This is a genomic window from Bacillus sp. FSL M8-0071, assembly GCF_037975455.1.
In the GTDB taxonomy this organism is placed as follows: Bacteria; Bacillota; Bacilli; order Bacillales; family Bacillaceae; genus Bacillus; species Bacillus subtilis.
Genome location: NZ_CP150256.1, coordinates 1,344,344 through 1,400,754, shown reverse-complemented (window position 1 = coordinate 1,400,754; position 56,411 = coordinate 1,344,344). Strand labels below are relative to the sequence as shown.

At 44.8% G+C, this 56,411-nt stretch carries 59 protein-coding genes, 2 pseudogenes and 4 riboswitches (2 of these 65 running past the window's edge); of the genes and pseudogenes, 20 read left to right on the top strand and 41 right to left on the bottom strand.

Annotated elements, in window-relative coordinates; genetic code table 11:
- The 3 genes in view from MKX71_RS07290 to MKX71_RS07280 are tightly spaced (at most 36 nt apart) and all read left to right on the top strand, a layout consistent with a single transcriptional unit that may run on beyond the window.
- Positions 1-1,029, top strand: the final stretch of a protein-coding gene (locus MKX71_RS07290; protein WP_128992276.1) for an EAL domain-containing protein. It extends 1,374 nt beyond the left edge of the window; only the last 1,029 of its 2,403 coding nucleotides appear in the window; its start codon lies beyond the left edge, outside the window; its stop codon occupies positions 1,027-1,029.
- 36 nt (positions 1,030-1,065) lie between these two features.
- Positions 1,066-2,001 (top strand): Ku protein, encoded by a 936-nt coding sequence (locus MKX71_RS07285; protein WP_339231910.1) that lies wholly within the window; start codon positions 1,066-1,068, stop codon positions 1,999-2,001.
- Positions 2,002-2,004: 3 nt separating this feature from the next.
- Positions 2,005-3,840 (top strand): DNA ligase D, encoded by a 1,836-nt coding sequence (locus MKX71_RS07280; protein ID WP_069837465.1) that lies wholly within the window; start codon positions 2,005-2,007, stop codon positions 3,838-3,840.
- Positions 3,841-3,865: 25 nt separating this feature from the next.
- Here the strand turns inward: MKX71_RS07280 and MKX71_RS07275 are convergent, their stop codons facing one another.
- Positions 3,866-4,879 carry a glycosyltransferase family 2 protein gene (locus MKX71_RS07275; protein ID WP_021479427.1) on the bottom strand — a complete coding sequence of 338 codons (1,014 nt, stop codon included), beginning with the start codon at positions 4,877-4,879 and terminating at the stop codon, positions 3,866-3,868.
- A 12-nt stretch (positions 4,880-4,891) separates the two neighbouring features.
- Positions 4,892-6,586 carry a DUF6044 family protein gene (locus MKX71_RS07270; RefSeq protein ID WP_014479610.1) on the bottom strand — a complete coding sequence of 565 codons (1,695 nt, stop codon included), beginning with the start codon at positions 6,584-6,586 and terminating at the stop codon, positions 4,892-4,894.
- Between the two features lie 192 nt (positions 6,587-6,778).
- On the opposite strand from MKX71_RS07270, the pseudogene MKX71_RS07265 reads away from it, so the two are divergent.
- A pseudogene (locus MKX71_RS07265) lies at positions 6,779-7,592 on the top strand (metallophosphoesterase).
- Between the two features lie 27 nt (positions 7,593-7,619).
- Here the strand turns inward: MKX71_RS07265 and MKX71_RS07260 are convergent.
- A complete protein-coding gene (locus MKX71_RS07260) occupies positions 7,620-8,171 on the bottom strand; it encodes a hypothetical protein (RefSeq protein WP_024572091.1) in 552 nt (183 codons plus the stop codon).
- Positions 8,172-8,262: 91 nt separating this feature from the next.
- Between MKX71_RS07260 and MKX71_RS07255 the strand changes: the two genes are divergently transcribed.
- Positions 8,263-9,381 (top strand): glycosyltransferase, encoded by a 1,119-nt coding sequence (locus tag MKX71_RS07255; protein WP_339231909.1) that lies wholly within the window; start codon positions 8,263-8,265, stop codon positions 9,379-9,381.
- Between the two features lie 14 nt (positions 9,382-9,395).
- Here the strand turns inward: MKX71_RS07255 and MKX71_RS07250 are convergent, their stop codons facing one another.
- The 3 genes from MKX71_RS07250 to MKX71_RS07240 all read right to left on the bottom strand — a co-directional run bounded on the left by MKX71_RS07250 (position 9,396) and on the right by MKX71_RS07240 (position 10,418).
- Complete coding sequence (locus tag MKX71_RS07250; protein ID WP_003232536.1) at positions 9,396-9,860, bottom strand: MarR family transcriptional regulator; 465 nt, start codon at positions 9,858-9,860, stop codon at positions 9,396-9,398.
- A gap of 132 nt (positions 9,861-9,992) precedes the next feature.
- Complete coding sequence (gene ykoL / locus MKX71_RS07245) at positions 9,993-10,175, bottom strand: stress response protein YkoL (protein ID WP_003245766.1); 183 nt, start codon at positions 10,173-10,175, stop codon at positions 9,993-9,995.
- An 87-nt stretch (positions 10,176-10,262) separates the two neighbouring features.
- Entirely contained in the window at positions 10,263-10,418 is a 156-nt protein-coding gene (locus MKX71_RS07240; protein WP_003232538.1) for a hypothetical protein, read from the bottom strand.
- 194 nt (positions 10,419-10,612) lie between these two features.
- Between MKX71_RS07240 and tnrA the strand changes: the two genes are divergently transcribed.
- Complete coding sequence (gene tnrA / locus MKX71_RS07235; protein ID WP_003232541.1) at positions 10,613-10,945, top strand: MerR family transcriptional regulator TnrA; 333 nt, start codon at positions 10,613-10,615, stop codon at positions 10,943-10,945.
- Positions 10,946-10,987: 42 nt separating this feature from the next.
- Here tnrA and mgtE read toward each other — a convergent pair whose 3' ends face one another.
- The 7 genes from mgtE to ykoG form a co-directional block, all read right to left on the bottom strand.
- Positions 10,988-12,343, bottom strand: a complete 1,356-nt coding sequence (gene mgtE / locus MKX71_RS07230) for a magnesium transporter (RefSeq protein ID WP_003232543.1) — start codon at positions 12,341-12,343, stop codon at positions 10,988-10,990.
- Positions 12,344-12,360: 17 nt separating this feature from the next.
- The gene (locus MKX71_RS07225; protein ID WP_009967087.1) at positions 12,361-12,483 is read right to left on the bottom strand and encodes a hypothetical protein; all 123 of its coding nucleotides are present in this window, start codon (positions 12,481-12,483) and stop codon (positions 12,361-12,363) included.
- 91 nt (positions 12,484-12,574) lie between these two features.
- Positions 12,575-12,740: riboswitch (M-box (ykoK) riboswitch) on the bottom strand.
- Between the two features lie 107 nt (positions 12,741-12,847).
- The gene (locus MKX71_RS07220) at positions 12,848-12,985 is read right to left on the bottom strand and encodes a transcriptional regulator SplA domain-containing protein (RefSeq protein WP_003218541.1); all 138 of its coding nucleotides are present in this window, start codon (positions 12,983-12,985) and stop codon (positions 12,848-12,850) included.
- Positions 12,986-13,067: 82 nt separating this feature from the next.
- A complete protein-coding gene (locus MKX71_RS07215) occupies positions 13,068-13,580 on the bottom strand; it encodes a PepSY domain-containing protein (RefSeq protein ID WP_124059786.1) in 513 nt (170 codons plus the stop codon).
- A gap of 91 nt (positions 13,581-13,671) precedes the next feature.
- Positions 13,672-14,352: a PepSY domain-containing protein gene (locus tag MKX71_RS07210; protein ID WP_101169471.1), complete on the bottom strand. Its 681-nt coding sequence runs from the start codon at positions 14,350-14,352 to the stop codon at positions 13,672-13,674.
- Entirely contained in the window at positions 14,349-15,713 is a 1,365-nt protein-coding gene (gene ykoH, locus MKX71_RS07205; protein WP_336804995.1) for a two-component system sensor histidine kinase YkoH, read from the bottom strand. Before ykoH ends, MKX71_RS07210 begins: the two co-directional genes overlap by 4 nt.
- 3 nt (positions 15,714-15,716) lie before the next feature.
- Positions 15,717-16,403, bottom strand: coding sequence for a two-component system response regulator YkoG (gene ykoG / locus MKX71_RS07200; protein WP_339231908.1), 687 nt, complete (start codon positions 16,401-16,403; stop codon positions 15,717-15,719).
- A gap of 100 nt (positions 16,404-16,503) precedes the next feature.
- Positions 16,504-16,616: riboswitch (TPP riboswitch) on the top strand.
- 95 nt (positions 16,617-16,711) lie between these two features.
- On the opposite strand from ykoG, the gene thiU reads away from it, so the two are divergent.
- The 4 genes from thiU to thiX are packed head-to-tail and all read left to right on the top strand — an operon-like array spanning position 16,712 to position 20,284.
- On the top strand, positions 16,712-17,314 hold the full coding sequence (thiU, locus tag MKX71_RS07195) for an HMP/thiamine ABC transporter substrate-binding protein ThiU (RefSeq protein ID WP_014479602.1): 603 nt from the start codon (positions 16,712-16,714) through the stop codon (positions 17,312-17,314).
- Position 17,315: 1 nt separating this feature from the next.
- The gene (locus MKX71_RS07190; RefSeq protein WP_003232554.1) at positions 17,316-17,915 is read left to right on the top strand and encodes an ECF transporter S component; all 600 of its coding nucleotides are present in this window, start codon (positions 17,316-17,318) and stop codon (positions 17,913-17,915) included.
- Positions 17,902-19,545, top strand: coding sequence for an energy-coupling factor transporter ATPase (locus MKX71_RS07185; RefSeq protein ID WP_339231906.1), 1,644 nt, complete (start codon positions 17,902-17,904; stop codon positions 19,543-19,545). Before MKX71_RS07190 ends, MKX71_RS07185 begins: the two co-directional genes overlap by 14 nt.
- Positions 19,520-20,284, top strand: a complete 765-nt coding sequence (gene thiX, locus MKX71_RS07180) for an HMP/thiamine ABC transporter permease ThiX (RefSeq protein ID WP_015252240.1) — start codon at positions 19,520-19,522, stop codon at positions 20,282-20,284. Before MKX71_RS07185 ends, thiX begins: the two co-directional genes overlap by 26 nt.
- 30 nt (positions 20,285-20,314) lie before the next feature.
- Here thiX and rsbRB read toward each other — a convergent pair whose 3' ends face one another.
- A complete protein-coding gene (gene rsbRB / locus MKX71_RS07175; RefSeq protein ID WP_003232560.1) occupies positions 20,315-21,148 on the bottom strand; it encodes an RsbT co-antagonist RsbRB in 834 nt (277 codons plus the stop codon).
- A gap of 222 nt (positions 21,149-21,370) precedes the next feature.
- Between rsbRB and isp the strand changes: the two genes are divergently transcribed.
- From isp to guaD, 3 genes are all read left to right on the top strand, one after another.
- Positions 21,371-22,330 (top strand): serine protease Isp, encoded by a 960-nt coding sequence (gene isp, locus MKX71_RS07170; protein WP_069322540.1) that lies wholly within the window; start codon positions 21,371-21,373, stop codon positions 22,328-22,330.
- A gap of 132 nt (positions 22,331-22,462) precedes the next feature.
- A riboswitch (SAM riboswitch) is annotated at positions 22,463-22,618 on the top strand.
- A 127-nt stretch (positions 22,619-22,745) separates the two neighbouring features.
- Complete coding sequence (gene metE, locus MKX71_RS07165; protein ID WP_003232565.1) at positions 22,746-25,034, top strand: 5-methyltetrahydropteroyltriglutamate--homocysteine S-methyltransferase; 2,289 nt, start codon at positions 22,746-22,748, stop codon at positions 25,032-25,034.
- 172 nt (positions 25,035-25,206) lie between these two features.
- Positions 25,207-25,677, top strand: a complete 471-nt coding sequence (gene guaD, locus MKX71_RS07160; RefSeq protein WP_003245084.1) for a guanine deaminase — start codon at positions 25,207-25,209, stop codon at positions 25,675-25,677.
- A 49-nt stretch (positions 25,678-25,726) separates the two neighbouring features.
- On the opposite strand, the pseudogene MKX71_RS07155 reads toward guaD, so the two are convergent.
- Both MKX71_RS07155 and MKX71_RS07150 read right to left on the bottom strand, forming a co-directional pair.
- Positions 25,727-25,896 (bottom strand): annotated as a pseudogene (locus tag MKX71_RS07155) (hypothetical protein).
- Between the two features lie 34 nt (positions 25,897-25,930).
- Positions 25,931-26,341, bottom strand: coding sequence for an organic hydroperoxide resistance protein (locus tag MKX71_RS07150; RefSeq protein WP_003232570.1), 411 nt, complete (start codon positions 26,339-26,341; stop codon positions 25,931-25,933).
- A gap of 142 nt (positions 26,342-26,483) precedes the next feature.
- On the opposite strand from MKX71_RS07150, the gene ohrR reads away from it, so the two are divergent.
- The gene (gene ohrR / locus MKX71_RS07145; RefSeq protein WP_014476587.1) at positions 26,484-26,927 is read left to right on the top strand and encodes an organic hydroperoxide resistance transcriptional regulator OhrR; all 444 of its coding nucleotides are present in this window, start codon (positions 26,484-26,486) and stop codon (positions 26,925-26,927) included.
- A gap of 31 nt (positions 26,928-26,958) precedes the next feature.
- Here the strand turns inward: ohrR and MKX71_RS07140 are convergent, their stop codons facing one another.
- From MKX71_RS07140 to MKX71_RS07100, 9 genes are all read right to left on the bottom strand, one after another.
- Positions 26,959-27,384 (bottom strand): organic hydroperoxide resistance protein, encoded by a 426-nt coding sequence (locus tag MKX71_RS07140; RefSeq protein ID WP_319620495.1) that lies wholly within the window; start codon positions 27,382-27,384, stop codon positions 26,959-26,961.
- 125 nt (positions 27,385-27,509) lie between these two features.
- Entirely contained in the window at positions 27,510-28,757 is a 1,248-nt protein-coding gene (proA, locus tag MKX71_RS07135; protein WP_014476586.1) for a glutamate-5-semialdehyde dehydrogenase, read from the bottom strand.
- An 11-nt stretch (positions 28,758-28,768) separates the two neighbouring features.
- A complete protein-coding gene (proB, locus tag MKX71_RS07130; protein WP_014479591.1) occupies positions 28,769-29,866 on the bottom strand; it encodes a glutamate 5-kinase in 1,098 nt (365 codons plus the stop codon).
- A gap of 350 nt (positions 29,867-30,216) precedes the next feature.
- Positions 30,217-31,119, bottom strand: coding sequence for a formyltetrahydrofolate deformylase (gene purU / locus MKX71_RS07125; RefSeq protein ID WP_256683392.1), 903 nt, complete (start codon positions 31,117-31,119; stop codon positions 30,217-30,219).
- A 70-nt stretch (positions 31,120-31,189) separates the two neighbouring features.
- Positions 31,190-31,507: a multidrug efflux SMR transporter subunit YkkD gene (gene ykkD / locus MKX71_RS07120; protein ID WP_015252242.1), complete on the bottom strand. Its 318-nt coding sequence runs from the start codon at positions 31,505-31,507 to the stop codon at positions 31,190-31,192.
- Positions 31,507-31,845: a multidrug efflux SMR transporter subunit YkkC gene (ykkC, locus tag MKX71_RS07115; RefSeq protein ID WP_003232583.1), complete on the bottom strand. Its 339-nt coding sequence runs from the start codon at positions 31,843-31,845 to the stop codon at positions 31,507-31,509. The genes ykkD and ykkC overlap by 1 nt, the downstream gene beginning before the upstream one ends.
- Before the next feature lie 77 nt (positions 31,846-31,922).
- Positions 31,923-32,034, bottom strand: a riboswitch (guanidine-I (ykkC/yxkD leader).
- 32 nt (positions 32,035-32,066) lie between these two features.
- Positions 32,067-32,585 (bottom strand): GNAT family N-acetyltransferase, encoded by a 519-nt coding sequence (locus tag MKX71_RS07110; protein ID WP_015252243.1) that lies wholly within the window; start codon positions 32,583-32,585, stop codon positions 32,067-32,069.
- Entirely contained in the window at positions 32,575-33,102 is a 528-nt protein-coding gene (locus tag MKX71_RS07105) for a DinB family protein (protein WP_042974327.1), read from the bottom strand. Before MKX71_RS07105 ends, MKX71_RS07110 begins: the two co-directional genes overlap by 11 nt.
- A 91-nt stretch (positions 33,103-33,193) precedes the next feature.
- Positions 33,194-33,925 carry a DUF421 domain-containing protein gene (locus MKX71_RS07100; protein ID WP_015715759.1) on the bottom strand — a complete coding sequence of 244 codons (732 nt, stop codon included), beginning with the start codon at positions 33,923-33,925 and terminating at the stop codon, positions 33,194-33,196.
- Positions 33,926-34,069: 144 nt separating this feature from the next.
- Between MKX71_RS07100 and MKX71_RS07095 the strand changes: the two genes are divergently transcribed.
- On the top strand, positions 34,070-34,294 hold the full coding sequence (locus tag MKX71_RS07095; RefSeq protein ID WP_015252245.1) for a hypothetical protein: 225 nt from the start codon (positions 34,070-34,072) through the stop codon (positions 34,292-34,294).
- A gap of 76 nt (positions 34,295-34,370) precedes the next feature.
- On the opposite strand, the gene hmpA is transcribed toward MKX71_RS07095, so the two are convergent.
- Both hmpA and MKX71_RS07085 read right to left on the bottom strand, forming a co-directional pair.
- Positions 34,371-35,570 carry an NO-inducible flavohemoprotein gene (gene hmpA, locus MKX71_RS07090; protein ID WP_003245238.1) on the bottom strand — a complete coding sequence of 400 codons (1,200 nt, stop codon included), beginning with the start codon at positions 35,568-35,570 and terminating at the stop codon, positions 34,371-34,373.
- Between the two features lie 238 nt (positions 35,571-35,808).
- Positions 35,809-36,327 (bottom strand): acyl-CoA thioesterase, encoded by a 519-nt coding sequence (locus tag MKX71_RS07085; RefSeq protein ID WP_003244690.1) that lies wholly within the window; start codon positions 36,325-36,327, stop codon positions 35,809-35,811.
- A 159-nt stretch (positions 36,328-36,486) separates the two neighbouring features.
- Here MKX71_RS07085 and MKX71_RS07080 point away from each other — a divergent pair, with 159 nt between their 5' ends.
- Both MKX71_RS07080 and pgl read left to right on the top strand, forming a co-directional pair.
- Positions 36,487-37,347 (top strand): dimethylarginine dimethylaminohydrolase family protein, encoded by an 861-nt coding sequence (locus MKX71_RS07080; protein WP_088325714.1) that lies wholly within the window; start codon positions 36,487-36,489, stop codon positions 37,345-37,347.
- 89 nt (positions 37,348-37,436) lie between these two features.
- Entirely contained in the window at positions 37,437-38,486 is a 1,050-nt protein-coding gene (gene pgl / locus MKX71_RS07075) for a 6-phosphogluconolactonase (protein ID WP_327842744.1), read from the top strand.
- Between the two features lie 42 nt (positions 38,487-38,528).
- Here pgl and MKX71_RS07070 read toward each other — a convergent pair whose 3' ends face one another.
- The 10 genes from MKX71_RS07070 to proG all read right to left on the bottom strand — a co-directional run bounded on the left by MKX71_RS07070 (position 38,529) and on the right by proG (position 48,908).
- A complete protein-coding gene (locus MKX71_RS07070; protein WP_003232600.1) occupies positions 38,529-39,518 on the bottom strand; it encodes an oligopeptide/dipeptide ABC transporter ATP-binding protein in 990 nt (329 codons plus the stop codon).
- A gap of 12 nt (positions 39,519-39,530) precedes the next feature.
- Positions 39,531-40,421: a gamma-D-glutamyl-L-lysine dipeptidyl-peptidase gene (eepC, locus tag MKX71_RS07065; RefSeq protein WP_033884970.1), complete on the bottom strand. Its 891-nt coding sequence runs from the start codon at positions 40,419-40,421 to the stop codon at positions 39,531-39,533.
- Entirely contained in the window at positions 40,418-41,518 is a 1,101-nt protein-coding gene (gene ykfB, locus MKX71_RS07060; RefSeq protein ID WP_033884969.1) for an L-Ala-D/L-Glu epimerase, read from the bottom strand. The genes eepC and ykfB overlap by 4 nt, the downstream gene beginning before the upstream one ends.
- On the bottom strand, positions 41,515-42,474 hold the full coding sequence (locus MKX71_RS07055; protein ID WP_033884967.1) for an LD-carboxypeptidase: 960 nt from the start codon (positions 42,472-42,474) through the stop codon (positions 41,515-41,517). Before MKX71_RS07055 ends, ykfB begins: the two co-directional genes overlap by 4 nt.
- Positions 42,475-42,561: 87 nt before the next feature.
- Entirely contained in the window at positions 42,562-44,211 is a 1,650-nt protein-coding gene (gene dppE, locus MKX71_RS07050) for a dipeptide ABC transporter substrate-binding protein DppE (protein WP_264099905.1), read from the bottom strand.
- Positions 44,212-44,213: 2 nt separating this feature from the next.
- Positions 44,214-45,221 carry a dipeptide ABC transporter ATP-binding subunit DppD gene (dppD, locus tag MKX71_RS07045; RefSeq protein WP_015252254.1) on the bottom strand — a complete coding sequence of 336 codons (1,008 nt, stop codon included), beginning with the start codon at positions 45,219-45,221 and terminating at the stop codon, positions 44,214-44,216.
- A gap of 4 nt (positions 45,222-45,225) precedes the next feature.
- Positions 45,226-46,188: a dipeptide ABC transporter permease DppC gene (dppC, locus tag MKX71_RS07040; RefSeq protein WP_014476568.1), complete on the bottom strand. Its 963-nt coding sequence runs from the start codon at positions 46,186-46,188 to the stop codon at positions 45,226-45,228.
- 5 nt (positions 46,189-46,193) lie between these two features.
- Positions 46,194-47,120 carry a dipeptide ABC transporter permease DppB gene (gene dppB / locus MKX71_RS07035; protein ID WP_003245446.1) on the bottom strand — a complete coding sequence of 309 codons (927 nt, stop codon included), beginning with the start codon at positions 47,118-47,120 and terminating at the stop codon, positions 46,194-46,196.
- 16 nt (positions 47,121-47,136) lie between these two features.
- Entirely contained in the window at positions 47,137-47,961 is an 825-nt protein-coding gene (dppA, locus tag MKX71_RS07030; protein ID WP_014479576.1) for a D-aminopeptidase DppA, read from the bottom strand.
- A 128-nt stretch (positions 47,962-48,089) separates the two neighbouring features.
- Positions 48,090-48,908 carry a pyrroline-5-carboxylate reductase ProG gene (proG, locus tag MKX71_RS07025; protein WP_032721395.1) on the bottom strand — a complete coding sequence of 273 codons (819 nt, stop codon included), beginning with the start codon at positions 48,906-48,908 and terminating at the stop codon, positions 48,090-48,092.
- A 168-nt stretch (positions 48,909-49,076) separates the two neighbouring features.
- On the opposite strand from proG, the gene htrA reads away from it, so the two are divergent.
- Together htrA and MKX71_RS07015 are read left to right on the top strand one after the other, a co-directional pair.
- Positions 49,077-50,435: a serine protease HtrA gene (gene htrA, locus MKX71_RS07020; RefSeq protein ID WP_015252257.1), complete on the top strand. Its 1,359-nt coding sequence runs from the start codon at positions 49,077-49,079 to the stop codon at positions 50,433-50,435.
- Between the two features lie 157 nt (positions 50,436-50,592).
- Positions 50,593-50,769, top strand: coding sequence for a hypothetical protein (locus tag MKX71_RS07015; RefSeq protein ID WP_032679139.1), 177 nt, complete (start codon positions 50,593-50,595; stop codon positions 50,767-50,769).
- A gap of 183 nt (positions 50,770-50,952) precedes the next feature.
- Here MKX71_RS07015 and MKX71_RS07010 read toward each other — a convergent pair whose 3' ends face one another.
- From MKX71_RS07010 to MKX71_RS06995, 4 genes are all read right to left on the bottom strand, one after another.
- Complete coding sequence (locus MKX71_RS07010; RefSeq protein ID WP_015715747.1) at positions 50,953-51,924, bottom strand: glycosyltransferase family 2 protein; 972 nt, start codon at positions 51,922-51,924, stop codon at positions 50,953-50,955.
- Positions 51,925-51,935: 11 nt separating this feature from the next.
- Complete coding sequence (locus MKX71_RS07005; protein ID WP_339231904.1) at positions 51,936-54,104, bottom strand: glycosyltransferase family 39 protein; 2,169 nt, start codon at positions 54,102-54,104, stop codon at positions 51,936-51,938.
- Positions 54,105-54,111: 7 nt separating this feature from the next.
- Positions 54,112-54,258 (bottom strand): hypothetical protein, encoded by a 147-nt coding sequence (locus tag MKX71_RS07000; protein WP_122894618.1) that lies wholly within the window; start codon positions 54,256-54,258, stop codon positions 54,112-54,114.
- Positions 54,259-54,358: 100 nt separating this feature from the next.
- On the bottom strand, positions 54,359-55,309 hold the full coding sequence (locus MKX71_RS06995) for a ring-cleaving dioxygenase (RefSeq protein ID WP_124059769.1): 951 nt from the start codon (positions 55,307-55,309) through the stop codon (positions 54,359-54,361).
- 388 nt (positions 55,310-55,697) lie between these two features.
- Between MKX71_RS06995 and steT the strand changes: the two genes are divergently transcribed.
- Positions 55,698-56,411, top strand: the 5' portion of a protein-coding gene (gene steT, locus MKX71_RS06990) for a serine/threonine exchanger (RefSeq protein WP_003244819.1). Its footprint extends 603 nt past the window's final position; 714 of the gene's 1,317 nt are visible here — the first part of the coding sequence; the start codon lies at positions 55,698-55,700; the stop codon falls past the right edge of the window.

Below are 56,411 nucleotides of genomic sequence, written 5' to 3'. Positions count from 1 at the left end.
TTAACAGACGCCAATACAGGAACAGGCGAAGCAGATGTTTTAGCAAGAAAAATTATCCAAATATTCAAAAAACCTTTCAAAATTCAAGATCACACCCTTGTCACATCTGTCAGTATCGGGATTGCGATATCTCCAAAAGACGGGACGGATGGCCTTGAATTGATGAAAAAGGCTGATATGGCGATGTATGCGGCTAAAGAACGAAACAAAAGCAAATACAGATACTATTCTTTTTCAATCGGCAACAAAGAAACCGTCAAGCTTAACCAAGAGATGGTACTCAGAGAAGCAATCGAAAACGATAGATTTGTCTTGCATTATCAGCCGCAATTCAGTGTAAAAAAACAAAAAATGACAGGAGCAGAAGCACTGATACGCCTTGTGACACCAGACGGGCAACTGCGTCCGCCCGGAGAATTCATCGGTGTCGCAGAAGAAACGGGACTTATTATTGATATCGGAAAGTGGATTATAGATGAAGCATGCAAGCAGGCAAGGATTTGGCACGACAAAGGCTATGATCTTTCTGTCGCCATTAATATTTCCGCCAGACAGTTCCAATCCGAAGATCTGATTCCCCTCATCAAGGATACGCTTAATAAATACCAGCTTCCTCCGCAGCTTCTTGAAGTGGAGGTGACGGAAAGCATGACAATGGACAATCTCGATCACTCCAAAAAGGTTTTGTCATCTCTTACAGAATTAGGAATCAGAATCAGTATTGACGATTTCGGTACTGGTCACAGCTCCCTTAGCTATTTGAAGGACTTCCCGATTCACAGGCTGAAGATTGACAAATCATTTATTGACGATATTCAGACCCATCCTAAATCAGAGCAAATTACCGGAGCTATTATTGCCATGGGGCATCAGCTGTCTTTGCAGGTGATTGCCGAAGGTGTGGAAAATGCAGCTCAAAAGCAGCTTCTATATGAAAAAGGCTGCGACCATTTGCAGGGCTTCTTTTTCAGCAGGCCAATACCTCCGGAACAATTCGAACAATTCATTATTGAACAGCCGTCGCAATAACAGCGCCGGCTTTTTTTCACCCATAAGTTACTACACATGAATTGTACTCCTTCTCTTCACACTAAAGAAAAAAAGGGGTTTATCGATATGCATACAATGTGGAAGGGATCGATTAGCTTCGGATTAGTAAACATCCCCATCAAGCTATATGCGGCCACAGAAGATAAAGATATTAAACTGCGCAGCCTCCATAAAGAGGATCACGCACCAATCAAATACGAGAAAGTTTGCACAAATTGCGAAAAAACTCTTAGTCCTGATGAAATTGTGAAGGGATATGAATATGTAAAAGGGAAATATGTAGTGCTGACGGACGAAGATTTAAAAAGCTTAAAACAGGAGCATGAGGAGAAAGCAGTTGAGATTGTTGACTTTGTTCAGCTTCAGGAAATTGATCCGATTTACTTTAACCGCTCCTACTTTGTCGGCCCCGGGGATAATGGGACGAAGGCCTATACCCTGCTACGTGAGGCGCTACGCTCAACCGGAAAGATCGGTATCGCTAATATGACAATCAGGTCAAAGCAGCAGCTGGCGATTCTCCGTGTTTATGAAAATTGTATCGTCATGGAGTCTATCCATTATCCCGATGAGGTCAGAAGCGCCGCTCATGTCCCAGGTGTACCTGATCAATCGAATGTAAACGATAAGGAACTGCAAACTGCTATCACATTAATAGATGAACTGACTGCTGAGTTTGAGCCTGAGAAATATGAAGACACGTACCGACAGGCGCTGCTGCAAAGAGTCAACGACAAGCTAGAAAATAAAGAAACGGCTGTCACTCCTGATAAAGCGCCACCTCGTGAAGATGTCATTGACCTGGTAAGCGCTCTGCAAGCCAGCATCGACAGAACCAGAAGGCCGAACCGGGAGACACCGGCTGCCGCACCTGCACAAGCCGCTGAACCGAAAGGAGCCGGAGATAAAAAACAAAAAACAACTAGAAAAAAAGCCTCCGGCACATCATAGCGCATGGCGTTTACCATGCAGCCGGTTTTAACTTCGTCACCGCCAATCGGAGCAGAATGGCGTTACGAAGTAAAATATGATGGGTACCGCTGTATTCTCCGCATCCATTCTTCAGGTGTGACCTTAACCAGCAGAAATGGTGTGGAGCTCAGCAGCACCTTCCCTGAAATCACACAATTCGCCAAAACTGCCTTTCAGCACCTAGAAAAAGAGCTTCCGCTGACACTTGACGGTGAAATCGTATGTTTGGTGAATCCCTGTCGTGCAGATTTTGAACACCTTCAAGTGCGGGGGCGTTTGAAAAGGCCAGACAAGATTCAGGAATCGGCAAACGCGCGGCCGTGCTGCTTTCTCGCCTTTGATTTGTTAGAGCGAAGCGGAGAAGATGTAACGCTTCTTTCGTATTTGGACCGCAAAAAATCGCTGCGTGAACTCATATCCGCAGCAAAGCTTCCTGCATCTCCAGATCCTTACGCAAAAGAAACCATTCAATCCATTCCCTGTTATGATCATTTTGATCAACTCTGGGAGATGGTAATAAAATATGACGGAGAAGGAATTGTAGCGAAGAAAACAAACAGCAAATGGCTTGAAAAGAAGCGGTCGTCCGATTGGCTCAAATATAAAAACTTTAAACAAGCTTATGTTTGCATAACAGGGTTCAACCCTAACAACGGGTTTCTGACGGTATCGGTGTTAAAAAACGGAATAATGACACCGATTGCCTCTGTCTCGCACGGAATGCGCGATGAGGAAAAAAGCGCTATACGCGAGATTATGGAACAGCACGGACATCAAACACCCTCAGGCGAGTTTAAGCTTGAACCTTCGATTTGTGCAGCTGTTCAATACTTAACAATTCTCCATGGCACATTAAGAGAGGTATCGTTTATCGGTTTCGAATTCCAAATGGACTGGACCGAATGCACGTATGCGCAAGTCATACGACACTCCAAACCGGTTCACCCAAAACTCCAGTTCACAAGCCTGGATAAAATCATATTTGAAAAGAATAAAAAAACAAAAGAAGATTTTATTCAGTATATGATTGAAGTCAGTGACTACCTGCTCCCATTTCTGAAAAACCGGGCTGTCACCGTCATCCGCTATCCGCATGGATCTAGGAGCGAATCATTTTTCCAAAAAAACAAGCCGGACTATGCGCCGGATTTTGTTCAGTCCTTCTATGATGGAAGCCATGAACATATTGTCTGTGAGGATATGTCTACATTGTTATGGCTTTGCAACCAGCTTGCTTTGGAGTTTCACGTTCCTTTTCAAACCATTAAAAGCAGGCGTCCGGCTGAGATTGTCATTGATTTAGACCCGCCTTCGCGAGATGACTTTCTTATGGCCGTGCAGGCCGCAAATGAACTGAAGCGGCTGTTGGATTCCTTTGGCATCACATCGTACCCGAAGCTGTCCGGCAACAAAGGCATCCAGCTTTATATTCCCTTGTCTCCCGAGGCATTTACGTATGAAGAAACACGCCAATTTACGCAGCTAATCGCAGAGTACTGCACCAATGCATTTCCCGAGCTCTTTACCACTGAACGCTTGATTAAAAACAGACACGGCAAATTGTATCTTGATTATTTGCAGCATGCAGAAGGAAAAACGATTATCTGTCCCTATTCGACGAGAGGAAATGAGCTTGGGACTGTTGCAGCCCCGCTCTACTGGCATGAGGTGCAATCATCTTTAACACCCGCTCTGTTTACAATTGATACGGTCATCGATCGAATTAAGAAGCAGGGCTGCCCATTTTTTGATTTTTACCGCAACCCGCAAGACGAACCGCTTAGCGCTATATTGCATCAGTTGAAGAAAAAGAGCTGACTAATGAAGTCAGCTCTTTCCGTGTTTAACTGTACTTTTTTTCTAACCGCTCTTTTTCCTGGCGCTGAAGCGGGCTCAGCTGTTCATTATACAAATCAATATCAATCGCGTATTTCGGCCGTCTTTTCACTTCAGAAAAAATCGTTCCAATATACTCTCCGATGATTCCAATTCCCATCAATTGCAGCCCGCCCAAAAACCAAATGGATATGATAAGAGACGCCCAGCCTGCATTCGTATGGCCGAGCAGCTTTTGAATAAACGCACCAATCCCTGCCACAGCGCTGAGGAAAAACAAAACAAACCCTAAAAGCGTAAAGAATCGAATTGGTGCGACACTGAATGAAGTAATCCCGTTAAAAGCGAAGGATAGCATCTTTTTCAGCGGATATTTCGTTTTGCCGGCAAAGCGTTCCTTGCGGTCATACAAAACTTCGGCCGATTTAAAGCCGATCATGGGGACAATACCTCTTAAAAACAGATTCGCTTCCGGATAACGCTCGAGCTCTTCGAGGGACCTTTTATTCATTAAACGAAAATCAGCATGATTATAAATTAATTTAATCCCAAGCTTATTCATGAGACGATAAAACCCTAACGCGGTCGTGCGCTTGAAAAAGGTATCGGTTTTTCTGCTCCGGCGTACACCGTAAACGATCTCGCAGCCCTCATGATATTTCAGCATAAAATCCCGGATCACAGAGATGTCGTCCTGAAGATCAGCATCGATCGAAATGACGCAGTCTGACCTATTCTTCGCTTTATGCAGTCCGGCTAAAAGCGCTTTTTGGTGGCCGACATTGCAGGCTAATTTTAAGCCGGTAACCTTCTTGTTTCTTATGCTCTCCATAGCAATTAAAGCCCAAGTGCGGTCTTTGCTGCCATCATCGACAAACAGAATTTTACTGTCTTCAGCAATTAATTTTTCTTCAATTAAATCATCTACAACCTCTGTCAGCTGACAGCTTGTTTCTTGAAACACTTCCTCTTCATTGAAACACGGAACGACGATGGTTAATACTGGCTGTGACTGTTTCAATCGATATCCTCCTTATCTTGTTTCATATAAATAAATGCGCCAGGCGGAATCTTTATGGTCAAACGTCTTTACGAGCGCGAGATGGTTTTGTTCAGCATTCATGATCGGAACTGAAGAAAAAATGTACCGTCCGCCCATTTTTTTAAATACATCTGTATTTAATTGAAGGTTGTTGATCGTTTTCTTCGAGTTCTTTTTGAAATCATATCGTTTACCGAGTTCATCGACAAAAAGGTAGCAGCGGCTGCCCCATTCATCAAAGTATTGTTTCAGCCGAGAATTTTTTTCCAGCTCTTTTTCGATGATTTTCCTAAATTCATATTTATATGAGAGCGGATACAGATTGTTATACGTATCTAACGTATAAAACCCGTTATATTGGGCGATAGACGGATGCAGTCCGATGCTCGCCACCCTGTACGAATCCTGCGGACGTCCGATATATTCCTTAATCTCTTTGAATTGCTCCGATGCATAAAACTCCTTGAATGTCGGCGCGTTGTAATGAACGCCATACGTATATTCTTCATTAAAAGGCGCCAACACCATCAGCTGTGCAGCGACTGCGGCGTACACAAGCCATTTCCATCCTTTCCCCATCCGCCAAATGAGATATAAAGCAAGCGCAAAGCTCACGTATATAACAAGCGGCCGAAGAAAATGAAAACGGGCAAAATTAAATTCAGCTAAAAAGGCAAATTTCTGCTTTGGAACAGCCCAAATTTTGTTGAACCAAAACGCATACCATAATGACAACCCGTAATTAAGCACACATAAAAACAGATAAACATTTTCTGGCTTTGTCCGATTTCGTTTGAACAGCAGAGCAGCAAATACGACCAGCAGGATCGGAAGGATGACAACGGTATGAACGGTCATCACATGATTATGGCCATAGACAAAGTTTTTTACGGATAGCCGAAGAGAATGCCAAACGTCATGCCTCGATGAGATAAATTCGATACGATGCATCGGTGCGTGTTCAAACAGCATCGAATAGACAAGCCGATATTCAACGAAAAGATAGATACTCGTCATAAATGCAATACTGCCTAAGAACATCAAATTCCATCTTCTTTTTGTAATGGCATCATACAGCCAAAAACACGCCATCCCTGCCAGGAAAAAGAAGAAGCCTAGAACAAAGCTTGAGTATAGAGGGAGCAAGCCCAGCGTCAGCCACTCTCTCCATGAGATATCCCCTTTTCGGATATTTAAAAAAGCCCACAGTGCCAAAGGGTACCCAAGCGTACTCAGCATTCCCGAAGGCCAGAACGGTGTTAAGGCAAATGCAAGTGATACGCCAATTCGGATGAAAGCCGCTTTTGGTTCCGGGATTATATGTTTCTTCAGCAGCACATACATTCCAAAAAAAGCGACAACTCTTGTAACCGTCTGGCTTATTGCATAGGCGGTCATGGAAGAAAAGAAAGCATGGAGCCAAACAATTCCGCTCCACTCGGTGCCAAAGGCATCCCGGGGCAGCCCGTTAATGATTTGCGGAATGGCAGCGTCAACCTTGCCGACGATTTCTCCGCTATCGGCCAGAACCTTGTACCAAGCGATGTTGGAATCTAAATTATCGTGGACCCGGATATGGGCATCTTCCTTTAAAATAAAAAGCGGGGATACATACAATAAAAGTAGAAATAATGCGATCCAGAGATAATATGTTTCTTTTTTTTGTTGTCTCATCAATCGTAACATTGCTTACACATCCATTTGTTATTCTGACTCCGTCGGCATGTTCTGCCTCATGTGTCAAAATTTATTATCCCTTTTCCCTTCCAAATCATTCATCATATGACAATCCGTTTTTCAGCCTGTCTCTACCCATTAATTCCCGCTATCCATAGGGCTTGATCACTTACTATACTGATAGAAGGGAGGGGATATATTTTGTTTACAATCTTACTTTCATTGGCCATACTCGTATTTGTGCCATTTCTATATAAAGCGAACCGCAATACAAAAGATGTGAAAGTCAACACCATTTCAATCGACCAAAAAGACGGCCTTCCAGCCAGAAAAAAAATTAAATATCCTTCATTTATCTGATCTTCACTTGGAAAACATTTCAGTCTCACCTGAGGAGCTGTATCATTTAACAAAAGATCAGCCTGTAGACATCATTGCTCTTACCGGGGATTTTCTTGATCGGAAACGTAATATTCCGAAGCTGGCAGGTTACTTGAACGCCTTGCAAAAGCTGAAGCCTGCATATGGAATGTACGCGGTGTTCGGTAACCACGATTATGTATTAAAAGAAGAGGACTTTCAGAGATTGAAGCGAGTTTTAGAGGAAAACGGCTGTATCACGCTGCAAAATGAACATGTTCGAATCGAGACGGCTGCAGGGCCAGTCAATATTATCGGCATTGATGATTACAGTACGAATCGGAGTAATATCACCGGCTCTTATCAAAGTCTGGAAAATGGCTATCATCTTGTCTTAACACATGACCCAAATATTATTCTGGATATGAAAGATGTTCATTATGATTACCTGCTGTCAGGGCATTTTCACGGCGGGCAAATTCACTGGCCAAAACCGTATCATTTGGTGAAAATGGGCAAGCTCGTGCGGATGAACATGATTAAAGGCCTTCATTATCATCACGATAAACCATTTTATATCAGCGAAGGCTTGGGACAAACCGGCGTAAATATCCGTGTCGGAAGCCGCCCTGAAGTGACATTTCATCAGATTTAATCAAAAAAGACTGTGCTGACCGAGGCATCAGTCTTTTTTTTGATAGGTTTTCTGCAGCTTTTCTTTTGAGATAAACAAATAGGATGAATTCGGTAAATGCCGCAAGCTCACAGGCTTTGATGTCAAATATAAAATCGGCACATGAGACACTTTTTTAAAGCATCTGTAAAAAGGGTTCACCGGGGTGATCACATCAAAGCCGAGCCTTTCCACACCTTTGTCAAGCATTGTAATCCCAATGATTCCTTTGATTTTCTCGCTTTTTTTATGATTGTTGATATAGTCAAGAAGAAGCGGCATCGATTGATATACTTTCTGATAAATAATGATTCCCTTTCTGACCGCGCTCTCAATGCTTTGCAGTTCTCTTATCAGCTTAATATTGTGCAGATGAATTTTAACGAGCACATCATTTTTTCTAATATGCGTTCCATCGCTCAGTACGACATGATGTCCTTTATACTTCGTCAGCCTGACTCGAAAAACGCTTTTTTGATCGTTGTCAATCAAGCTTAGCCTTGAAAAAAAGAAATAAATCGGATCAACCATTCTCCATATGGAAAGGAAACAGGTTTTCATCTCTTCACCTTCCTCATAATCAAAAACACCCTTATATTTTGTGAACGTTCTCCTCAAAATATAGTTGCCATATTTTTTTAGGAGGACTGTCATGAAAAACATTCTCATTTTTCCTTTTTTAAGCATTTCCACCGGCCATCATCATGTGGCTGATGTATTGCAGGCTGAATTAGAGTCTCAAGGGCTGGCAGCTGAAAAGATTGATATCTTTTCACATTCGTATAGGCGGTTAGAAAAATTGTCCTCCGTGGCTTATTTAAAATGGATTCAATATTTCCCGAAAACGTACAGCGGCATTTACAGGCTCCTCGCCTGCGGAGAATTTCAGCATGACAAACGCTATTTCATGTACGAATGGCTGTTCACACAGCAAATGAGGCACATCCTCCAAGAAAAACAGCCTGATATCGCCTTCTGCACACATGCGCTGCCTTCTTATCTGCTGAACCGACTAAAGCCTGAATATCCGAATCTGACGGTTGTGAATGTATACACTGATTTTTTCGTGAATCAATTATGGGGACGGAAGAACATTGATTACCATTTTGTTCCGAGCACGGAAGTAAAGAAGCAGCTAATATCAGAGGGTATGGATCAGAACAACATATACTTGACCGGCATTCCAGTTCACCGAAATTTTGAAATGGAATCAGCAGATACCTTGCAGCACCACCCGCCATATACCATCATCATCACAGGGGGCAGTATGGGGGTCGGTGGGATTTTAAAATGGGTGCAGGAACTGTCGCCAGGCGGAAAGATCTTATACAAAATATTATGCGGCAGAAACGAAAAGCTCTACTCCTATGTCAAAAGTTTACACCACCCCTTGATTGAGGCGATTCCTTATCTTCACAGCAAAGCAGAGATGAACCGTTTGTACGAACAGGCGACAGGCATCATGACTAAACCCGGAGGCGTGACCATCAGTGAATGCTTACAGAAACGGCTTCCGGTATTTATTTATCATGCACTGCCGGGACAGGAGGAAATGAATTTAAACCTCCTACATGAAAGGAAACTCGTCACAGATATGAGAAACTGGGACATGCAGAAAGCAGAAGAGTATATCGCGGCATTTTTTCAATCGAACGAGATGAAGGAGTATAAAAAACACGTCAATGGATACCTTGGCGAAATGTCTGATAGGAAGATTGAAGATGTTTTAAAAAGAATCATATGGAAACAAAAAAACACTCTCCTGAAATAGAGAGTGTAGAATAGTTAACGAAACAGCAAATGCTGGCTGTGTATGCCTGCTTTCTTGAGCAGGACGATCAGCTGGTCCTGTTCATCAGGCGAAAGACCTGAAAACGCTCTCGCAATACGCAGTGCATGAATCGGATAAATTTTATCCAAATACTCATTTCCCTTGTCAGTTAAATGTGCGTAAACAGAGCGTTTATCTTTCGGGTCCTGCTCCCTTACTAAAAACCCGTTTCTTTCTAGTTTGTCAATAACATATGTGACGTTTCCGCTTACAAGCAGAAGTCTCGACCCAATTTGCTGTAATTTTTGCGGGCCTCTTGTGTACAGGAGCTCCAGTACAGCAAATTCAGTGGGATTAAAACCGTGCTCTTTGCTATCACGGATACTATGTTCGGACACACTTTTGAAAGCCCTTGCAAAAACTCTGTACAAATTCATCGCACGCTCAACTTCTTCTTCGTTAAACGATAATCTCATCATATCTACCTCGTATATAGGATTTTTATAAAAAAATAATGAAAACCCTTACATATAATAAGAGTTCAGTCCCTTACTATACGTATTCGCTATAATTCGAGAAATTCCTTCTAAAAGCAAAAAAATCCTTATACATTATCTTGTATAAGGATAATTTTTATGATTTGTAATGCTTCGAAAGAAATAAGCGTATTCTTTCCGAAGCTCAGAAATCGTCATTTTGTTCATGACCTCTTTATTATAAACCCCAATCTGATAGAGTTTTTCAGAATAATGGCGTCGTTCTTTTTCTAAAGCGGATTTCAATAAATTACTCATAGCGTCCTCCTTCATTTTGAGGTATCCTATACAAAAGATACTCTTTTTAAATGAACGTGGTATGAATCTAATGTAAAGAATTTATGTTTACGAAGATTTTCGGTATTGTCCGTTTTGAACCGATCTTAATAATTGAAAAGCCTGTTCTCCGGCAAGCTGCATAAACGTCTCCAGCATTTCATCACGCTTGATATCCAACTCTATAATTTCTTTTGCCAGTGAGACCGCTTTTTCTTCCTCCATGATTATCCTTCCTCCTCGTTTGATTCGTTACATAAAGGATAAAACGCGCTTGGGTGTTACGCATTATTCTTGTTAATTTTTCTTCCGTATTTTTTCAAAAATCTTCTATTTGATGTTAGAAAATATGACAAGCGTCAGGTTTTTTCTCTTTGTTTTTTATATACTATTATCAAAAGACATCCAGGGGTGGAAAAATGACCACAGAAGATCATTCTTATAAAGACAAAAAAGTGATTTCAATCGGAATTGTGAGTGAACTGACAGGATTGTCCGTAAGACAGATCAGGTATTATGAGGAACGAAAGCTCATTTACCCGCAGCGTTCTTCAAGGGGGACAAGAAAATACTCCTTTGCCGATGTAGAGCGGCTGATGGATATCGCCAATAAGCGTGAAGACGGCGTACAGACGGCAGAGATTTTAAAGGATATGCGCAAAAAAGAACAGATGTTAAAAAACGATCCGCAAGTGCGGAAAAAAATGCTGGAGGGGCAGCTTAATGCTCACTTTCGGTACAAAAACCGTTAAATAATAAAAGTCCGGCTCGCAGTTGAGGCGGACTTTTTACGTTTATAATGAGTGAATGAATGCAGTGGCAATGCCAAAGTAGATTAATAAAGATAAAATATCGTTTAACGTTGTAATCAGCGGTCCAGAAGCAATTGCCGGGTCTACTTTCAGTTTGTGTAAAATAATAGGGATAATCGTTCCTGACATCGTGCCGATGATTAAGGTTAAGAACAGTGAAGAGGCGACAACAAATCCCAAAAGCGCATTCCCCTGCCATATGATGGAGACAATCGCAATCAGCACAGAACAAACCGCTCCGATAAAAATGCTTGTTCTGAACTCCCGGAAGATTAGACGCACAATCGTTTTTTTGTTCATTTCTTCTTTAGACAAACCTCTGATGACAACCGCGAGAGATTGTGTTCCCGTATTTCCTGTCATCCCTGACACCATCGGCATGAAAAACGCAAGCGCGACAACCTGCTTCAGCGCATCTTCAAAATAGCTGATAATGCTTCCTGAAATCAGTCCGATAAACAAGAGTAAAATCAGCCATGGCAGGCGCCGGTATGCCGCCACGTAAGCTTTTGTGTCAAAGGTGATGTCTTTACCGGAAGCGGCAAATTTTTCGTAATCCTCATCAGCTTCCCGAATAACGACGTCGATAATATCATCGACCGTCACAATGCCGACAAGCACGTTGTTTTCTTCTACAACCGGTATTGCCAAAAAATCGTAACGTTCAATCAGGCGGGCAACTTCTTCCTGGTCCTGAAGAGCATCTGCTGATATGACGCGGGTAAACATTAAATCCTGCACCTTTTCTTCAGGTTCACCCAGAATCAAATCGCGGTAGGAAAGAACCCCAACCAGCTGTTTGCTTTCATTAATAACATATAAGTAGTTGATCGATTCAGCTATTTCAGCGAAGCTTTTCAGTTTGACGACCGCGTCTTTTACCGTGTAATGCTGAGGAATCCACACATATCGGTTTGTCATCATGCGTCCCGCTGAATCAGCCGGGTAATTCATCAAGAGCTGTACAGCTTTTGATTCTGACGCTTCCATGCTGGACAAAAGCTGTTCCTTCAGTTCTTCGTCCATTTCTTCAAGCAATTGAGCGAGGTCATCGTTGTCCATTTTGTTCATCGCCAGTGTTGCTTTTGTTTTTCCGACTTTATTTAAGACGACAAGCTGAAATTCGCGTTCCAGCTCCCCGATCATATCAGTGATATCGTCTACAGTTAAATAAGATAAATAGCGGGCGCGGTGTTTTTCCGGCATTTCTTTAAAAATAAATGCCATGTCATAGGGCTGAAGCTCATCAATAACACTTCTGAAATCCCTGATTTTCCCGTCTCGCAGTAAAATAATGATGCGTAAAATGAGTTCGTCATAGGTCATGTTTTGAACCATCGGGACTCGTACCTCCTCTACGGAGACGTGCCGGCCTCGCCAGAAGGTGCGGCAGTTCGTCTCCTCATCGTGTAATCAATTGTCTTGCTGTCATAGTATATGGGTACTTCTTCAGATTGACTCGAATGGGGAGAATCCATACTCCGCACCTCCTTTGATTGGTTTCGTTTTAAAGGCATAAAAAAAGCCTTCGGGATTGAAGGTGAAAGAAGCACGGCAAAAAAAGCGTGCGGGCGCCTTCAATCGTAGAGCTTTAGCACTGTATGGCATAGGACAAGCATCCAGCTGCATTAAAAATCACCTTATGTCGATGATTTCTGTTGACCCATTGGCGTCTTTGGACATTTTTGGGCAGCAGCGTATCTCCATACAGGAGCCTCACCTAACGAAGTTCCTAATTGAATTGACACACTGAGATTACAGAAAAAAACAAGCTGTGTCAACTCAAAAAAGTAATAAATGCGCTTACATCACAATTACGGAACAAAACAAGGGCCAAAGCCCTTATTCTGTTGTTTGTGTCTCGTCATCTTCAGAAAGCAAATGATACGTTTCATGAAGAAATAAGGCATACTCTCCTTCCTTCGTCGGATGAGGGACATATTCAGCCTGATTGATGTATTGCTCCTCTTTCTTTTCCATGCGTTTCGCCTCCTTTTCTACTTAGATTGTCCAAAAGAAGGTTTCTTATCATGAAAAACCCCCGCTGCAGCGGGGGTTTTGATTAGTCATCTATCTCCTGTTTGATAATGCGTCCATCTTTTGCGGAAATTTCAAATTCTGTCTCAGTTCCTTGCTTCGTTTGGATTTCCATTTCATAGATGTAAGCACCGTCATCTTCGTCAAGCTTACTTTCTGTTACGGTTCCACCTGTTTGCTTTAAAGCAATTTCTTCAGCTTCTTCTTTGGTTATGGCGACTTGTTCTGCTTTCTCCTTTAACGGGTCATTAAGCGCTTGTTTTGTATGAATATCTACATAAACGTCGTAGTCTTCACCTTCTTTTTCAATCTCCACTTCATAGACTTCTTTACCGTTGTAAAGGTCTCTGTCAATGTCTTCTACTGTGCCGTCAACAACTGTTTTAGCAATTGCTTCTGCTTCTTGTTCAGTGAGTGCATCCGTCTTAGAAGAAGCCTGTCTGTTTTCATTGTCTTCTTTGGCAAACGCGTTATAGCTGAATCCTCCGGCCGCTAGGCACCCTGCTAAAAGACCGACCATCCATTTTTTCTTGAGCATTTGTGAGTCCTCCTTTGTTTTGTATGAGTACAGTTTACACACTCAACATGAAAGGAAAACGAGAGCAAGATGAGAATTTGATGAGAAACCGTCAGTCTTCATACACAATGTTAGCTACCTTTCCTGTGTAGGCATTGATTTTCACTGTCGCTTCCTTATTATCAGGAAGATCAATGTCTACTTCAAAGATGAGAGTGCCCTCACTTTCTTCGAGATCTGCGTCATCCGCTGTTCCTCCCGTTTCTCGCTCAGCAATTGTTTTGGCTTCTTTTTTCGTAATCGGCGTTTTTTGTTGATCTTTGCTGCTGATTTGATCGGCAGACAAGACTGTTTTTGCCTGCATGTCTACCTTCACTTCGTATGTTTTCCCATCTTCTTTTTGTATGGTATAAGTGGCAACTCGACTTTGTCGTGTTTGTTTTTTGACCGTTCCCGGCACCCGCTCAAGCGCGAGTTGCTCGGCTTCTTTTTCTGTCATGGCAGATGGATTCACTGCTTTTACTCTATTCATTGAAAGAATGTCAGCCGATATGGCGTCTGCTTTTACAAAGTAAGTTCCCTTTTGATTTTCAAGCGTTATATCATATGTTTTTTTATCCTTTGATTGTGTTGCTTTCGTGACCTTGCCTTCATAAGAGGCTTCGACTTTTTTTACGACAGTCTCCTTTGACAATACGTTCTCATGGGTTTGCCTAATGATGAGAAACGTACAGATGATGACAACTAAAATGGCTGCTGCAGCAAAAGATACTGTTTTTATTGTTTTAGTCATCGGCCTCCCCCATTCTGTTCGCTGAATTGCATGGTGACAGCTGTTCCTTGTCCCGGCTTGCTTTTGACAGACAGCTCAATGCCATGCTCATCGGCGATTTGCTTGGCAATGGAAAGGCCTAAACCCGTTCCGCCTGTTTTTCTGTTTCGTGCTTCATCTGCCCGGTAGAACCGTTCGAACAAATGCGGGATATGCTCCTCAGGTATTCCGATGCCTTCATCCCTCACTGATAAAAATGGCCGTCCATTCCTCGTTCCAGCTGACATCTCAATAGGCTTTTCACTATACTTTATTGCATTATCAAGCAAAATGGTCAACAGCTGCTTGATGCGTTCTTCATCAGCTTTTACAAGCAGGCTCTCTTTATCTGTTTCAAGCAATATGTCACGCTGATAAACGGACTGGAGCGTTTGCATAACCGCGCGCGCCGCTTCAATCAGATCGATTGTTTTCAGATCAAGCTCAAGCTCTTGATGACTTTTGGCCAGCGCCAAAAGCTGATTGGTCAGTTTTTTCATATGCACCGCTTCTGAGTGAATGGCTTCTATCGACTCCTCAAGCACCTCCGGCTTTTTTGCCCCCCACCGCTTCATCAGGCTGCTGTAGCTTTCTATAATGGTGAGCGGCGTTTTCAATTCGTGTGAAGCATCTTGAACAAATTGCTGCTGTTTATCATAGTGCTCCTTCAGCATCATTGCCATTTCATTAAATGTCAGCCCCATTTGATACAATTCATCGTTGGACTGTCCTTCTAAAGAAATCGTTTTAAATTCTTTGTCTCGCTGTATGTCTTTCATTGTGATCATTAATCGTCTGATCGGATTGATGATTCGGCGGGCTAGCAAGCTGCCTGCAAAAAAAGAAGCAATGCAGACAGCAGCACTTGCAGCGATTAAGATGATTTTCAACAGAAACAGACTCTCTTCTGTGTTCTCAAGCCTTTCAACCAGCTGAAGAGAAACCACTTGTCCATCGGTCCAAATCACCGGAACAGCAGCCTCGGCAAACAGCTTGCCGTCATGTTTCCTCACATCTGCCGTTTCTCCGCTATGAAAAGAGAGAGGAAAATCTTTATAGGCTTTTTCTTTTGTGATCGTCATAACGGCTTTTTGATCACCATTCACTACACGCACCATGCCATTTGCCGGAAGATAGGCCTGCAGCATATCCTGCAAAGCCACTCCTTCTGTTTCAGCGGCACGCAGCGCTTCGGCAATGTTATCCGTCTCATCAGCAAGCCGGGCCGCATCCTTTGATGTCAGCGCAGACGAAAAAATGAGATAGACTGCGGTATGCACCAAAATTAATAAAATCAACAGTGATATTGATGTGTATAGATGAATCTTGGTCTTCAGCTTCATCGTTTACCCCTTAATGGCATAGCCGACCCCGCGAATCGTATGGATCAGCTGTTTTTCGTAAGGATAGTCCAGTTTTTTTCTGATGTATCTTATGTAGACGTCCACGACATTTGTATCACCGATATAATCAAATCCCCATACCGAGCTTAGAATTTGCTCCCGTGTCAGCACTTGCTGTGGATGCTTTAGCATATAGACGAGCAGATCAAATTCCCGCGGTGTTAATTCCACCTCTTTGTCTCCGCGTCTCACTTCACGGGTTTTTTCGTTCACCCGCAAATCGTCATATGTAAGAAAGGTGCCGATATCTTCCGTTTTTGTTCCATTTTGCCGCAGCGCCGCCCTGATTCTCGCAAGCAATTCCTCGATTTCAAACGGCTTGGTGACATAGTCATTCGCACCGATATCCAGACCTGTTACCTTATCAGGAATACTGTCTCGCGCCGTTAATAATATGACCGGTGTCTGCGAATCCGTTTTTCTCAAGCGGCGCAGCACTTCCAGTCCGCTAAGCCCCGGAAGCATGACATCAAGAAGCACCAAGGAATACCCGCCTTTCGCTGCCGCATCCAGACCTTCTGTGCCATTGTGTTTGATGGTGACACTGTATCCTTCATATTCCAATTCAAGCTGAAGAACCCTGGCAATTTTTTCTTCATCTTCCACAATTAATATGTGTCCTTTTTTCAAATTTGATCATCCTCTCCCGTCCCTTTATGAAAAAATGATTTCGTTGTTTACAAAATGATTCTTATCATCTATTATGATGTCAAAATAAAAAATTGTATACGGAAAGCACTAGGGGTGCTGTTTTGGCTGAGATAAAGCGCGGAAGAAACGCGCTTTGATCCCTTATGACCCGATCTGGATAATACCAGCGTGGGGAAGTGCAGGTTGACCGAATGGTGTATTTTTTGTGCGCTTAATCGATCTATGACTGCATATTCCCTTAGGATATGCAGTTTTTTATTTTACCAAAAAAACAGGAGGTCGGAGAAATGGAGCATATTTGCGGTACAAGCAGAATCGCCGGTTTTCGCTTCTCTTTATATCCGATGACGGATGATTTTATCAGTGTGATCAAGTCTGCGTTGAAAAAAACAGATACATCTAAGGTATGGACGAAAACCGACCATATCAGCACGGTGTTACGCGGATCGATTGATCATGTATTCGATGCTGCAAAAGCCATTTACCTTCATGCAGCAAACAGCGAAAAACACATCGTCATGAACGGCACGTTTTCCATTGGATGCCCGGGTGACACACAGGGGGATACATATCTTTCCAAAGGTGATAAGCGTGTCAATGAAGATGCTGTCCGAGGCTTGAAGGCGGAAGCGCCGTGCCAATTTGCCCTTTATCCAATGAACGAGCCGGATTATATGGGATTGATTATGAAGGCTGTCGACATTGCAAAAGCCCAAGGCACTTTCGTACAGGGTGTCCATTACGCGAGCGAGCTTGACGGGGATGCGCATGACGTATTCAGCACATTGGAAGCCGTTTTCCGCATGGCTGAGCAGCAAACAAACCACATCACCATGACTGTGAATCTTTCGGCTAACAGTCCATCAAGAAAAAACAGAAAGCAGGGATAACATGAAAAGCTGGAAAGTAAAAGAAATTGTCATCATGTCCGTTATCAGTATCGTATTTGCCGTTGTTTATTTATTATTTACACATTTCGGAAACGTGCTTGCAGGTATGTTTGGGCCAATCGCCTATGAACCGATTTACGGCATTTGGTTTATCGTTTCTGTGATCGCCGCGTACATGATTCGAAAACCGGGTGCGGCGCTCGTTTCTGAAATCATTGCCGCTCTCGTTGAGTGCCTGCTGGGAAATCCGTCTGGCCCGATGGTCATCGTCATTGGCATTGTTCAAGGGCTCGGGGCTGAGGCTGTATTTCTTGCAACACGCTGGAAAGCATACTCTCTCCCTGTCCTTATGCTGGCCGGTATGGGGTCTTCAGTAGCCAGCTTTATCTATGATCTCTTTGTTTCTGGCTATGCAGCCTATTCACCAGGTTATCTGCTCATTATGCTTGTGATCCGCCTCATTTCCGGCGCGCTCTTGGCGGGGCTTCTCGGAAAAGCTGTCAGCGACTCTCTCGCTTATACAGGTGTGTTAAACGGAATGGCACTCGGAAAGGAACTGAAAAAGAAACGGAAGCGGGCGTCAGAACATGCAAGCCTTTGATGAGCTTCTGACGGTTGAGCAGCTCAGCTTCTCTTATGAAGAAGACGAGAAACCGGTTTTTCAAGACATTTCGTTTGAGCTTCAAAAAGGAGAATGTGTTTTATTATTAGGACCGAGCGGATGCGGTAAAAGCTCGCTCGCCCTTTGTTTAAACGGTCTATATCCGGAGGCTTGCGACGGCGTTCAGTCCGGACATGTATTTCTATTTCAAAAGCCGGTCACAGATGCTGAAACCTCCGAAACGATTGCTCAGCATGCCGGGGTCGTTTTTCAGGATCCTGATCAGCAGTTCTGCATGCTGACGGTGGAGGACGAAATAGCGTTCGGGCTGGAAAATCTGCAAATTCCAAAAGAAGAAATGACAGAGAAAATCAACGCCGTATTAGAAAAATTACGCATTACCCATTTAAAAGAAAAAACGATCTCAACCCTTTCAGGAGGACAAAAGCAGAAAGTGGCTCTCGCCTGTATTTTGGCGATGGAGCCTGAGCTTATTATTTTAGATGAGCCGACCTCTCTTTTAGACCCTTTCTCAGCGCGGGAGTTCGTTCATCTGATGAAGGATCTTCAGCGGGAAAAAGGTTTCAGCCTCCTCGTCATTGAGCACCAGCTTGATGAATGGGCGGCTTGGATTGAGAGAACGATCGCGCTTGACAAATCAGGCAAAAAAGCGCTGGATGGCCTGACGAAAAATCTATTTCAACACGAAGCGGAGACACTAAAGAAATTGGGCATCGCCATTCCAAAGGTCTGTCATCTGCAGGAAAAGCTGAGTATGCCGTTTACTTTATCAAAAGAAATGCTGTTCAAAGAGCCTATTCCCGCCGGGCATGCCAAAAAGAAGGAAGCTCCTTCTGGGGAGAGTGTGCTTGAAGTCAGCAGCCTTTCGTTCGCGAGAGGACAGCAGACGATTTTCAAAGACATCAGCTTTTCGTTGCGCGGAGGCTCTTTAACGGCGCTTGTCGGTCCGAACGGCACTGGAAAATCGACGCTCTTATCAGTTCTGGCCCGTCTCATGAAACCGCAAAGCGGCAAAATCCTTCTTTATGACCAGTCGCTGCAGAAATATAAAGAAAAAGAATTGCGTAAACGGATGGGATTTGTTTTTCAAAACCCTGAGCATCAATTCGTCACCGATACGGTGTATGATGAGCTTCTGTTCGGCCAGAAAGCAAATGCTGAAACTGAGAAAAAAGCGCAACACCTGCTGCAGCGTTTTGGTCTTGCGCATTTGGCTGATCATCATCCGTTTGCGATCAGCCAAGGGCAAAAACGGCGACTGAGCGTAGCTACTATGCTCATGCATGACGTAAAGGTTTTATTATTAGACGAACCAACCTTTGGCCAGGATGCCCGCACGGCGGCTGAATGCATGGAAATGATTCAGCGTATCAAGGCAGAGGGAACCGCTGTCCTTATGATTACACACGATATGGAGCTAGTCTCTTCGTATGCTGACAGCGTGCTTGTGCTTCACGATACGGGCCTGGCCTTTGACGGATCTCCAGCGCAGTTGTTTTCTCAAGAAACAGGGCTTGTCCAAAAAGCAAAGCTCACCCTTCCCCTTCTATATGAATGGATGGCATATCAAGAGGAGGTGCGTGATGAAGCAGCCGTTACATCTCATTAATCCGACTGTGAAAGCGGCGGCGGTTTTTTGTTGTGTCGTCATGCTGTCGTTTATTTACAACCCTTACACTCCGGCATGTTTTTATATCATCATCGTTGCGGGCGTTTTACTGGCGGCCGGAATCCCATTGAAAAAATGGTTGTTGTTTACGATTCCGTTTTTGATTTTAGCATTCGGGTGCGTGTGGACAGCCGCAGTTTTTGGAAAGGTGCCGACAACACCGGATAATTTTTTGTTTCAAGCAGGCCCTATCTCAATTAACAGCGATAATGTGTCTGTCGGCATCTCCCTTGGGTTTCGTATTTTATGCTTTTCCGCCTTATCGATGATGTTTGTTTTTACAACCGATCCGATTTTATTTATGCTGAGCCTTGTCCAGCAGTGCAGGCTCTCACCAAAGCTCGCGTACGGTGTCATTGCAGGCTTTCGCTTTCTTCCGCTGTTAAAGGATGAGGTCCAGCTGATTCAGCAGGCTCATAAAATCAGAGGAGGAGCGGCGGAGAGCGGCATCATTAATAAAATCAGTGCGTTAAAACGATATACCATACCCCTATTGGCAAGCGCCATCAGAAAAGCGGAACGGACAGCGCTTGCAATGGAATCGAAAGGATTTACAGGAAGCAGAAACCGGACATACTACAGGACATTGAGCGTGAACCGGCACGACTGGGTGTTCTTTTGCCTCGTCCTCTTATTATTCGCGGGATCCTTTCTCGTATCTTTATGTTTCGCATCATAAAAAATCCGCTATCACAGATAGCGGATTTTTTTATTGATGATAGTTTAATGCTTGGGCAAGGTTGGTTTTAATGGTAATATTCGAAAAGTCAATCCCCAGCTGTACAGCAGTTTGCGCAATTTCAGGCCTGATTCCTGACAGGGTTGACCGGACACCGATCAGATTAAGCGCCTCAATCAATTTAAAGATCTGGTGCGCCACCATCGTATCCACCACAACAACACCTGACAGATCGATTAACAGATGCTCCACACGTCTTTTCGCACAAGCTTGAAGCGTGTTTTCCAGAATAAACTTCGCCCGTTCGGTATCAATGTCACCGACAAGCGGCAGCAGAGCTGTTGATTTGCTCAGGGTAATGACAGGTGAGCTTAGTTCCAATATCATTTCTCTTTGGGCGTTTAATTGCTGCTTGGCATTCATTTCAGCGTGATCAACGAATGTATAAATGGTGAAATCAAATACTTTTACAATCAAATCTGCCCATTTTTGCTTCTCTCCCGGTTCAAACGCTGACTCATTTTCTTCTGCGAACTTCTCAAAATACTTCGTATATAATCTCCTGTTTCTCATAAACTCCCGAATGACATACTGAACCGGTGTGTCGAGATGTTTTTGATCGTTGGTCAGCTCAATGACCCACTCTTGAAACTCTTCGAGAAATTGTTTTTCCGGTAAAACATACATGTAATTCAGATGCCGGTAAAACTCTCTGTCCTGCTCTTTCAATTCTTCCGTTACTGTTGCATTATGTAGGGCGTAAAGCGAATTCGGATCACTTTCCTCCATCGTTTCAATCCATTCCTCGGCCATTTGTTCCACATGCTCTGAAAAAAATGCATATAATTTTTCATTCAGTTTCATGACACTGCTCCTTTCCCCAACACTATTATAACTTGACTTACAGTTGAATCCCAGTCATACACGCCGAAGCCATCCAATATTTTGAAGATTACTAATTCTTTGGTGTGTATCCTATTTTTTCAAAATGCTTCAAATGGCTCTGTCCGAGCGCTTGTTTTTTTCATATAATATGAGGCAACACCCTTGAATCCACTTGAAAGCATAAAAAAGGAGGGCTTTTTTATGAATGGTGAAATCCGCTTGATCCCGTATGTGACGAATGAGCAGATCATGGATGTAAACGAGCTTCCTGAGGGCATTAAAGTGATTAAGGCGCCAGAAATGTGGGCAAAAGGGGTAAAAGGCAAAAATATTAAAGTTGCTGTATTAGACACGGGCTGCGACACAAGCCACCCTGATTTAAAAAATCAAATCATCGGCGGAAAGAACTTCACGGATGACGACGGCGGCAAGGAAGATGCGATTTCCGACTACAACGGACACGGCACACACGTCGCCGGAACGATTGCAGCTAATGATTCAAACGGAGGCATTGCCGGAGTCGCGCCTGAGGCAAGCCTATTGATTGTGAAGGTTCTTGGCGGCGAGAACGGCAGCGGACAATACGAATGGATAATCAACGGCATCAACTACGCGGTGGAACAGAAAGTCGACATCATCTCAATGTCCCTTGGAGGGCCAAGCGATGTGCCAGAGCTGGAAGAAGCAGTGAAAAACGCAGTCAAAAACGGAGTGCTTGTCGTTTGTGCAGCGGGAAATGAAGGTGACGGCGACGAACGCACAGAAGAGCTTTCCTACCCCGCAGCTTATAATGAAGTGATTGCAGTTGGATCTGTTTCTGTAGCGCGAGAATTATCAGAATTTTCTAACGCGAATAAAGAGATTGACCTTGTGGCACCAGGAGAAAACATCTTATCCACCCTTCCCAACAAGAAGTACGGTAAGCTGACCGGCACTTCAATGGCTGCCCCTCATGTCAGCGGTGCGCTTGCTTTAATCAAAAGCTATGAAGAAGAATCATTTCAAAGAAAGCTTTCTGAATCTGAGGTTTTCGCACAGCTAATCCGCAGGACACTTCCTCTTGATATTGCAAAAACGCTGGCAGGCAATGGCTTCCTGTATTTAACAGCTCCTGATGAGCTCGCAGAAAAAGCAGAGCAATCACATTTGTTGGCCCTATAAGATTATTTTTCTTATATAATATACACCACATCATGTAAATAAAAATTTCAAATTCTATGTTGACAATGAATTTGAATTACTGTTAAGATTACCAACAAATGATTCAACTTTTCAAAAAATTAATAACATTTTCTCTTATCGAGAGTTGGGCGAGGGATTGGCCTTTTGACCCCAACAGCAACCGACCGTAATTCCATTGTGAAATGGGGCGCACTGCTTTTCGCGCCGAGACTGATGTCTCATAAGGCACGGTGCTAATTCCATCAGATTGTGTCTGAGAGATGAGAGAGGCAGTGTTTTACGTAGAAAAGCCTCTTTCTCTCATGGGAAAGAGGCTTTTTGTTGTGAGAAAACCTCTTAGCAGCCTGTATCCGCGGGTTAAAGAGAGTGTTTTACATATAAAGGAGGAGAAACAATGACAACCATCAAAACATCGAATTTAGGATTTCCGAGAATCGGACTGAACCGGGAATGGAAAAAAGCACTTGAAGCGTATTGGAAAGGCAGTACTGATAAAGATACGTTTTTGAAGCAAATCGACGAACTATTTTTATCCGCAGTAAAAACACAAATTGACCAGCAGATTGATGTTGTGCCTGTTTCTGATTTCACACAGTATGACCATGTACTCGACACAGCAGTCAGCTTCAACTGGATTCCGAAACGGTTCAGACATTTGACTGACGCTACCGATACATACTTCGCTATCGCCCGCGGAATCAAAGACGCTGTATCTAGTGAAATGACAAAATGGTTTAATACAAATTACCATTACATCGTTCCGGAATATGACGAGAGCATTGAGTTCCGTCTGACAAGAAACAAACAACTCGAAGATTATCGCCGGATCAAACAGGAATACGGTGTGGAAACAAAGCCTGTGATTGTCGGCCCTTATACGTTCGTTACGCTTGCTAAAGGCTATGAACCGTCTGAAGCAAAAGCGATCCAAAAACGCCTTGTGCCATTATATGTACAGCTTTTGAAAGAGCTTGAAGAAGAAGGCGTAAAATGGGTTCAAATCGATGAGCCGGCGCTCGTTACCGCCTCTAGTGAAGATGTACGCGGCGCAAAAGAATTATTTGAAAGCATTACAAGTGAGCTTTCATCCTTGAATGTGCTTTTGCAGACGTATTTTGATTCTGTTGATGCTTATGAAGAGCTGATCTCTTACCCGGTTCAGGGAATTGGCCTTGATTTCGTTCACGACAAAGGCAGAAATCTGGAACAGCTTAAAACACATGGCTTTCCGACAGACAAAGTGCTGGCAGCTGGCGTTATCGACGGACGCAACATTTGGAAAGCGGACCTTGAAGAGCGTCTCGATGCCGTTCTTGATATTCTCAGCATTGCAAAAGTTGATGAACTGTGGATTCAGCCTTCCAGCAGCCTGTTGCATGTTCCGGTAGCGAAACACCCTGATGAGCATTTGGAAAAAGACCTATTGAACGGATTATCCTACGCAAAAGAGAAGCTGGCCGAGCTGACAGCTTTGAAAGAAGGTTTAGTATCAGGAAAAGCGGCGATCAGCGAAGAGATTCAGCAGGCTAAGGCTGATATCCAGGCGCTTAAACAGTTTGCAACAGGCGCCAATTCTGAACAAAAGAAAGAGCTTGAGCAATTAACTGATAAAGACTTCAAGCGTCCGATTCCGTTTGAAGAACGTTTAGCCCTGCAAAATGAATCTCTCGGCCTTCCGCTTTTGCCGACGACAACGATCGGCAGCTTCCCGCAGTCTGCTGAAGTGCGGAGCGCACGCCAAAAATGGCGGAAAGCTGAGTGGTCCGATGAACAGTATCAAAACTTTATCAATGCGGAAACAAAAAGATGGATTGATATTCAGGAAGAATTGGAGCTTGATGTCCTTGTTCACGGCGAATTTGAACGGACAGACATGGTCGAATACTTCGGTGAAAAGCTGGCCGGTTTCGCCTTCACTAAATATGCCTGGGTTCAATCATACGGCTCACGCTGTGTCCGCCCGCCAGTCATTTACGGAGATGTTGAATTTATTGAACCGATGACAGTGAAAGACACAGTCTACGCACAGTCATTGACTTCCAAGCATGTAAAAGGAATGCTGACGGGCCCGGTTACAATCTTAAACTGGTCTTTCCCTCGAAACGACATCTCGAGGAAAGAAATCGCCTTCCAAATCGGGCTTGCCCTTCGCAAAGAAGTTAAAGCGCTTGAAGACGCAGGCATTCAAATCATTCAAGTCGATGAACCAGCGCTGCGCGAAGGCCTTCCATTGAAAACCCGCGATTGGGATGAGTATTTGACTTGGGCGGCAGAAGCATTCAGATTAACCACTTCTTCCGTGAAAAACGAGACACAAATTCATACACATATGTGCTACAGCAACTTCGAAGATATCGTTGATACAATCAATGATCTTGATGCCGATGTGATTACAATCGAACATAGCAGAAGCCACGGAGGATTTTTAGATTACTTAAAAAACCACCCGTATTTGAAAGGGCTTGGCCTTGGTGTATATGACATTCACAGCCCTCGTGTGCCGTCAACTGAAGAAATGTACAATATTATCGTTGATGCGCTTGCCGTCTGTCCGACTGACCGCTTCTGGGTAAATCCAGACTGCGGATTGAAAACAAGACAGCAGGAAGAAACGGTTGCAGCATTGAAAAACATGGTTGAAGCCGCAAAACAGGCAAGAGCACAGCAGACACAGCTAGTATAATTTGAAAAAACCATCTGCATTTGGCAGATGGTTTTTTTCTATAATACAGCCACAATCGGTTTCTTATTTAGCAAATCCCCCAATTACTTTGTTTATTTTGCACTTTTTTAAGAATGTTCTTTGCATTCTTTTCGGCTATACTAATAACACTCTATTGACAGGAGGGATTGGGATGAATCATGAAACGTTCTTAAAACGGGCTGTCACTCTCGCATGTGAAGGAGTGAATGCAGGAATCGGCGGGCCTTTTGGAGCCGTTATCGTGAAAGACGGAGCCATTATTGCAGAGGGACAGAACAACGTCACAACAAGCAATGATCCGACTGCCCACGCGGAAGTCACAGCTATTCGGAAAGCCTGTAAGGTGCTAGGAGCCTACCAGCTTGATGACTGCATTTTGTATACGAGCTGTGAACCATGCCCAATGTGCTTGGGCGCCATCTACTGGGCCCGGCCTAAAGCCGTTTTCTATGCAGCTGAGCACACAGACGCTGCCGAAGCCGGGTTTGATGATTCATTCATTTATAAAGAAATTGATAAACCTGCTGAAGAAAGAACGATCCCCTTTTATCAAGTGACACTAACAGAGCATTTATCCCCGTTTCAAGCATGGCGGAACTTCGCCAATAAGAAAGAATATTAAAAGGATCAGGCATGCGCGGCCTGGTCCTTGTTATTTCTCCAAGTAGCCGCTATGCCCTGTGCAAATACAAAACAGCAATCATGCGCGCCGGAATTCAGCTTGGCAGACACCGAGCCAGCCGCCCCCTTCATCTGTAACTTTTGGTTTAAAGGCATGCTTCAAACGCTTCTCTGACGTTTTATCAAAAATCTGTGCCCGCCCCGCATGCTCCGACACCAAAAAAACATCCTGAGAACACTCAGGATGCCGGTCATTATTTTAATTCGAGTTTTACATCAACATTTCCTCTGGTTGCCTTTGAGTAAGGACAGAATTCATGAGCGGCGTTGACAAGCTCTTGTGCCTTTTCCCGATCTAAATCTTTCGTGTTCACAACAAGTGTGACACCGATTTTAAACCCGCCGTCGCTCTCATCCTTCATGAGGCTGACCTGCCCTTCAATCTCCGAATCAATTTCGATATTCTGCTCTTTGGCTACGTGTTCGAGCGCGCCGCCGAAGCATGCAGCATACCCTGCCGCAAAGAGCTGTTCCGGATTTGTGCCGGTTTGTCCTTCTTTTTTGGCATTTGGCATGACAATATCAAAATCAAGAACACCGTCATCTGATGTAATATGTCCTGCCCGTCCGCCTCGCGCGGTTACTTTTGCTGTAAATAGTGCCATATTTCCCAACCTCCTTATTTGTATCTAGTTGTTATATTTCCCTTTCTGATCTTTTTAAACATGCTATGTTTGCCGAGAATAGGAAAAGTGAGGTTTTTCAGATACAATAGAATCGAATGACAAAAAAGAGTTGGTGAACAAAATGGAAAATAAATTTGATCATATGAAATTGGAGAATCAGCTATGTTTTTTGCTATATGCAAGTTCGCGGGAAATGACAAAGCAATACAAGCCGCTGCTTGATAAGCTGAATATAACATACCCTCAATATTTGGCTTTGCTTTTGTTATGGGAACATGAAACGCTTACTGTCAAAAAAATGGGCGAACAGCTGTATTTAGATTCAGGGACGCTCACTCCGATGCTTAAACGAATGGAACAACAGGGTTTGATTACGAGAAAAAGATCTGAAGAGGATGAGCGGTCCGTGTTGATCAGCCTGACAGAGGACGGAGCGTTATTAAAAGAAAAAGCGGTTGACATCCCAGAAACAATTCTGGGGCTCTCAAAGCAGTCTGGAGAGGATCTCAAACAGTTAAAATCCGCTCTATATACATTGCTGGAAACACTCCATCAAAAAAATTGAGGATGCCTTGTACAAGGCATCCTCTTTTTATTTATTCAGCAACTTCAAGTGTCACATCAATATTTCCGGAGGTTGCTTTTGAATACGGGCAGACGCCGTGCGCTTTTTTCACAAGCACCTCCAATTCTGATGCACTGACTCCTTCTCCTTTTACTTGCAGCGTCACACCAAGCTTGTAGCCCTGGTCCGCTTCATCCTTTAACAGGCTTACATTCGCTGTAACCTCTGTCTCTACTTTTACCCGTTCTGTTCTTGCGACAAGCTGCAGGGCGCTGTCAAAGCAAGCTGCATAACCTGCTGCAAACAGCTGCTCTGGATTTGTCGCTTTTTCTAATTTCTTGGCTCTCGGTGTCCCCGGCATTGCGACATCAAGCTCAAGAACGCGGTCTGATGAAATGACCTTTCCTTCTCTTCCTCCTACCGCTGAAACAGTTGCTGTAAATAATGGCTGACTCATTTTTCATTCCCCCAATATATTTTATGCAATTAAATTGTATACAATTAAATTTGAAATGTCAATTTTTCGCGTATAAAAAAGCTTATCTCGTAATGAGATAAGCTTTTTCATTGAACATTACCCCGCTATTCACGGATTTGCCCAGTTCCTTTAATGATGTATTTTGTAGAAGTCAGTGCAGGAAGCCCCATCGGTCCTCTTGCATGAAGCTTTTGCGTGCTGATACCGATTTCGGCTCCGTAGCCGAATTCAAAGCCGTCGGTAAAGCGGGTTGACGCGTTATGATAGACCGCGGCAGCATCGACAGCCGTTTGAAAATATGCCGCGTTTTTGTCATTTTCAGTTAAAATCGCTTCTGAATGATTGGTGCCGTATTGTTGGATATGCTTCACAGCTTCTTGGACGTTTTCAACCGTCTTTACACTGAGGACAGGCGCTAAAAATTCGGTTTCCCAATCTTCTTTTGATGCTTGTTTGCTTGAAGGATGAAGTTCACACACCAATTCATCACCGCGAATTTCAACTCCCGCGTTTTCCAGCTGGTCCAGCAATTCTTTCCCGTGCTGTCTTGCCCAAGCCTTGTGAATCAGCAATGATTCAATCGCGTTGCATACGGAAGGGCGTTGCGTTTTGGCATTTACGACAACCTTTTCTGCCATTTGCGGTTTGGCTGTTTCGTCAATGAATATGTGGCAGTTTCCTGCTCCCGTTTCTAATACAGGAACTGTTGATTCTCTGACAACGAGATCAATCAGTTTCTTGCCTCCGCGCGGAATCAATACGTCTAAGCCATCATTTAACGTAAAGAGCTCTTTTGCTGTCTCTCTGCTCGTATCCTCAATCAGCTGCACAGCGTGAATCGGAAGCGCTGATTGCTCAAGTGCTCTGTGAATGACACTGACGAGCGCTTTGTTGCTGTGGATGGCTGAGGAGCTTCCCCGCAGCACAACCGCGTTCCCTGTCTTCAGGCAAAGGGTAGCCGCATCAACTGTGACGTTTGGCCTCGCCTCATAAATCATTCCTACGACACCGAGCGGCACACGGATTTTTTCAATAAACAGGCCGTTTTCTTTTTCAATCGTTTCAAGAGAGTCGCCGATTGGGTCCGCTAAGTCGATTAAGAGCTCCACCGCGTCCGCGATATCGCGTATCCGTTTCTCATCCAATGTGAGACGGTCAATGATGTCCGGTGTTAAACCATTCTCTTTTCCATTCTCAATGTCTTTTGCATTCTCCGCCAAGAGAAAATCCAGTTCTTTACGGAGTCCGTTTGCAATGAGGCTGAGCGCCTCATCCTTCTCGGCTGTTGTTTTCATGATCATTTCGGCTGCTGCTTCTTTCGCCAGCTTCGCTTTTACAGAAACTTCACTCATTTTTCCGCCTCCTAGTCTTTTACATTGACCCAGTCATTCCTATGAATAACCTCAAACGTTTTCTCAAAATCAAGTTCGTCACTGCGTTTGCCCTTGGCCTCCATAATCTCCTCAGAGGAGTAATGGGTTTGGCCTTTGCCGATCACGCCGCCCGGTCCCCTGACTTCCACGACCGCCCCTTTCGGAAAGCTTCCGTTCACGCCCACAACGCCAGCGGGCAAAAGGCTGCTTCCATTATGGATCATCGCCTCCTCGGCACCCGCATCAATGATAATTTCTCCCGATATCGGCGAGTGGAACTGAATCCACTGCCTTGTGTTGTTAACCGAAGATAGTTCTTTGTCTCCGATATAAGTGCCGTCTCCCCTGCCGTCCAAAATGTCCGCAAGTTTTTGCTCTCCGCTGCCAGTTCCAATGAATACTTTCACTCCCAGAGACAACGCGGTTTGTGCGGCTAACAGCTTTGATTTCATTCCGCCGGTTCCGACCTTTGATCCGGCTGAACCTGCATATCCAAGCAATTCAGGCGTGATCTCCGGCAAATAATCAAATCGTTTCGCCTCAGGATTTTCATTTGGATTGGCATCATACAGTCCGTTAATGTCGGTGAGAATCATGAGCTGGTCTGCGTGAATCAATCCGCTGACTAACGCAGAAAGCATATCATTATCTCCGAATGTCAATTCTTCAACAGATGTAGAATCGTTCTCGTTGATAATCGGAATGACGCCGCGCTCTAATAATTCCATTATCGTAGCATACGCGTTTCGATACCGTTCTCTTTTCGAAAAATCATTTCTCGTTAAAAGGATTTGTCCCGGAGTTAATGAGTATTGTTTAAATTGATTCATATATTGCTGCATTAACAGTGTTTGTCCGACCGCGGCCGCCGCCTGTTTTCCTTTGATGGTAACGGGACGGGACGGATAACCGAGGCTGGAAAACCCCGCCGCTACGGCACCCGAGGTAATCAGAATCATTTCATGCCCCGCTTTTTTTAACACGGAAATCGCCTGAACATGCTCTCTGATTTTTGCCTCATCAATGCTTCCTTTGCTATTTGTGAGCGAACTGCTTCCTATTTTCACTACTATTCTTTGTTTTTTCATTTATTCTCCTCCGCGGCTCTTCTACAATAAAAAAACCCATTTCATCCTGATTCATAAGGACGAAATGGGTTTCCGTGGTACCACCTTGATTGAACGCGCTTGTGCACGCTCCGCTCTCCTGTAACGCCAGGTTATGCGCCTAGGTTTTCCCCCTAGGACTCCAAGGCAGGTTCGGCAGGTTTCATGCGGCAAAATGTTTCAGCGATTCATTTTGCTCTCTGTCACAGAAAGATCTGCTTACTAATCCTCTTCAACGCTCAATGATTTTTTTATATTATGCAAAGAAAAAAGACACTTGTCAAGGTTTTTTGTCATCAAAAATAGCCCGCTTTGCGCGGGCCTCTTTCAGTCTAGTTAAAGACGATTGTTTTATTTTCATGAACGATGACACGGTCTTCCAAATGCCATTTCACAGCACGGGCAAGCACGCTGCGTTCAATTGTTCTTCCGATGTTTTTCAGCGCTTCCGCATTATCGCGGTGGTCCACACGCTCAATATCCTGTTCAATGATCGGTCCTTCATCAAGATCGTTTGTCACATAATGAGATGTCGCACCGATCAGTTTCACGCCGCGCTCGTAGGCCCGTTTGTACGGATTCGCACCGATAAAAGCTGGCAGGAATGAATGGTGGATATTGATGATGCGATTCGGATGAGCCGAAACAAAATCAGGAGTTAGAATCTGCATATAGCGTGCGAGCACGATGACATCAACATCGTACTGCTCCAGCAGTTCAAGCTGCTTCTTTTCGACTTCCGCTCTGATGTCTTTGTTCGCTTTCATATAGTGGAATGGAATGTTCAGGCGCTCAACCAGCTCTCTCGCTTCCTCATGGTTACTGATGACAACAGCGATCTCCGCCATCAGGTTGCCGGTTTGCCATTCCCAAATCAGCTCATGCAGGCAATGGAGCTCCTTTGAAACGAAAATGGCGACACGCTTCAGTTCGCTCGCCAAAGTTAAGCTCCATGTCATGTCGAATTTATCCGCTACAGAGGCAAACGCCTCCTGAAGTGATGTTTTTTTCTCACGAATGCCTGCGCAGTCGAATTCGATTCTCAGGAAGAACCGGCCGCCTTCAGGGTCTGTCGTATATTGATTTGATTCTATAATATTGGCACCGTGTTCAAATAAAAACGCGGAAACTGCAGAGACGATACCCGGCTGATCGGGGCAGCTGACCAAGAGCCGCCCTTTATCCTCATTTCCGTCACGGTATTCGTCCAACCGCTGAGTCATATATGATTTCATGAATAATCCCTCTTATCTTTGTAAGTCTAAACTATTTATCCATTATACTGAAGATTTGATAAAAATCAATTTATGACAGAATTTTTAAACCAACTGCTGAGCATAAAATCAACGCGATAAAGAAGATCCGTTTGGCGTCTTTCTGCTCCTTGTAAAAGAGGATGCCGATAAGCGCCCCGCCGGCGGTGCCAATTCCTGTCCAGACCGCGTAAGCCGTTCCCATCGGAATGGTTTCCATTGCGTACGACAGCAAGGAAAATGAAGCGGCAAAACCAACAATGATCAACAGCACCCATTTCACGCTTTTTTCTTTCGCATATTGATTCATAAGGGCCACGCCGGCCATTTCTAAACAGCCCGCGCACAGTAAACTGATCCAGTGCAGCATTATGCCTCGCCTCCTTTTTCCTCTGTCTCATCCTGTGTCACAAGCTTCAACCCGATTACACCGATTAAGAGCACGCCAATTAACAATAGCTTCGGCCATCCAACCGGTTCATGAAAGAGAACGATTTCACTAAGTACTGTTCCCGCTGTGCCGAGCCCGGTAAAGACGGCATACACGGTACCAACAGGCAGACTGTGAGTCGCCTTCATTAGAAGGTAAAAGCTGAATATGATGCCGATGGCAGTGCCGCTCCATGTTAAGGCTGAGTCAGCGTGCTTTAAGCCTATCACCCAAACAACCTCGAAAACAGCGGCAAGCACGACCAATCCCCATTTCATTTTGAGTCATTCCTTTCTATCTATTAAGATTCTCCGAAAACAAAAAAACCCCGGACAGTCGTCTCACATGAGATTGACTCTCCCGGGCTTTTTTCCCTCCGTGTGCATACGCGCTTCTATTTACGCGTATGTGTTTTCTCTCGGACCAGTCCATGTCAATTGACATGCGGAACCCTAGAAAACTTTACATGATATCATGATACTAAACTCAGCTCTATCTTTCAATTGTAAGATTTTCTTTCATATACCGCGATCGGTTTATTCCATTTTCTGATCGTTTTGCTGTAATGCATGCCGATTTTCTCCGCTACCCGTATGGACGCTTTGTTACCCGGATCAATCAAAGCCGTCATTTTGCCGAACTGCCGCTCGTTAAAGCCATAGTCCAGACAGGCCCGAGCCGCTTCTTGCGCATAGCCGTTCCCCCAGTGGCGGCGGGCAAACATATAGCCAATTTCCATTACGGTTTGATTTTCGATCTGCTGGGGAACGATGCCGCATTGCCCCAAAAACTCCCCTGTCCGCTTATCTTCGGCGATCCACAGACTAACGCCGTACCCTTTTTCATTTCGCTGGTTCCAATTGACCCACTCGCGGGTTTGCCTCTTATCTTTTAAACCGGAATAATATGTCATGACATCAGGATCATTAAAAAGCAGCCCAAACAAAGTGGCTTGATCCCGATCTTCCATACAGCGCAAACGAATTCGATCAGTCACAAGCTTCGTTTTAGCATTCATACTTCGCCACATCCTGCTCCCATTCTTTTTTGAGAGCTTCAATATGTGCCTGATGATAGCGGTTATGATCTGCCATATGCCAAATTCCCCATCGTATCGTCGCGGTGTCACCTTCGAAGGAAAGCGGCTGGTTCAAAGCATTTTCAGTTAAAGTGAAGCATACCGATTTCAGCTCGTCTACTACATGCTGATGTCTTTTCAGGAGTTCATCTAAGTCTGGCTGATTCACCGGTTCAGGCAGCCGTCCGCTTTCATCTGTCATCGGGCCGTATGCCTGTTCAATATGGTCCGGTATCCGATTTTCCTTGATACGCCAGACCCATCTGATATCAACATTTGTGATATGGTGCAAAAGCTGAGCCGTGCTGTTTTTTGTTTGGCAGCGCCCCTTATAGTAAAGTTCACTGTGTGTCATATGGCTTACGATGGAAGCCAGACGGAGACTGTTTTCTTCCACTGCGGAATACAGCAAACTGACCGTTGGCGCCATATCGTTTCTTATGGATAAGTCCTTCATGTTCAGTTCCCCTCCTAACTAGGTACATTTGACACCAAACAAAAATTCCCTTTAAAAAAGAAAAAAGCTCTCATTACAAGAGAGAGCCATCTTAATTGTTATTTCCCGGTTTATATAAGTAAGGATCATGCTGCGGTTCATTAGCGGTATTTAAATCAAGGGATATATCACCGCGTGCATTCATCGTGCCAAGGGTAATCGAAGACAGCAGTTTGGGGCTGTACCCTTTTTCCTCAAGCTTCTCAAACAGCCAGGATCGGTTTTTTTGGAGATATTTCAAATTATGATCAAGGATTTCGCCATCCAGTATGAGCGGAATCGGGATAAAATTCCGTTCAGCTTCCATATTCAAATCCCGCACCTGCACCGCTCTCGCTTCCTCTTTCGGGATGACGCTTACTTCTCCCGTTTCTTCAATGATAGCAAGATCAATGTCAGCCGGGTCGGCATAGCCCTTTTCCCTCAGCTTTCCGAGCAGTTCATTAACAGTCAGCCTTTCTTTACGAAGGCCGCGTTCATCAATATCCCCGTTTCGGATTAGGACAGTCGGGCTCACGACCAGGAGCCATCGCCATTTATTAGATAAAGAGAGCTTGCTCATGATAAGATAAAGCACCAAAAAAGCACCCGCATAATAAATTGACATCGGCAGCTTGGATGTAAGGATCGGCTCACTGATAATGGTTCCGATTGCGAAGGTCAAAAGCAGGTCAAAATTGTTCATTTGTGACACAGCTTTTTTACCGGCAAGCCGAAACAAAATATATGCAATCGAAAATACGATAACTGGCTTCAGTAAAAATACCCATACCATCCATAACACCGATCTTTACCTCCATCCGCTGGTCATATTGAGCCTATTGTGCCCCGTGGCAGGCCCTCTATGCATCAGTGTCTAGGCGAACGTGCATATCGCCTGAACATAACATAATAGAAAGTGACACCGATTGGAGGCGCAATACGCAATATGAAAAATCAGAAGTCGAATACCCTTTGGCCCTTTGATCTGCCATTGGCTCCCCAACCCGAGGGCTACCAGCAGCAAACAATCGACAGGCTGGCCGGTTTGGAGCTAAGGATGGAGCAACTAATTAGAGCGATTGAGGTAAACAATGAATTGCTGAGAACAATGCAAGAACAGCAAAACCGTGTATGCACAAATGGCGGCGGGTCTGTGATTGTCCGGATGTAGAAACCGGCGCTTGTCTGCCTTCTTATATCTCAATAAAAAACTCTTCTCTGAAAGGAGAAGAGTTTCATGTATGTGTTCAAACGGACTGCGCCAAACTTAATTGCGGGCCGAATAGCTCGTAATGGATAGACTCCGGCGCTGATCCGAGCTCTGATACAAGCTTATGCATTGCCGTAATAAACGACGGTGAACCGCAAATATAGTAATCCGCATCTGTGTTGGCAATCAGTTCTTTGAGGAATTGCTGATCAATCTGTCCTTCATGAAAATGCAGATCACCTGCACGGTCTTCCTCTGTCGGCTCGCGATACACAAATGCTGTTTTAACAGCAGAATGTTTTGCTGCTTCTTCTACTTCATGGCGCAATGCATGATATTCACTGTTTTTCGCCGCATGAATGAACAGAATTTGCCGTTCAGGCTGTTTGGAAACAGATGTTTTCAGCATGCTGATCATTGGTGTAATGCCAACTCCGGCACTGATCAAAACGAGATCTTTTTGTGATGCATGATCTAAAACAAAGTCCCCTGCCGGTGCGCTGATCTCTATTGAATCTCCCTCCTGCAGCCCATCGTGTAAGTAGGAAGACACGACACCATCTTTCTTCACTGAAATTCGATAATAGTCTTTTCCCGGCATATCAGACAGGCTGTACTGGCGGATATGCGTATATTCAGAATCAGGAATCCGCACTTTGATGCTGATATATTGCCCTGCTTGGAATTCAGGTAACGGCTTGCTGTCTTCCGGTTTCAAATAGAAGGATGTAATTTCTTTGCTTTCCCGCTCTTTTTTTGCGATAACGAATGGCTTATACTCCTTCCAGCCGCCGGCTTGCTCTTCAGCCTGTTCATACATGTCTTTTTCAATTCCGATGAACGCGTCAGCAATGACTCCGTACGCTTTTTCCCATGCCTGCATAATGTCAGGAGTTGCAGCGTCTCCCAATACATCTTTAATCGCAATCAGCAAATATTTACCGACGATTGGGTAGTGCTCAGGCTTAATTCCGATACTGCGGTGCTTGTGGCCGATTTGTTTGACAACCGGAATGATGTTTCCTAATTGGTCAATGTTTGCCGCAGCTGCAATAACGGCATTTGCCAGTGCAGTTCGCTGTGTTTTTTTCTTTTGGTTTGTTTGATTAAAAATGTTCAAAAGCTCTGGATGGTCTTGAAACATCCGATCGTAAAAACGGCCAGTGATTGTTTCTCCATGCTGTTGCAATACGGGTACAGTGCTTTTAATAATTTCGATTGTTTTGTTATCTAACATTTTATAAACAATCCTTTCGAAAAGATGTATTTAAAATATATCTTTAAAATACATGATCTTACAAATAAAAGATATATCTAAAATGAATCTTTAATAAAGTTGTCACAAAATTATCAATTTAACATGACATTTGTTGCTTTTTTATAGAATCCCCTAGCAAAAACGGACTAACCATTGTAATAATCACCATTGAAAAGTACAAAAAAACCCAAAACAACTTATGTTTTGGGTTTAACGTTCACCAAGGCTTATCAGTTCCGAGCGCATTTGCAAGCGCCTGGCTGTGTCTCTTGCGGTTCTTACGTTCATTAGCACGCTGTACAGCTGTATTATGCAGCATGATTTCTTCTTCTGTTTCCGGTACAACTCTCGGTACAGGCACCGGCTTGCCATTTGAATCTAATGCGACAAATGTCAAAAAGGATGTGGCAGCGAGTTCCCGTTCGCCAGTCATCAAATGTTCTTTAATGACTTTCACAAATACTTCCATAGAAGATGTGCCGACCCATGTCACATAGGACTCTAGGCAGACAGAATCCTTTTGCCCGATCGGCTTTAAAAAATCTACAGAATCCATTGAAGCTGTTACCGTTTCACGTCTGCAATGGCGCGCCGCTGAAATAGAGGCAATGTCGTCTATGTAGCTCATTAATTTTCCGCCAAACAGCGTATTATGGTTGTTCGTGTCAAGCGGGAACACCCTGCTGGTTTTCACAACCTTTGACTCTTTACAAAATCTTGTTTCCGGTGTTTCCATACCTTTCTCCCCTTTGATGTCTGATCTTTTAGCTAAATGCACTTATATTCTCCTATTAAACAATATTCTCTTCCATTTGTCTAAAATTTAAAATGGTTTAATGATTTTCATGATGAGGGAATAATAAATGTATTCTTCACACTTTAGGAGGAAAAACAAATGGACGTATCCATCCCGAAATCTCAGCACAAAACGACATGCCGAACGGAATACGGCACACTTCAGAAAGTGATCTTATGCAAACCTGAGCACATGACCATAAAAGATGTTATAAACGAAACACAAAAACATTTTGAAGATGACAATATTCATGTAAAAACCGCTAACGACCAGCACAGCCGCTTAGTGGAGGCACTTAGGTCACACAACGTTGAGGTCGTCCTTTTGCCCGTTCGCGACGGACTACCAGAGCAGGTTTTTACTAGGGACATAGGATTTGTCATCGGAGAAAAAGCCTTTCTGTCAAGCATGACTGAACCGATTCGCCAAGGAGAAGAAGCCGTTATAAAAGATTTTTTTCACAGCCAAGGTATCTCTTACACCCGCATGCTTGATACGAGTATTGAAGGCGGAGACGTCATTATCGATGATGACATTGTCTATGTCGGAATCAGCCAGCGCACCGACATTTCAGCTATCGGCCAGCTGGAAGAGGCACTTCCTGAATATACGATCGTTCCAGTGAAGCTTCATGAAAAATTTTTGCATTTGGACTGCGTATTTAACATTGTATCTGAAAGCGAAGCGTTAATTTATCCACAGGCCATTGAGCCAGATGCAGCCGATATGCTGGCAAAACGTTATGATCTTATTGAGGTGCCCGAGGACGAACAATTTACGCTTGGCACCAACGTCCTTTCAATCGGAAAAAAAACGATCATCAGTCTCCCGGGCAATCGCCATGTCAATCAACAGCTATCGAAAAGAGGCTATCACATTATCGAAATTGACCTGTCAGAAATTATTAAATCAGGCGGCTCCTTCAGGTGCTGCACAATGCCGCTGATTCGAGGCGAATGAAGAATCTTCCCCTTTTTCATGTTTTGAACAGCTTATTTTATCAAGATACGTTAATATAGAGGTGACATCATTTTTAAGGGGGAAATCGCATGACAAAATACATAGGATATGTGGGAACATATACAAAAGGCGGAAGCGAAGGAATTTATTCATTTGAGCTTGATACTGAGAAAAAAGCACTCACCGAGCCAAAGCTGGCCGCTAAGCTGGGCAACCCGACATATGTGGCGCCGAATAAAAACAACACCATCCTTTATTCCATCGAAAAAGCAGACGGCCAAGGCGGAGTTGCTGCCTATCAAATCGATAAAAACAGCGGCGAATTGACATTTCTGAATCATCAGTTAATTGATGGCCCTTCGCCATGCCACGTAAGCGTTGATGATCAAAATCAATTCGTACTGACTGCCAATTATCACAGCGGGAAGGTACACGTTTTTCCGGTTCAGGAAGACGGCAGCTTGCAATCACCTGTTTCAGAGGCCGCTCACACAGGAAAAGGGCCGCACGAAAGACAAGAAAAACCGCATACACACTACGCGGGGTTCACACCTGAACACAATTATGTAGTAGCGGTTGATTTAGGTATAGATAAGCTCTACACCTATAAGCTGAAAGACGGCGTGTTGACTGAATCCGGAAGCCATTCCTTCGCTCCCGGTGCAGGACCTCGCCATATCGCTTTTCATCCGAAAGAAAAATACGCTTATGTCATGACAGAATTAAGCAATGAAGTGATTGCGCTTGAATACAACCCGACAGCCGGCGAATTTAGAGAAATCCAAGTCGTTTCTGCCATCCCTGATGATTTTACAGATAACAGCCAGGGAAGCGCAATACATGTCACGCAGGACGGACGTTTTGTTTATGTCGCAAACCGCGGCCATGACAGTATCGCCGTATTTGAAGTGAATCAATATTCAGGAGAGCTGGCTTTCGTAGAAAGAGTGTCGACAGAAGGAAACTGGCCTCGTGACTTTGTATTTGACCCAACGGAAGGGTTCCTCGTTGCTTCAAATGAAGAAACAGGCAACCTTGTCTTGTTTGAAAGAGACAAAGAAACCGGCCGATTGACACTCCTCCCATCAACGGTTTCTGTCCCTTACCCGGTTTGTGTAAAGTTTTTACATCAAGTATAAACAAATGGAGTGGCTCTAGTAAAAAGGAGCCACTCTTTTTATTTATCTTACTTTTTCCTTCGTTTCAGCATTTCGATACAAATGGCAAGCGACAAAACGGCCGGGTTCGATTTCTTGAAGCTGGGGACGAGATTCTCCACATTCAGGCATCGCCTCCGGACAGCGGGTACGAAACACGCAGCCGCTTGGCGGATTGACCGGGCTCGGCAGCTCCCCTTTCAAGAGAATACGCTCACGCTTGTCCTCCAATTCAGGATCTGGAATCGGAATCGAGGACAAAAGCGCCTTTGTATAGGGATGGAGCGGTTCACGATACAAGGTGCCGCTCTCTGTAATTTCCATCATGTGTCCTAAGTACATAACACCGATCCTGTCACTGATATGCTTCACCATCGAAAGATCATGGGCAATGAATAAAAACGTAAGCCCTTTCTCTTTTTGAAGCCGCTTCAGCAGGTTGACCACCTGCGCTTGAACAGAGACATCAAGTGCAGAAATCGGTTCGTCCGCCACGATAAATTCAGGATTCAGCGACAGTGCTCTCGCAATCCCGATTCTTTGCCTTTGCCCGCCGCTGAATTCATGCGGATAACGGCTGCCAAAATCGGGATGAAGCCCAACTGCCTCAAGCAGCTCGTCCACGACGAGAAGCCGCGCTTTATGAGTATTGTAGAGATTGTGAATCTCCATCGGCTCCAAAATAATTTCTCGAACGGTCATGCGCGGGTTAAGTGAAGCATAAGGGTCCTGAAAAATCATCTGCAGTTTGCGGTTGAAGGCAAACTGCTCTTTTTCACTTAGTGCATGAAGATTTGTGCCGCGGTATGTCACGCTTCCTTCTGTCGGCTGATAAAGGCGCATCAGCACTCTCCCCAAGGTTGATTTCCCGCACCCTGATTCCCCAACTAGCCCGAACGTTTCTCCTTCACGAATCTGAAAGGTGACCCCGTCGACGGCTTTGACTGTCCGCTTTTTCCCTGCGTCAAAATGCATTTTCAGCTGGCTGACCTCTAACAAAGGCAGTGGCGTCATTTGTCTCCCTCCTTATTCTGAAAAACAGCGGCGCACCGCACAAAGTTCTTTTTCATAGATTGTGTCTTTTAATGTAAGGATTTCGATTGATTTTCCTGTCTTTGGAGAATGAAGCATTTTCCCGCCGCCTACATACAGACCGACGTGATGAATCGCTCCTTTTCCTTCCTCATAAGCAAAAAACAGCAGGTCACCGGCTTTCATATCATCAAGCGGGACACCCTTCCCCGCCTTAGCCTGATCTCCCGCATCACGGGGGATGCTATATCCATTTGCCTTAAATATACTGTACATAAATCCGGAGCAATCAAACCCAAACCCGCTGATCCCTCCCCATAGGTAGGGAAGGCCAAGGAAAAACGCACCCGTTTGAATGATGTCTTCAGCAGTCCCTTTCTGTTTGCTGACAGGCACTGCATCACTTTGCTTCACAAACCTTTCTCCCAAAACAGTCGAAACCTTAAAATATCCTTTTTCTTTTGCAATGAAGGGGAGAACCGTCAAAAAGCTTAATTCGGTCTCCTTTTCCCCATTGCTTCTGTACAAAAAGGCAGCAGGTTTGCTGATCATCACATCGTGTTGTGTATGGATGGGCTTTGTTTTTTCCAGCTGGTTCTTTTTCATCCAGCCTGGGTATCCGCGCGGATCCTTTCGGGATGGCTGGCTAGGCACGATCACAGAAACCCATTCCCCCTGTTCCGCCGTCACAAGTACCTTTTCGCCAAAGAGAACCTGAGTTTGGATTACATTGTCTGTACATAATCCAAGCCGTTCATCATACGTCATGCGCTCCAGCCAGTCTCTGATCATTACAGTCGGTTGAAGCATGAATTGATCAGACGGACGCGGTGAATCAGGCGCTGTCCAGATGTTGGCCACTGCTGATATGACAGTGTGCATCATTGCTTTTTTTCCCCTTTCAAAAGCGCAGCCCCGGTGATTCCGAGGCCCGGTTTGCCAGGCATCGAAATCGTGCTGCCGCGATATGTTATGCCGCCATTGAATACATCTGTTTTCAGCATCAGCGGCGCGTCAAAATCAAAGCGTGTGATGTTTCTCTTGCTTGCCGCAAAATGCGCCGCGGCAGTAATGCCCAGCTTCGTTTCGATCATGCTGCCGACCATACACTCCACCCCGCAGGCCTCCGCCATTGCATTAATTTTCTCTGCTCCGCTGATGCCGCCCGCTTTCATCAATTTAATATTGATCAAGTCTGCGCTCCGGGTTTGCAGAACTTCGAACGCCTGGCGCGGTGTAAAAACACTTTCATCAGCCATAATCGGCGTATCTGTTGCATCTGTCACCTTTTTAAGCCCAGCGAGATCATCTTTATGGACAGGCTGCTCGACAAGCTCAATGCCTAGGCCCGCATCCTCCATTTTCCGAATGGCAGTTACCGCTTCCTTCGGCGTCCACCCCTGATTAGCGTCTAAACGCAGTTTCACAGCTGATCCGACACGTTTTCTGATTTCCTGGATACGGGCGATATCTGTTGCAATATCATCTTTTCCGACCTTTATTTTCAGCGTTTGGAAGCCTTGTTTGAGATAATTCTCGGCATCAGCTGCCATCTCTTCAGGTGAGTTGACACTGACGGTATAATCTGTTTCCAGCGTATCTCGATATCCGCCAAGCATTTGATAAAGCGGCAGCCCGCACATCTGCGCCCAGCCGTCGTATAGCGCCATTTCTACAGCAGCCTTCGCGCTCATATTTCCTGTAAGAAGATGCTGGATGTCGTGCAGAATGGCCTCATAGCCCGCCAGGCTTTTTCCAAGCAATGCCGGCTTCAACACATGGTGGATGGCACTTTCAATGCTATCCATGCTGTCTCCTGTAATCACTAACGTCGGGGGTGCTTCTCCCCATCCGACTGCACCGCTGTCATAAGTAATCCTTACTATGACTGATTCAGCCGTATACACAGTGCGAAGTGCGGTTTTAAACGGCTTTGTCAGCGGGACAGCGATTCGGCTTGTTTCGATTCGAATGATTTTCATGTCTTCAGCGCCCCTTCTGAAACGCCCGCCTCTATTACGACTGTTTTTTCTGCTGTATTCATAGCAGCTTTCGCACCGATCGGAACGGCAATACTTGGCGAGCAGTGGCCGATTTTAAATCCTCTCAGAGCAGGCCTGCCCGCAGAAATAATATAGTCTTCCAGCACCTGCTCAAGCGAGAGAGACTTCTCTCGCTTCACCGGGACACAATTGTGAAAATCACAAACTAGAATTCCCGCCGCGTCCGTCAGCTTCCCCGCCATTTTCAGCTGATTCAGCATCCGGTCGATTTGATAAGGCTCCTCGTCAATATCTTCAATAAACAGAAGCTTTCCTCTCGTATCAATTTCAAATGGCGTGCCCAGTGTAGACGTCAGCAAAGACAGATTTCCCCCGACAAGCTCGCCTTCCGCTTTTCCAGGAACAAGCTCGGTCAGCGGAGAAAGCTCTTCTGTATAGGTGAATTCCGTCTCATGGAAGAGCTGCTTATATGACGCTTTTGTCAGCGGGTGAACGTCGTCAAGGCCAATATCCGTGCTGAGCATCGGGCCATGGAAAGTGACAAGACCTGTGTTTTGATGAATGGCAGTATGTAAAAACGTAATATCGCTGTATCCCCAAAAGATTTTAGGGTGTTTGCGGATCAAGCTGAAATCAATGCCCGCGGCGATACGTCCTGTCCCAAAACCCCCGCATGCGCACAACACTGCTTTTACCTCATCGTCTCTGAACATCTCATGGAGATCCGCCAGCCGCTCATCATCCTGTCCCGCTAAATAGCCGTGCTGGTTTTTCAGCGCCTTGCCCAACTTCACCTGAAGACCGAGCTCTTCTAAAAATAAAAGCGCGGTGTCAAGCTTTTTTGGATCCGGCGGACTTGCGGGCGCGATCACTCCGACTGTATCACCCTTTTTCAGCGCTTTCGGCTTGTGGTTCAACGAAAACACTCCTTTCATTTGCTCTGCACCCTACGTATACGTGCAAGAAAGAGAAAAAATACCGCTCCTTCGCATAAAGAAGCAGTATTTCCTCAATCACCGCCATCAGTTTTTATCTGCCCATTTTAAATCGATATAGCCGACAGGGTGACGGACAATTCCCTTTACTTGTTCATTTTGCAGGTGAACCTGATTATAAAAATAAACCGGAATGATGGGCGCTTCATTGATGAGCAGCTCTTCAGCTTGATGCATAAGAGAGAAACGTGTTTTTTCATCGGCTTCATTTTTCGCCTGTTTGATCAGCTGATCGTATTCTTTATTGGCCCAGCCTGTGCGGTTCATCGAATTTCCCGTTTGGAAGGCTTCCAGAAAACTGATAGGGTCCGCGTAATCAGGTAAAAATGAGCTTTGAGAGAATTGGAATTTCAGCGCTTTTTGATCCTCTAAAAATACGTTCCATTCCATATTGGCCAGCTTCACATCGACTCCGAGGCTATTTTTCAATTTTTGCTGGATAGCTTCGGCAATCTTTTTATGCTCCGGCTTTGTGCTGTAAGTAAGCGTGATCGCAGGAAGCTTATTATAGTTTTCTTCCTTCATCCCTTTTTCGAGCAGCTGCTTCGCTTTGCTTTCGTTAGGCTTGATCAGGTCTCCGCCTGCTTCCCGGAAATCTTTGCCGTCAGGCTGCGTAAACCCAAGCGATACAAAGGCGCGCGCCGGTTTTTCATTATTTTTCGTGACGTACTTTACAATTTCCTCTTGATCCACAGCTATCGCAAAGGCTTTTCTGATGTTTTCATTTTGAAACGGTTCCATGTTGACATTAAATCGATAGAAATAGAGACCCGCCTGGTCAACAATATTAACGTTATCCTGATCCATCAGCTGGTCGCTTAACTCTGCAGGGACATAAGCGGTATCAAGTTCCCCTGATTGAAACATCTGATAATCTGTATTTCTGTCACTGACCATCGCCCATTTCACCTTATCAAGCTTCACGGTATCTTTATCCCAATACGTGTCGCTTTTCTCCATAGTGATGCTGTCATCATGCTTCCATTCCGTCAGCTTAAACGGGCCGTTTCCGACAAATGTATCCGCCTCAGCAAACCACTTTGGATTGTCTTTATCGACCTTTTCATTTACCGGAAAATACGCAGGATTGGACACAACGCTCAGAAAATATTTTTGCGGTGCTTCCAGTGTAACTTCAAGGGTTCGATCATCCTTTGCCGTCACCTTCACATCGTCTTTTTTCCCTTTCCCGCTGTTATATGCTTCGCCGCCTTCAATAAAATAACCTAGGAATGCTGATGAAGCGCCTTTTTTCGGATCAAGCATCCGCTTCCACGCGTATTCGAAGTCTCCGGCTGTTACAGGATCTCCGTTTGTCCATTTCGCATTTTCCCGAATCGTAAATGTGTAAGTTTTATTATCTTTCGAAACAGACCACTTCTCCGCCATTGCCGGCTCAGGCTCATGATCTTTGCCAAGACGCGTCAGCCCCTCCATGATGTTATTTAACGGCTGCCATGACACATTATTAAAGCCGATCGGCGGATCGAATGAAGTCGGTTCATTTTCATTATTTACATACAGCACCTTTTCTCCGCTGGTTTTTGCCTTATCATGACTGCCTTCTTTTCCGGCCTGTTCATTAGCTGTGCACCCCATCAGCGCAAACGAAAGTCCTAATGCAAGACTCATGCCCCATAGCTTTTTCACTCGTTTCATCCTCTTCCCCCTTTTCATGTTCAATCCTTCGCATCTCCTGACAGCACCGCATGCTCTGCTCGTTGATCCTGCAGCCAGCAGTTGACGGTGTGCGAGTCAGATCTGATCGTCTGGCCCGGGTACACCCTGTCACACACAACCATCCTGTTCGGACAGCGGGCGGCAAACGGGCAGCCCGGCGGAGGCGAAAATAAATCCGGCGGCGTTCCGTCGATTGGGATCAGCTCAGCGCCATCTAAATCCAGCCGCGGGACAGAACCCAGCAGGCCTTTTGTATAAGGGTGCTGCGGCTGATAAAAAATATCTTTTCTCGTGCCGATTTCCGCCATTTTCCCGGCATACATGACTGCGACTCTGTCAGCTACCTGGGCAACGACCCCTAAATCATGTGTAATCAGAATGACGGACACATTCGTTTTTCTCTGAATCTCTTTAAACAGCTCTAAAATCTGTGCCTGAATGGTTACATCCAAGGCGGTGGTCGGTTCATCCGCAATTAAGATGTCAGGCTCGCAAATCAGCGCCATCGCAATGACAATCCGCTGTCTCATGCCGCCGCTGAATTGGTGGGGATATTGCTTTAGGCGCTCTTCGGGATCTGGAATACCAACCAATGACAGCATGGAAAGCACCTCTTTCCGTGCCGCTTTTTTGCTCATTTTTTTGTGACGCAATAGCGCTTCCCCCAGCTGGTCGCCGACAGTCAGCGTAGGGTTTAACGCCGTCATCGGGTCTTGAAAAATCATAGAAATGTCGGCTCCCCTTATACCTCTCATTTCTTTGTCAGAGAGACGGCAAAGGTCTTTGTTTTTAAATAGAATGCTGCCGTCTGTCACCTTCGCCGAATAAGGCGGAAGCAGGCCCATGATGCTTTGGGAGGTAACGCTTTTGCCGCAGCCGGATTCGCCGACGATCGCAAAGGTTTCTCCTTTATACAAATCAAAGCTCACCCCTCTGACCGCCTGAACCGTCCCGCCGTAAGTCGTAAAAGACACGTGCAGATTTTGGACTGACAGAACTTTTTCCATACAGCTACCTCCTCAGCTTAGGGTCAAGCGCATCCTGCAATCCGTCCCCCAGCACATTAAACGCGTACATCGTCAGAGATATGAAAAAGGCCGGAAAAAACAGGCGCCACCAATGCCCAGATAAAATCGTGGGCAGGCCGTCATTCGCCATCACGCCCCAACTTGCAAACGGAGCCTGTATGCCGAGGCCGAGAAAGCTTAAAAATGATTCTGCGAATATGGCGGCAGGTACGGTTAATGTCATTTGTACGATGATCGCTCCCATAGTATTCGGCAGCAAATTCTTCCGGATGATGCGAAAGGTTTTCGCGCCAAAGGTTTTCGAGGCGAGTACATATTCATAATTTTTAATCTGAAGCACCTGGCCTCTTACAATTCTCGCCATGCCGACCCACCCGGTCACAGTCAGCGCCACAATAATCGTGCCCAGTCCCGGTCCCATGAGCACCATCAGCAAAATGACAACAAGCAGGTACGGCAGTCCGTACAGCACTTCGATAATCCTCATCATAATGCTGTCAATCCTGCCGCCTTTATAGCCGGCAACGCCTCCGTAAATGACACCAATCAAAAAATCAATCAGTGCTGCCATCACGCCGACAAACAACGAGATTCTCGCGCCATACCATGTTCGGGTAAACACATCCCGGCCGAGTTCATCGGTGCCGAACCAATGATCGGCTGAGGGCGGAAGATTTTGTTCTGTCAGTGATTGGCGTACGACACTATGAGGCGATAAAAAGGGCCCGATAACTGCCATGACAAAAAGAAATAAAAGAATAAAGAGTCCGGCCATCGCTAATTTATTTTTTTTCAGCCTCCTCCAGGCATCCTGCGTGTATGACAAACTCGGCCGCTTGACCGAATCTGCTTCCCGATTTTTTTCCTGATTCGAGACAAACCACTCATCAGGCACCTGATTGTGCTGTTCTGGCTGGCGTTCATCCGTTTGTACAGGGAGATTCACACGCTTCACCCTTTCTTATGCAGTTTAATGCGCGGGTCTAAGAGACCGTAGGCCAAATCGACCAAAAACAGCATGATAATCAGAATGACGCTGTAAAAAACGGTCGTTCCCATAATCACGGGATAGTCCCGCTGATTAATGCTTTCAACAAAATATTTTCCCATTCCCGGAATGGCAAAGATTTTTTCAATGACAAAGCTTCCTGTTAAGATGCTGGCGACGAGTGTGCCCAGGACGGTAATGACGGGCATGAGTGCATTTCTGAGTGCGTGTTTTACGATAATTTTGAATGGAGAAAGCCCTTTTGCTTTTGCTGTGCGGATATAATCCTGTGTCAGAACTTCGACCATGCTCGACCGTGTCAGCCTGGCAATGATCGCCATTGGCCCTACAGCAAGCGCTGCGGTCGGAAGCACCATATGAATCGGGCTTGTCCATGTCGCAGCGGGAAATAGTTTGAGATTGACAGCAAATTGCTGAATGAGCAATGTTGCCAGAATAAAATTCGGGATGGAGATGCCGAGTACTGCAAGACTCATCGCGGCGTAGTCCAAAAAGCCATTGCGGCGGAGTGCAGCAATTACGCCCAGCACCAGCCCAGAAATCACAGCAATGACAATCGCTGTCATCCCAAGCTCAAAGGAAACGGGAAATCCGCGTTCCAGCATATCATTTACGCTGTCCGACGGTTTTTTAATTGAAGGTCCGAAATCGAATGTAATGATGGATTTTAAGTAGAAAATGTATTGGAAAATGAGAGGATCGTCTAAGTGATAGTAGGCTTCGAGATTTTTTTGAACGGCTTCATTTGTGCCTCTCTCCTCGTTAAAAGGAGATCCGGGAATGACCTTCATGAGAACAAAAGTCAGGGTGGTAATCACCAAAATCGTAGCTGCCATTGCCCAAAAACGCTTTATCATGTATCGCGCCAAAGCCTAAAACACCCCTTTAGCAGAATGATGTCCGCATCGCAAGCTCAGTCATGACAAGCATCGCCTGATAGGCTTCAAGCATGTCCTTCGCCTGAAATTGAACGGTTGTAGTTCCCGTCTTGATTTCCGTTCCCGGCATCAGATTCGCCCATTCTGCTTGGCCATAATTGGCGAATTCAATGCTCAGAACTGGCCTGTCAGGCGGTGTGAGCGGCTTGACTTTGTCCTTGTTTTGCAGGGCAAACGCAGTTTTTTCTGTCAACAGCCGTCCGGCTTTCGCAGGGGACAAGCACTTCACTGCGGATCTTGAAATGGTTTGTTTGACTGCGGCTGTCGTCACGTTCGGGATAAGCTCTTCCGCTTCCTTCGCCGCCCGGTCATCCCCGGCTACCATTAATACCGGGACATCATAATAACCGGCAACGTATGCATTTAATCCAAGCTCACCGACAGGCCGATCGTTTATGTAAAAATGACGGACGCCGAAAATCATGCTGTGTGACATGACACCGGGAGTCGAGGCTCTCGCATGATAACCGAGAAACAAAGCGCCTGTAAACGTATCATCCAGTCCCTCCACCATTGAAAATGGTTTGACGTCACCAGAAATCAAGTCTGCTTCAGGGTGAAGCTTTTCAACCATCAGATTATTCATCTTCGAATGACTGTCATTGACCAGCACCTCGGTACACCCGCTGTTAAACGCTTCAGCAATACAGTAGTTTGCTTCTTCAGTCATGATAAGCCGTCCGCGTTCATAATTCCGCTTGCCGGAATCCACAAAGGTATCGTCCGGAAGACCCGAAATACCTTCCATATCTACTGACATGTACAATTTCATAACGCTCCTCCTTTTTTACTAAATTATGAATATTCTAACAGATTATATTAAAAAAAGAGGGAAAATGCAATATAACTGGGGAAAATCTCAACCATTCAGTAATAAAAAAAGAATCCTCTTTCAAGGATTCATGTCTGTTTACCAACCTGTTCTGTAAGCAGTTCATATTTTTTCAGGGTTCTTTCAAACACCTCATCAAAAACGTCTGGCACAGAGGCGCGTATCACCTCAGCTCCCTCTCCCGTTATTCCGCCTTTGGTTGCGACACGTTCCAGCGTCTCCTCGAAAGACATATTTTTTTCGATCAGCATCTTGCCAGTTCCGTATAGCGAATGAATCAGAAAATCAAAGGCTTCTTCTTTGGACAGGCTGCTGTTTCTGACGGCAGACAGTGCCAGTTCTTCAAAGATTGCGGCTATGAATCCCGGTGCCGAGCTCGTTAAATTGCTGGCCGCATCTAAATTCGATTCTTTGATTTCTCGTACACGGCTGAAAACCGATAACAATTCATTCAGACGTTCTTTTTTCTCTGCAGCCAGTGCTTCACTGTGAACGACAAGTGAGATGCCAGCTTCTGCTTCGGACGTAATGGCAGGAATAACACGTGAGATACCCGCCTCTGTTTCTGCCTCCAAAAGACGCAGCGGCACACCGGCAGCTATGGATACGATGTGAGTATTTCTGTTCACATACGGGTGCAGACGGCGCATTGTTTCGATGACATGGAGTGGCGGGACGCATATCAAAATCAATTGGCACGTATTTGCCCAATTCTCCAACGGATCAGCCGATACGTTTGGATAATCTGACATGAGTGCCCGCAGCCGCTCCCCCTTCGTTCTCGTCTCAATAAATAGCTCATTCTCTTTTATTTGTTCATGTTTCAACAGCTGTCTGGCGATCATATCCGCCATGCTGCCATATCCAATCAATCCAATCTGTTCCATCGACTCAGTCCTTTCATATACAATATGAAGTGTACCGTTTTCCGCACTTTTTCACAATTTCCCATAATCTTTTCATTTTTATCCCACAGTTTTTGTTTATGATAAACTCAAGTCATAAACCTATCAATATAAATAGACATGTGAAAATAGAGAAACGGAGTGAACATGATGGATAACTATCGTGATGAAAACAGAACGAAAGGTAATGAGAATGAGGTCTTTTTAACGAAAGAGAACGATCAGAGCACCTCCTACTCGGCCCGCAATGTCATTCATGATCAGGAGAAGAAAAAACGAGGCTTCGGATGGTTCAGACCGTTGCTTGGCGGAGTGATCGGCGGCAGTCTTGCCCTTGGCATTTACACGTTTACACCGCTTGGCGACCATGATTCTCAGGACACTGCAAAACAATCATCCAGCCAGCAGCAAACGCAATCTGTTACAGCAACAAGCACCTCCTCTGAATCTAAAAAAAGCTCATCAAGCTCAAGCAGCTCATCTGCATTCAAGAGCGAGGACTCTTCTAAAATCTCAGATATGGTAGAAGACCTTTCACCAGCGATTGTCGGTATTACAAATCTTCAGGCACAATCAAACAGCTCTTTGTTCGGCTCTAGTTCTTCTGATTCCAGCGAAGATACAGAAAGCGGTTCAGGGTCAGGTGTCATTTTCAAAAAAGAGAATGGCAAGGCTTATATCATTACAAATAACCACGTCGTAGAAGGGGCATCATCACTGAAGGTATCTTTATATGACGGCACTGAGGTTACTGCAAAGCTGGTAGGCAGTGACTCGTTAACTGATTTAGCCGTCCTCCAAATCAGTGATGACCACGTCACAAAAGTGGCAAACTTCGGTGATTCATCTGATCTTAGAACAGGCGAGACCGTTATTGCGATTGGGGATCCGCTTGGAAAAGATCTGTCCCGCACAGTAACACAAGGAATTGTAAGCGGCGTGGACAGAACGGTTTCAATGTCTACATCAGCCGGCGAAACGAGCATTAATGTCATTCAGACAGACGCAGCAATTAATCCAGGTAACAGCGGCGGTCCTTTGTTAAATACAGACGGCAAAATTGTCGGCATTAACAGTATGAAAATCAGTGAGGATGATGTTGAGGGTATCGGATTTGCCATTCCAAGCAATGACGTAAAACCGATTGCTGAAGAACTGCTGTCTAAAGGCCAAATTGAACGTCCATATATCGGTGTCAGCATGCTTGATCTGGAACAAGTGCCGCAAAACTACCAAGAAGGCACACTCGGCCTGTTCGGCAGCCAGCTGAATAAAGGTGTTTACATCCGTGAGGTCGCTTCAGGCTCTCCTGCTGAAAAGGCCGGATTAAAAGCGGAGGATATTATCATCGGCCTAAAAGGTAAAGAAATTGATACAGGCAGTGAATTGCGCAATATCTTATATAAAGACGCAAAGATCGGTGATACCGTTGAAGTGAAAATTCTTCGAAACGGCAAAGAAATGACGAAAAAAATTAAACTTGATCAAAAAGAAGAGAAAACTTCGTAAGACATAACGCCTCAGGCCGCAAAAGCGGTCTGAGGCTTTTTATTAGATAAAAGACCTAATTGCTCTATGAAACTTTCTGACGAGATATCCGTATATCATACAGATTGACATCATTCTCATCAGATGTTAGAAACATCGTTTGCTAGGAGGCATGAACATGAAAACCGTGGGACTGAGTATGATCTGCGCAGGATTGGCTTTTCTTTTGCTGAGCTTTCTTCTCTCTGAATCGACGTTGACGTGGAGAATTGTATTGGGTACCAGTATTCTATTAAACATAACTGGTACGGCTCTAATCATGCGTTTCTTAAAAGCCCCCCAATATAACAGCTGACATGCAGCAAAGCCGATGACGAAATCTTTAAGTTTTGCTGTTTTTATTTCGGCATGACTGAACCGCAGTACAAGCTCACAATCTCTTCTTTACCCAATTTCCATATATCTATCAGCATCTTTTGCTTTAGATCGGGCTCAGAGCATAAAAACCCCCTGTCCATTACGGACAGGGGGTTTGAGGTTATGACATATGCTGGTCTCTATAGAGTCTTTTATTTTCAATTCCATACGATTTTTGGACGATGTAAAGCGGCCTGTCTTTGGCTTCATCGTAGATTCTGCCGATATATTCGCCGATCACGCCCAAAATCAGAAGGACAATGCCGCTGAACAGGAGCTGGATCACAATAAGTGATGACCAGCCGGTAATCGTGCTGTCTGTGAATAGCTTCAGATACAGCACGATAAACATATACAGAAATCCAGCACCTGACATTAAAATCCCCGCATAGCTTGCCAGCTTCAGCGGTTTATGTGAAAATGTCGTGATGCCGTCCATTGACAGCTTCAGCATTTTCTTGAGCGGGTACTTTGTTTCTCCGGCGAGCCTTTCATCACGTACATACTCGACCGCTGTCTGTTTGAAACCCACCCAGCTGACTAGCCCTCTGACAAATGGATTTTTTTCTTTTAATCTTTTCATTTCATCACAGACTTTTCTGTCCATGAGACGAAAATCCCCCGTATCAATCGGGATATCAATATCTGTCATACCGCTGAGAAGCCGGTAAAACATAGCCGCGGTTTGTTTTTTGAAAAAGGTTTCCCCTTTTCGTTTAGTCCGCACGGCGTACACGACCTCGTAGCCTTCCTTCCACTTTTCAATCATATCTAAAATCAGTTCAGGAGGGTCCTGCAAATCGGCGTCAATGACGACGATTGCATTCCCCTGTGCATAATCCATACCCGCCGTAATGGCGATCTGGTGTCCAAAATTCCTTGAAAAATCAATAATTTTCACTCTCGGATCGATCAGGCTATGCTCTCTTAAAATCTCAATACTGCGGTCTTTGCTGCCATCGTTGACAAAAAGCAGCTCGTAGTTTTCCTTCGTTTGATCCATGACCTCTTTTAAGCGCTGATAGGTTTCATGAATGACAAGCTCTTCATTATACACAGGTACAACAATTGAATATTGAATATGTCTGCTCATGTTTTTGCCTCCTATTCATCAGCATGTAGTTCGTATAATGTTGCTGACTGATTCATTCCGCCAGGTCCGCCCATTTTGCCGTTTTCACCTGAAGCCTTGCTGCTTGATGTATCAGCCGAATCAGTATTTTCTGTTTTTTGATCAGAACTTGATTGCCATTTTTCTGATGCTACTTCTTTTCCATTTTTCTCAACCCATTCAACAATGTCATTGTTTCCGCCTCTTCCCATTCCAGAAGCCAAGAAGTATTTCACTTTTCCTTCTTTTACAAGTTTTTTGAATTGAGTCAGTGTGATCGCCGGGTCAGAACCGCTGTATCCGCCAATAGCCATGACAGCTTTTTTCGTTTTAATGATATATGGTGCCGCTGTGTTCGAATCGGTTGTGGCGAATAGGTATTCAGCTCCGGAGTTATTCTCCTCTAGATATTTGATCAGTTTTTCATTTACAGTCGCATCAGACATTCCCATGCCTTTTCCGCCCATTGATGCGAGCTGAGGGCCTGTTTCAGGCAGTGAGCTGTTGCCTCCGTACAGAAGTGGCGTACTTGCCCAATAAATCGGCATCACCAGCAATGCGAGGAGAGCTGCAAGTGAAACATAATAACTGAACGGTTTTTGGCGCTGTTTAAACAGCAGCAAAGCAATCGCTGACAACACGCCGATAACACCTACCCCGATACTCCATCCAACACCGATTTGATCGTTGTAGTTTCTGAGAATAAACAATTCAAATCCAGTTGTCGCAATAATTGCTCCCGGCAAAAGCCATGCTTTCCAGCCTGTCTGATTGCGATACAGATGAACAAGGGCAACCCATCCCGCACCGACAAGAGCCGCAATCGGCGGTGCCAGCATGATGAGATAATAATGATGGAAAAATTCTGCGACACTGAAGAATCCGGCAATCGGTACAAGCCACGCAACCCAGAACACCGTTTCCTTCTGCTCTACAGATAATCTTCTTCTTTCTCTCGCGCCTGCGATCAGTAAGCCTGCGATTCCAAAAATCGCAAATGGCAGAAGCCAGCTGATTTGATCAGATAACTCTGTTTGGAAAAGCCGCAGTGGACCAGGTGTTCCCGTTCCAAACATCCCTGAACCTGATTGCATTTTCGAACCGGTTCCTGTACCGCCTTTCCCTCCGTCTCCGCCAGGTCCGCCTTGGCCGCCATCTCCGCCGCTTGGAGGGCCTCCTTGACCGCCGCTTGGCATTTCTCCTCCGCTTGGCATTTGGCCATTGGATGGAGGTACCGTCATATTGCCATTTGAGGATTTACCATCGCTTGATAAGCTGCTGCCTGATGACTGATTAGGCGGTGCTTGAGTGTTATCAGAAGAAGACATTTCTTTTGAAGCGTCTTTGTTTGGCGCACCCTGTCCGCCGCCGGAATTTTGGCCTGTCAGCCGCTGAATCCCGTTATATCCGAAAGCCAATTCCAAAACAGAGTTGGTCTGGCTGCTTCCGATATAAGGCCGCTTGCTTGCAGGGATATTGTCAACAATGAGCGGCCACGATAACGAAACGGCTGCTAATACGGCTAACGCACTTACCAATGAAACGATTTTTTTCTTGATTGTGGCGTTTGCCGCAATCAGATAGAACAATAAGAAAGCCGGTAAAATCATGTAAGCCTGCAGCATTTTTGTATTGAAACCTACTCCAACAACGAAAAATGCTGCTAACAGCCAGATCAGCTTTCCTTTTCTGATCGCTTTAAAGAGAAGCCATGTAGCAAGCAATAAGAAAAATACCAGTAATGCATCAACATTGTTTGTACGTGCTACAGCTACAGCAATCGGTGTACATGCCATGATGAAAGAGGCAATTCTTGCTGCTGTCTTACCGAATGTCGGTTTTATTAACAGATACATTAAAAGGACAGAACCTACACCAGCAAGTGCCTGAGGTAGGATGACGCTCCAGCCGTGCATACCGAATATAAGTGCGCTGATGGTTTGTATCTGGAACGTAATAGGCGGTTTATCAACCGTTATAAACCCCGCCGCGTCGAATGAGGCATAGAAAAAATTATGAAAGCTTTGCATCATACTTGTGACTGCAGCGGTGTAATAAGGATTCACCGTATCATCATTCCAGATGTTATAGATATTTAAGAATGCAGATGCGAGCAAAATGAGGATGAGGAAAATATCCAGCTCGCGTTTTTTCTTTTCCACTTATTTTTCACTCCTTTTTGTCTAACTTGGGAATAGTGTAACAAGCAAATATGAATAAACTATTAATAAACAAAGACAATATTTTTGCCGAGGCCATTCCATACCAATCACCCATATTTGCAAAGGGTTTTAAGCCATTTCTCCCAATCAGCACCTGATATTTCCTCCCTAATAAGGCATGCTGTTTAGGTCAAAATTAATTATGGTAATAAAAAAAGCCCTCCGGCGGCGCCGGAAGGCAAATGAATCACAATTTATTGGATCGGTTTCAATTTCGCTTCAATTTCAGCTCTTCGATGCTCAAGATACGGCGGAAGAGCGATCGTTTGGCCAAGCTCATCAAGATTCTCATCTACCATAAAGCCCGGTCCGTCTGTTGATAACTCGAACAAAATGCCGTTCGGTTCTCTGAAATACAGCGCCTTGAAATAGTAGCGCTCCACAATGCCGGAATTGCTAAAGCCTTCCCGGCTAATGATCCGGTGCCACCCGGCAAGTTCTTCTTCATCTCTTACCCGAAATGCGACGTGGTGAACACTCCCTTTGCCTTGACGCTCGCGCGGAAGATCATTTCTTTCTATTAAATGGATTTCCGTTGCAGCACCGCCTTCTCCTGATTCCAGAATAACGGCGGTTCCTTGCCCTTCGACTGGTTCACGGCTGATTTCTGTAAATCCAAGAATATTCGTCAATACGTGTAAGGTTGGTTCAGCATATGGCACAGTCAGTTCAATCGGCCCTAACCCGCGAAACGAAAATTCTTCCGGGATGCCGCTCTGTTTAACAGGCAGGCCATATCCTTTTCCTTCCTCATCAGCAGTCAGCACAAGTCGCTGCCCTTCATGATCTTGAAATGCCAATATGTCACGTCCAGCTCTTTTGGAGATACCGCTGTGCGTTACTTGCTGCGCTTCAAAACGTTCTTTCCAGTAATGCAGGGCTTCTGTGCTTGGAACGCGCAATCCAATAGAAGAAATACTGTTTGTTCCCGCATGAAACGGTGCAATGCGGGGAATCTCGAAAAACGTCAGCTCAGTTCCCGGGTTTGCCACTTCATCTCCGTAGAACAGATGGTACATTGTCGGTTCATCCTGATTGACGGATTTTTTCACGAGCTTTAATCCTAATACTTTCTTATAGAAATCCAAGTTTTTTTGTGCGTCGGCCGTTAATGCCGATACGTGGTGAATGCCGTTAACTTTCATATGCTGTCCCTCCAGGTTATTTTATCTCGATTTCGAGATATCATATCATAATTGTATATTTATTGTTCTAATAACAAAGTATTTTATTCGCATGAGAAAGTCAACATATCAGCTTCACCGAAGGTTCGTTCATTTTCTGAATTCTCATCTCCCCTCTGTACCGGCTAAAATCCTAATACATAAAACACGAACTTTGTAAATAAAAATTATGAATTTTATTCGTTTATATACCATTAAAACAGGTATTTCTACAGTTTTATCTGCTGTACACAAAGCAAATTTCGAAAATCAGAAAATTTATTTTATTTCACTTTTCTAAAATAGGGTTTACAATATGAAAAAATAGATTCTTCAACATGAAGCTTCAACATCATAGGAGGTTAAGGACATGCATACTGAAGACAACGGTTTGAAAAAAGAGATAGGCCTCTTGTTTGCCCTTACTCTTGTCATCGGAACCATTATCGGTTCTGGTGTTTTTATGAAGCCCGGCGCTGTGCTTGCTTATTCAGGTGATTCAAAAATGGCGCTTTTCGCCTGGCTGTTAGGCGGTATTTTAACACTGGCGGGCGGTTTGACAATCGCGGAAATCGGAACGCAGATTCCAAAAACCGGCGGGCTTTATACGTACCTTGAAGAAGTGTACGGCGAGTTTTGGGGATTTTTGTGCGGCTGGGTGCAGATTATCATTTACGGCCCGGCGATTATTGGCGCGCTGGGTTTATATTTTGGATCTTTAATGGCGAATCTTTTCGGCTGGGGATCTGGACTATCAAAAGTCATTGGAATTATAGCAGTTCTCTTTTTATGCGTCATTAATATTATCGGTACAAAATACGGCGGTTTTGTCCAAACGCTGACAACGATCGGAAAACTGATTCCGATTGCCTGCATCATCGTCTTTGGCCTTTGGAAAGGCGATCAGCACATCTTCACAGCAGTAAACGAAAGCATTTCTGATATGAACTTCGGGGCGGCTATTTTAGCTACGTTGTTTGCTTATGACGGATGGATTCTCCTTGCCGCTCTCGGCGGAGAAATGAAAAATCCCGAAAAGCTGCTGCCACGCGCTATGACGGGCGGATTATTAATTGTAACGGCG

What these genes read in the sequence shown, in the direction of transcription:
- MKX71_RS07285 (WP_339231910.1), top strand. Translation starts at nt 1,066, where the DNA reads ATGAATTGTACTCCTTCTCTTCACACTAAAGAAAAAAAGGGGTTTATC.
- MKX71_RS07280 (WP_069837465.1), top strand. Translation starts at nt 2,005, where the DNA reads ATGGCGTTTACCATGCAGCCGGTTTTAACTTCGTCACCGCCAATCGGA.
- MKX71_RS07270 (WP_014479610.1), bottom strand. Translation starts at nt 6,586, where the DNA reads ATGTTACGATTGATGAGACAACAAAAAAAAGAAACATATTATCTCTGG.
- MKX71_RS07260 (WP_024572091.1), bottom strand. Translation starts at nt 8,171, where the DNA reads ATGAAAACCTGTTTCCTTTCCATATGGAGAATGGTTGATCCGATTTAT.
- MKX71_RS07255 (WP_339231909.1), top strand. Translation starts at nt 8,263, where the DNA reads ATGAAAAACATTCTCATTTTTCCTTTTTTAAGCATTTCCACCGGCCAT.
- MKX71_RS07250 (WP_003232536.1), bottom strand. Translation starts at nt 9,860, where the DNA reads ATGATGAGATTATCGTTTAACGAAGAAGAAGTTGAGCGTGCGATGAAT.
- ykoL (WP_003245766.1), bottom strand. Translation starts at nt 10,175, where the DNA reads ATGAGTAATTTATTGAAATCCGCTTTAGAAAAAGAACGACGCCATTAT.
- MKX71_RS07240 (WP_003232538.1), bottom strand. Translation starts at nt 10,418, where the DNA reads ATGGAGGAAGAAAAAGCGGTCTCACTGGCAAAAGAAATTATAGAGTTG.
- tnrA (WP_003232541.1), top strand. Translation starts at nt 10,613, where the DNA reads ATGACCACAGAAGATCATTCTTATAAAGACAAAAAAGTGATTTCAATC.
- mgtE (WP_003232543.1), bottom strand. Translation starts at nt 12,343, where the DNA reads ATGGTTCAAAACATGACCTATGACGAACTCATTTTACGCATCATTATT.
- MKX71_RS07225 (WP_009967087.1), bottom strand. Translation starts at nt 12,483, where the DNA reads ATGGATTCTCCCCATTCGAGTCAATCTGAAGAAGTACCCATATACTAT.
- MKX71_RS07220 (WP_003218541.1), bottom strand. Translation starts at nt 12,985, where the DNA reads ATGGAAAAGAAAGAGGAGCAATACATCAATCAGGCTGAATATGTCCCT.
- MKX71_RS07215 (WP_124059786.1), bottom strand. Translation starts at nt 13,580, where the DNA reads ATGCTCAAGAAAAAATGGATGGTCGGTCTTTTAGCAGGGTGCCTAGCG.
- MKX71_RS07210 (WP_101169471.1), bottom strand. Translation starts at nt 14,352, where the DNA reads ATGACTAAAACAATAAAAACAGTATCTTTTGCTGCAGCAGCCATTTTA.
- ykoH (WP_336804995.1), bottom strand. Translation starts at nt 15,713, where the DNA reads ATGAAGCTGAAGACCAAGATTCATCTATACACATCAATATCACTGTTG.
- thiU (WP_014479602.1), top strand. Translation starts at nt 16,712, where the DNA reads ATGGAGCATATTTGCGGTACAAGCAGAATCGCCGGTTTTCGCTTCTCT.
- MKX71_RS07190 (WP_003232554.1), top strand. Translation starts at nt 17,316, where the DNA reads ATGAAAAGCTGGAAAGTAAAAGAAATTGTCATCATGTCCGTTATCAGT.
- MKX71_RS07185 (WP_339231906.1), top strand. Translation starts at nt 17,902, where the DNA reads ATGCAAGCCTTTGATGAGCTTCTGACGGTTGAGCAGCTCAGCTTCTCT.
- thiX (WP_015252240.1), top strand. Translation starts at nt 19,520, where the DNA reads ATGAAGCAGCCGTTACATCTCATTAATCCGACTGTGAAAGCGGCGGCG.
- rsbRB (WP_003232560.1), bottom strand. Translation starts at nt 21,148, where the DNA reads ATGAAACTGAATGAAAAATTATATGCATTTTTTTCAGAGCATGTGGAA.
- isp (WP_069322540.1), top strand. Translation starts at nt 21,371, where the DNA reads ATGAATGGTGAAATCCGCTTGATCCCGTATGTGACGAATGAGCAGATC.
- metE (WP_003232565.1), top strand. Translation starts at nt 22,746, where the DNA reads ATGACAACCATCAAAACATCGAATTTAGGATTTCCGAGAATCGGACTG.
- guaD (WP_003245084.1), top strand. Translation starts at nt 25,207, where the DNA reads ATGAATCATGAAACGTTCTTAAAACGGGCTGTCACTCTCGCATGTGAA.
- MKX71_RS07150 (WP_003232570.1), bottom strand. Translation starts at nt 26,341, where the DNA reads ATGGCACTATTTACAGCAAAAGTAACCGCGCGAGGCGGACGGGCAGGA.
- ohrR (WP_014476587.1), top strand. Translation starts at nt 26,484, where the DNA reads ATGGAAAATAAATTTGATCATATGAAATTGGAGAATCAGCTATGTTTT.
- MKX71_RS07140 (WP_319620495.1), bottom strand. Translation starts at nt 27,384, where the DNA reads ATGAGTCAGCCATTATTTACAGCAACTGTTTCAGCGGTAGGAGGAAGA.
- proA (WP_014476586.1), bottom strand. Translation starts at nt 28,757, where the DNA reads ATGAGTGAAGTTTCTGTAAAAGCGAAGCTGGCGAAAGAAGCAGCAGCC.
- proB (WP_014479591.1), bottom strand. Translation starts at nt 29,866, where the DNA reads ATGAAAAAACAAAGAATAGTAGTGAAAATAGGAAGCAGTTCGCTCACA.
- purU (WP_256683392.1), bottom strand. Translation starts at nt 31,119, where the DNA reads ATGAAATCATATATGACTCAGCGGTTGGACGAATACCGTGACGGAAAT.
- ykkD (WP_015252242.1), bottom strand. Translation starts at nt 31,507, where the DNA reads ATGCTGCACTGGATCAGTTTACTGTGCGCGGGCTGTTTAGAAATGGCC.
- ykkC (WP_003232583.1), bottom strand. Translation starts at nt 31,845, where the DNA reads ATGAAATGGGGATTGGTCGTGCTTGCCGCTGTTTTCGAGGTTGTTTGG.
- MKX71_RS07110 (WP_015252243.1), bottom strand. Translation starts at nt 32,585, where the DNA reads ATGAATGCTAAAACGAAGCTTGTGACTGATCGAATTCGTTTGCGCTGT.
- MKX71_RS07105 (WP_042974327.1), bottom strand. Translation starts at nt 33,102, where the DNA reads ATGAAGGACTTATCCATAAGAAACGATATGGCGCCAACGGTCAGTTTG.
- MKX71_RS07095 (WP_015252245.1), top strand. Translation starts at nt 34,070, where the DNA reads ATGAAAAATCAGAAGTCGAATACCCTTTGGCCCTTTGATCTGCCATTG.
- hmpA (WP_003245238.1), bottom strand. Translation starts at nt 35,570, where the DNA reads ATGTTAGATAACAAAACAATCGAAATTATTAAAAGCACTGTACCCGTA.
- MKX71_RS07085 (WP_003244690.1), bottom strand. Translation starts at nt 36,327, where the DNA reads ATGGAAACACCGGAAACAAGATTTTGTAAAGAGTCAAAGGTTGTGAAA.
- MKX71_RS07080 (WP_088325714.1), top strand. Translation starts at nt 36,487, where the DNA reads ATGGACGTATCCATCCCGAAATCTCAGCACAAAACGACATGCCGAACG.
- pgl (WP_327842744.1), top strand. Translation starts at nt 37,437, where the DNA reads ATGACAAAATACATAGGATATGTGGGAACATATACAAAAGGCGGAAGC.
- MKX71_RS07070 (WP_003232600.1), bottom strand. Translation starts at nt 39,518, where the DNA reads ATGACGCCACTGCCTTTGTTAGAGGTCAGCCAGCTGAAAATGCATTTT.
- eepC (WP_033884970.1), bottom strand. Translation starts at nt 40,421, where the DNA reads ATGATGCACACTGTCATATCAGCAGTGGCCAACATCTGGACAGCGCCT.
- ykfB (WP_033884969.1), bottom strand. Translation starts at nt 41,518, where the DNA reads ATGAAAATCATTCGAATCGAAACAAGCCGAATCGCTGTCCCGCTGACA.
- MKX71_RS07055 (WP_033884967.1), bottom strand. Translation starts at nt 42,474, where the DNA reads ATGAAAGGAGTGTTTTCGTTGAACCACAAGCCGAAAGCGCTGAAAAAG.
- dppE (WP_264099905.1), bottom strand. Translation starts at nt 44,211, where the DNA reads ATGAAAAGGGGGAAGAGGATGAAACGAGTGAAAAAGCTATGGGGCATG.
- dppD (WP_015252254.1), bottom strand. Translation starts at nt 45,221, where the DNA reads ATGGAAAAAGTTCTGTCAGTCCAAAATCTGCACGTGTCTTTTACGACT.
- dppA (WP_014479576.1), bottom strand. Translation starts at nt 47,961, where the DNA reads ATGAAATTGTACATGTCAGTAGATATGGAAGGTATTTCGGGTCTTCCG.
- proG (WP_032721395.1), bottom strand. Translation starts at nt 48,908, where the DNA reads ATGGAACAGATTGGATTGATTGGATATGGCAGCATGGCGGATATGATC.
- htrA (WP_015252257.1), top strand. Translation starts at nt 49,077, where the DNA reads ATGGATAACTATCGTGATGAAAACAGAACGAAAGGTAATGAGAATGAG.
- MKX71_RS07015 (WP_032679139.1), top strand. Translation starts at nt 50,593, where the DNA reads ATGAAAACCGTGGGACTGAGTATGATCTGCGCAGGATTGGCTTTTCTT.
- MKX71_RS07010 (WP_015715747.1), bottom strand. Translation starts at nt 51,924, where the DNA reads ATGAGCAGACATATTCAATATTCAATTGTTGTACCTGTGTATAATGAA.
- MKX71_RS06995 (WP_124059769.1), bottom strand. Translation starts at nt 55,309, where the DNA reads ATGAAAGTTAACGGCATTCACCACGTATCGGCATTAACGGCCGACGCA.